This is a genomic window from Kitasatospora sp. NPDC090091, assembly GCF_044747365.1.
Taxonomy (GTDB): Bacteria; Actinomycetota; Actinomycetes; order Streptomycetales; family Streptomycetaceae; genus Kitasatospora.
Map to the genome: position 1 here is coordinate 341,516 of NZ_JBIVDY010000007.1, position 55,769 is coordinate 397,284.

Annotated in this window: 51 protein-coding genes (1 of these 51 cut by a window edge); 23 read left to right on the forward strand and 28 right to left on the reverse strand. The window is 74.4% G+C overall.

The window, feature by feature from the left end; translation table 11 throughout:
* The 3 genes in view from ACIPSC_RS15205 to ACIPSC_RS15215 are tightly spaced (at most 20 nt apart) and all read left to right on the forward strand, a layout consistent with a single transcriptional unit that may run on beyond the window.
* Window positions 1-695: the 3' portion of an HpcH/HpaI aldolase/citrate lyase family protein gene (locus ACIPSC_RS15205; protein WP_400825999.1), read on the forward strand. 172 nt of this gene lie to the left of the window's left edge; the window shows 695 of its 867 coding nt (coding positions 173-867); its start codon lies beyond the left edge, outside the window; it ends in the stop codon at window positions 693-695.
* A 2-nt stretch (window positions 696-697) separates the two neighbouring features.
* The gene (locus tag ACIPSC_RS15210) at window positions 698-1,951 is read left to right on the forward strand and encodes an aminotransferase class I/II-fold pyridoxal phosphate-dependent enzyme (RefSeq protein ID WP_400826000.1); all 1,254 of its coding nucleotides are present in this window, start codon (window positions 698-700) and stop codon (window positions 1,949-1,951) included.
* 20 nt (window positions 1,952-1,971) lie between these two features.
* The gene (locus tag ACIPSC_RS15215; protein ID WP_400826001.1) at window positions 1,972-2,580 is read left to right on the forward strand and encodes a MaoC family dehydratase; all 609 of its coding nucleotides are present in this window, start codon (window positions 1,972-1,974) and stop codon (window positions 2,578-2,580) included.
* 83 nt (window positions 2,581-2,663) lie between these two features.
* Here ACIPSC_RS15215 and ACIPSC_RS15220 read toward each other — a convergent pair whose 3' ends face one another.
* The 4 genes from ACIPSC_RS15220 to ACIPSC_RS15235 all read right to left on the reverse strand — a co-directional run bounded on the left by ACIPSC_RS15220 (window position 2,664) and on the right by ACIPSC_RS15235 (window position 6,837).
* Complete coding sequence (locus ACIPSC_RS15220) at window positions 2,664-3,704, reverse strand: zinc-binding alcohol dehydrogenase family protein (RefSeq protein WP_400826003.1); 1,041 nt, start codon at window positions 3,702-3,704, stop codon at window positions 2,664-2,666.
* Window positions 3,701-5,026 (reverse strand): peptide ligase PGM1-related protein, encoded by a 1,326-nt coding sequence (locus tag ACIPSC_RS15225; protein ID WP_400826004.1) that lies wholly within the window; start codon window positions 5,024-5,026, stop codon window positions 3,701-3,703. The genes ACIPSC_RS15220 and ACIPSC_RS15225 overlap by 4 nt, the downstream gene beginning before the upstream one ends.
* A 209-nt stretch (window positions 5,027-5,235) precedes the next feature.
* Window positions 5,236-5,784, reverse strand: a complete 549-nt coding sequence (locus tag ACIPSC_RS15230) for a hypothetical protein (RefSeq protein ID WP_400826005.1) — start codon at window positions 5,782-5,784, stop codon at window positions 5,236-5,238.
* Between the two features lie 123 nt (window positions 5,785-5,907).
* The gene (locus ACIPSC_RS15235; protein WP_400826006.1) at window positions 5,908-6,837 is read right to left on the reverse strand and encodes a hypothetical protein; all 930 of its coding nucleotides are present in this window, start codon (window positions 6,835-6,837) and stop codon (window positions 5,908-5,910) included.
* Between the two features lie 138 nt (window positions 6,838-6,975).
* On the opposite strand from ACIPSC_RS15235, the gene ACIPSC_RS15240 reads away from it, so the two are divergent.
* Window positions 6,976-7,347 carry a YbjQ family protein gene (locus ACIPSC_RS15240; protein WP_313766327.1) on the forward strand — a complete coding sequence of 124 codons (372 nt, stop codon included), beginning with the start codon at window positions 6,976-6,978 and terminating at the stop codon, window positions 7,345-7,347.
* 133 nt (window positions 7,348-7,480) lie between these two features.
* A complete protein-coding gene (locus tag ACIPSC_RS15245; RefSeq protein ID WP_400826007.1) occupies window positions 7,481-8,758 on the forward strand; it encodes an NAD(P)-binding domain-containing protein in 1,278 nt (425 codons plus the stop codon).
* Between the two features lie 36 nt (window positions 8,759-8,794).
* On the opposite strand, the gene paaE is transcribed toward ACIPSC_RS15245, so the two are convergent.
* The 6 genes from paaE to ACIPSC_RS15275 form a co-directional block, all read right to left on the reverse strand.
* Window positions 8,795-9,991 carry a 1,2-phenylacetyl-CoA epoxidase subunit PaaE gene (gene paaE, locus ACIPSC_RS15250; protein WP_400826009.1) on the reverse strand — a complete coding sequence of 399 codons (1,197 nt, stop codon included), beginning with the start codon at window positions 9,989-9,991 and terminating at the stop codon, window positions 8,795-8,797.
* Complete coding sequence (gene paaD / locus ACIPSC_RS15255; RefSeq protein ID WP_400826010.1) at window positions 9,992-10,597, reverse strand: 1,2-phenylacetyl-CoA epoxidase subunit PaaD; 606 nt, start codon at window positions 10,595-10,597, stop codon at window positions 9,992-9,994.
* Window positions 10,591-11,472, reverse strand: a complete 882-nt coding sequence (gene paaC / locus ACIPSC_RS15260; protein WP_400826011.1) for a 1,2-phenylacetyl-CoA epoxidase subunit PaaC — start codon at window positions 11,470-11,472, stop codon at window positions 10,591-10,593. The genes paaD and paaC overlap by 7 nt, the downstream gene beginning before the upstream one ends.
* Window positions 11,473-11,489: 17 nt before the next feature.
* The gene (gene paaB, locus ACIPSC_RS15265) at window positions 11,490-11,783 is read right to left on the reverse strand and encodes a 1,2-phenylacetyl-CoA epoxidase subunit PaaB (RefSeq protein WP_030056311.1); all 294 of its coding nucleotides are present in this window, start codon (window positions 11,781-11,783) and stop codon (window positions 11,490-11,492) included.
* Window positions 11,780-12,790, reverse strand: a complete 1,011-nt coding sequence (paaA, locus tag ACIPSC_RS15270; protein WP_400826013.1) for a 1,2-phenylacetyl-CoA epoxidase subunit PaaA — start codon at window positions 12,788-12,790, stop codon at window positions 11,780-11,782. The genes paaB and paaA overlap by 4 nt, the downstream gene beginning before the upstream one ends.
* 364 nt (window positions 12,791-13,154) lie before the next feature.
* Window positions 13,155-14,525, reverse strand: a complete 1,371-nt coding sequence (locus tag ACIPSC_RS15275; RefSeq protein WP_400826015.1) for a M20/M25/M40 family metallo-hydrolase — start codon at window positions 14,523-14,525, stop codon at window positions 13,155-13,157.
* An 897-nt stretch (window positions 14,526-15,422) separates the two neighbouring features.
* Here ACIPSC_RS15275 and ACIPSC_RS15280 point away from each other — a divergent pair.
* Window positions 15,423-16,448 (forward strand): aldo/keto reductase, encoded by a 1,026-nt coding sequence (locus ACIPSC_RS15280; protein WP_400826017.1) that lies wholly within the window; start codon window positions 15,423-15,425, stop codon window positions 16,446-16,448.
* A gap of 168 nt (window positions 16,449-16,616) precedes the next feature.
* Window positions 16,617-17,204 carry a TetR family transcriptional regulator gene (locus tag ACIPSC_RS15285; protein ID WP_400826019.1) on the forward strand — a complete coding sequence of 196 codons (588 nt, stop codon included), beginning with the start codon at window positions 16,617-16,619 and terminating at the stop codon, window positions 17,202-17,204.
* Between the two features lie 45 nt (window positions 17,205-17,249).
* Here the strand turns inward: ACIPSC_RS15285 and ACIPSC_RS15290 are convergent, their stop codons facing one another.
* The 5 genes from ACIPSC_RS15290 to ACIPSC_RS15310 all read right to left on the reverse strand — a co-directional run bounded on the left by ACIPSC_RS15290 (window position 17,250) and on the right by ACIPSC_RS15310 (window position 22,704).
* A complete protein-coding gene (locus ACIPSC_RS15290) occupies window positions 17,250-17,516 on the reverse strand; it encodes a GlsB/YeaQ/YmgE family stress response membrane protein (protein ID WP_400826021.1) in 267 nt (88 codons plus the stop codon).
* Window positions 17,517-17,710: 194 nt separating this feature from the next.
* The gene (locus ACIPSC_RS15295; protein WP_400826023.1) at window positions 17,711-19,261 is read right to left on the reverse strand and encodes an NCS1 family nucleobase:cation symporter-1; all 1,551 of its coding nucleotides are present in this window, start codon (window positions 19,259-19,261) and stop codon (window positions 17,711-17,713) included.
* On the reverse strand, window positions 19,258-20,292 hold the full coding sequence (locus tag ACIPSC_RS15300; protein WP_400826024.1) for a TIGR03842 family LLM class F420-dependent oxidoreductase: 1,035 nt from the start codon (window positions 20,290-20,292) through the stop codon (window positions 19,258-19,260). The genes ACIPSC_RS15295 and ACIPSC_RS15300 overlap by 4 nt, the downstream gene beginning before the upstream one ends.
* Before the next feature lie 139 nt (window positions 20,293-20,431).
* A complete protein-coding gene (hydA, locus tag ACIPSC_RS15305) occupies window positions 20,432-21,850 on the reverse strand; it encodes a dihydropyrimidinase (RefSeq protein WP_400826026.1) in 1,419 nt (472 codons plus the stop codon).
* An 11-nt stretch (window positions 21,851-21,861) separates the two neighbouring features.
* On the reverse strand, window positions 21,862-22,704 hold the full coding sequence (locus ACIPSC_RS15310; RefSeq protein WP_400826028.1) for a nitrilase-related carbon-nitrogen hydrolase: 843 nt from the start codon (window positions 22,702-22,704) through the stop codon (window positions 21,862-21,864).
* 505 nt (window positions 22,705-23,209) lie between these two features.
* Here ACIPSC_RS15310 and ACIPSC_RS15315 point away from each other — a divergent pair.
* From ACIPSC_RS15315 to ACIPSC_RS15350, 8 genes are all read left to right on the forward strand, one after another.
* Window positions 23,210-23,287: a putative leader peptide gene (locus ACIPSC_RS15315; protein ID WP_374209156.1), complete on the forward strand. Its 78-nt coding sequence runs from the start codon at window positions 23,210-23,212 to the stop codon at window positions 23,285-23,287.
* A gap of 193 nt (window positions 23,288-23,480) precedes the next feature.
* The gene (locus ACIPSC_RS15320) at window positions 23,481-24,050 is read left to right on the forward strand and encodes a cysteine dioxygenase (protein ID WP_400826030.1); all 570 of its coding nucleotides are present in this window, start codon (window positions 23,481-23,483) and stop codon (window positions 24,048-24,050) included.
* Window positions 24,044-24,430 (forward strand): rhodanese-like domain-containing protein, encoded by a 387-nt coding sequence (locus ACIPSC_RS15325; RefSeq protein ID WP_400826031.1) that lies wholly within the window; start codon window positions 24,044-24,046, stop codon window positions 24,428-24,430. The genes ACIPSC_RS15320 and ACIPSC_RS15325 overlap by 7 nt, the downstream gene beginning before the upstream one ends.
* Before the next feature lie 395 nt (window positions 24,431-24,825).
* Window positions 24,826-25,986, forward strand: coding sequence for an ATP-binding cassette domain-containing protein (locus tag ACIPSC_RS15330; protein WP_400826033.1), 1,161 nt, complete (start codon window positions 24,826-24,828; stop codon window positions 25,984-25,986).
* Complete coding sequence (locus ACIPSC_RS15335) at window positions 25,976-26,644, forward strand: ABC transporter permease (protein ID WP_400826035.1); 669 nt, start codon at window positions 25,976-25,978, stop codon at window positions 26,642-26,644. Before ACIPSC_RS15330 ends, ACIPSC_RS15335 begins: the two co-directional genes overlap by 11 nt.
* Window positions 26,641-27,318 carry an ABC transporter permease gene (locus tag ACIPSC_RS15340; RefSeq protein WP_313766307.1) on the forward strand — a complete coding sequence of 226 codons (678 nt, stop codon included), beginning with the start codon at window positions 26,641-26,643 and terminating at the stop codon, window positions 27,316-27,318. The genes ACIPSC_RS15335 and ACIPSC_RS15340 overlap by 4 nt, the downstream gene beginning before the upstream one ends.
* A gap of 103 nt (window positions 27,319-27,421) precedes the next feature.
* The gene (locus ACIPSC_RS15345; RefSeq protein WP_400826037.1) at window positions 27,422-28,390 is read left to right on the forward strand and encodes an ABC transporter substrate-binding protein; all 969 of its coding nucleotides are present in this window, start codon (window positions 27,422-27,424) and stop codon (window positions 28,388-28,390) included.
* 220 nt (window positions 28,391-28,610) lie between these two features.
* A complete protein-coding gene (locus ACIPSC_RS15350; protein ID WP_400826038.1) occupies window positions 28,611-29,234 on the forward strand; it encodes a hypothetical protein in 624 nt (207 codons plus the stop codon).
* A 150-nt stretch (window positions 29,235-29,384) separates the two neighbouring features.
* Here the strand turns inward: ACIPSC_RS15350 and ACIPSC_RS15355 are convergent, their stop codons facing one another.
* Window positions 29,385-30,692, reverse strand: a complete 1,308-nt coding sequence (locus ACIPSC_RS15355) for a hypothetical protein (RefSeq protein WP_400826039.1) — start codon at window positions 30,690-30,692, stop codon at window positions 29,385-29,387.
* Window positions 30,693-31,505: 813 nt separating this feature from the next.
* On the opposite strand from ACIPSC_RS15355, the gene ACIPSC_RS15360 reads away from it, so the two are divergent.
* On the forward strand, window positions 31,506-33,251 hold the full coding sequence (locus ACIPSC_RS15360; RefSeq protein WP_400826040.1) for a glycosyl hydrolase family 18 protein: 1,746 nt from the start codon (window positions 31,506-31,508) through the stop codon (window positions 33,249-33,251).
* 126 nt (window positions 33,252-33,377) lie between these two features.
* Here ACIPSC_RS15360 and ACIPSC_RS15365 read toward each other — a convergent pair whose 3' ends face one another.
* The 4 genes from ACIPSC_RS15365 to ACIPSC_RS15380 form a co-directional block, all read right to left on the reverse strand.
* The gene (locus tag ACIPSC_RS15365) at window positions 33,378-34,730 is read right to left on the reverse strand and encodes a multidrug effflux MFS transporter (protein WP_400826042.1); all 1,353 of its coding nucleotides are present in this window, start codon (window positions 34,728-34,730) and stop codon (window positions 33,378-33,380) included.
* Between the two features lie 167 nt (window positions 34,731-34,897).
* A complete protein-coding gene (locus ACIPSC_RS15370) occupies window positions 34,898-35,368 on the reverse strand; it encodes a hypothetical protein (protein WP_400826044.1) in 471 nt (156 codons plus the stop codon).
* A gap of 214 nt (window positions 35,369-35,582) precedes the next feature.
* Complete coding sequence (locus ACIPSC_RS15375; RefSeq protein ID WP_400826045.1) at window positions 35,583-36,461, reverse strand: alkaline phosphatase family protein; 879 nt, start codon at window positions 36,459-36,461, stop codon at window positions 35,583-35,585.
* Window positions 36,462-36,657: 196 nt separating this feature from the next.
* A complete protein-coding gene (locus ACIPSC_RS15380; protein ID WP_400826046.1) occupies window positions 36,658-37,845 on the reverse strand; it encodes an acyl-CoA dehydrogenase family protein in 1,188 nt (395 codons plus the stop codon).
* A 124-nt stretch (window positions 37,846-37,969) separates the two neighbouring features.
* Between ACIPSC_RS15380 and ACIPSC_RS15385 the strand changes: the two genes are divergently transcribed.
* The gene (locus tag ACIPSC_RS15385; RefSeq protein WP_400826047.1) at window positions 37,970-38,521 is read left to right on the forward strand and encodes a GNAT family N-acetyltransferase; all 552 of its coding nucleotides are present in this window, start codon (window positions 37,970-37,972) and stop codon (window positions 38,519-38,521) included.
* A 111-nt stretch (window positions 38,522-38,632) separates the two neighbouring features.
* Entirely contained in the window at window positions 38,633-38,953 is a 321-nt protein-coding gene (locus ACIPSC_RS15390) for a hypothetical protein (RefSeq protein ID WP_400826049.1), read from the forward strand.
* 22 nt (window positions 38,954-38,975) lie between these two features.
* Here the strand turns inward: ACIPSC_RS15390 and ACIPSC_RS15395 are convergent, their stop codons facing one another.
* Together ACIPSC_RS15395 and ACIPSC_RS15400 are read right to left on the reverse strand one after the other, a co-directional pair.
* Window positions 38,976-39,284, reverse strand: coding sequence for an AzlD domain-containing protein (locus ACIPSC_RS15395; RefSeq protein WP_400826050.1), 309 nt, complete (start codon window positions 39,282-39,284; stop codon window positions 38,976-38,978).
* Complete coding sequence (locus ACIPSC_RS15400) at window positions 39,284-40,069, reverse strand: AzlC family ABC transporter permease (RefSeq protein WP_400826051.1); 786 nt, start codon at window positions 40,067-40,069, stop codon at window positions 39,284-39,286. Before ACIPSC_RS15400 ends, ACIPSC_RS15395 begins: the two co-directional genes overlap by 1 nt.
* A 231-nt stretch (window positions 40,070-40,300) precedes the next feature.
* Between ACIPSC_RS15400 and ACIPSC_RS15405 the strand changes: the two genes are divergently transcribed.
* The gene (locus ACIPSC_RS15405) at window positions 40,301-40,837 is read left to right on the forward strand and encodes a helix-turn-helix domain-containing protein (RefSeq protein WP_400826109.1); all 537 of its coding nucleotides are present in this window, start codon (window positions 40,301-40,303) and stop codon (window positions 40,835-40,837) included.
* 41 nt (window positions 40,838-40,878) lie between these two features.
* On the opposite strand, the gene ACIPSC_RS15410 is transcribed toward ACIPSC_RS15405, so the two are convergent.
* Window positions 40,879-42,654, reverse strand: a complete 1,776-nt coding sequence (locus tag ACIPSC_RS15410; RefSeq protein ID WP_400826111.1) for a cholesterol oxidase substrate-binding domain-containing protein — start codon at window positions 42,652-42,654, stop codon at window positions 40,879-40,881.
* Window positions 42,655-43,433: 779 nt separating this feature from the next.
* Between ACIPSC_RS15410 and ACIPSC_RS15415 the strand changes: the two genes are divergently transcribed.
* Entirely contained in the window at window positions 43,434-44,828 is a 1,395-nt protein-coding gene (locus tag ACIPSC_RS15415; protein ID WP_400826112.1) for a class II fumarate hydratase, read from the forward strand.
* 121 nt (window positions 44,829-44,949) lie between these two features.
* Here the strand turns inward: ACIPSC_RS15415 and ACIPSC_RS15420 are convergent, their stop codons facing one another.
* Window positions 44,950-45,420: an SPW repeat protein gene (locus ACIPSC_RS15420; protein ID WP_400826053.1), complete on the reverse strand. Its 471-nt coding sequence runs from the start codon at window positions 45,418-45,420 to the stop codon at window positions 44,950-44,952.
* A gap of 191 nt (window positions 45,421-45,611) precedes the next feature.
* Between ACIPSC_RS15420 and ACIPSC_RS15425 the strand changes: the two genes are divergently transcribed.
* Both ACIPSC_RS15425 and ACIPSC_RS15430 read left to right on the forward strand, forming a co-directional pair.
* Entirely contained in the window at window positions 45,612-46,199 is a 588-nt protein-coding gene (locus tag ACIPSC_RS15425) for a PadR family transcriptional regulator (protein WP_400826055.1), read from the forward strand.
* Window positions 46,199-47,899, forward strand: coding sequence for an acyl-CoA dehydrogenase family protein (locus tag ACIPSC_RS15430; protein ID WP_400826056.1), 1,701 nt, complete (start codon window positions 46,199-46,201; stop codon window positions 47,897-47,899). The genes ACIPSC_RS15425 and ACIPSC_RS15430 overlap by 1 nt, the downstream gene beginning before the upstream one ends.
* 84 nt (window positions 47,900-47,983) lie before the next feature.
* Here the strand turns inward: ACIPSC_RS15430 and ACIPSC_RS15435 are convergent, their stop codons facing one another.
* The 3 genes from ACIPSC_RS15435 to ACIPSC_RS15445 form a co-directional block, all read right to left on the reverse strand.
* Complete coding sequence (locus tag ACIPSC_RS15435; RefSeq protein WP_400826113.1) at window positions 47,984-49,300, reverse strand: M28 family metallopeptidase; 1,317 nt, start codon at window positions 49,298-49,300, stop codon at window positions 47,984-47,986.
* 267 nt (window positions 49,301-49,567) lie between these two features.
* Entirely contained in the window at window positions 49,568-51,862 is a 2,295-nt protein-coding gene (locus tag ACIPSC_RS15440; protein ID WP_400826057.1) for a sensor histidine kinase, read from the reverse strand.
* A gap of 229 nt (window positions 51,863-52,091) precedes the next feature.
* On the reverse strand, window positions 52,092-52,763 hold the full coding sequence (locus ACIPSC_RS15445) for a response regulator (RefSeq protein ID WP_400826058.1): 672 nt from the start codon (window positions 52,761-52,763) through the stop codon (window positions 52,092-52,094).
* Window positions 52,764-53,014: 251 nt separating this feature from the next.
* On the opposite strand from ACIPSC_RS15445, the gene ACIPSC_RS15450 reads away from it, so the two are divergent.
* Window positions 53,015-55,204, forward strand: coding sequence for a sensor histidine kinase (locus ACIPSC_RS15450; RefSeq protein WP_400826059.1), 2,190 nt, complete (start codon window positions 53,015-53,017; stop codon window positions 55,202-55,204).
* Between the two features lie 106 nt (window positions 55,205-55,310).
* Here ACIPSC_RS15450 and ACIPSC_RS15455 read toward each other — a convergent pair whose 3' ends face one another.
* Window positions 55,311-55,532, reverse strand: a complete 222-nt coding sequence (locus ACIPSC_RS15455; RefSeq protein ID WP_400826061.1) for a hypothetical protein — start codon at window positions 55,530-55,532, stop codon at window positions 55,311-55,313.
* Window positions 55,533-55,769 lie beyond the last annotated feature (237 nt).

The following is a 55,769-nucleotide window of genomic DNA, read 5'->3' on the forward strand; positions in this document are numbered from 1 at the left end:
TGCCGACCACGAAGCTCGCCCGGAGCGCCGTACGCATCAACGCCCTCTGCGGGCCGGACGGTCTGCGCGACCTGATCGCGATCAGCCGCTACCGGGTGAAGCCGGACATCGTGCTGGTGCCGATGGCGGAGTCCCCCCGCGACATCGAGATCGCGGCCGGCGCGCTCGGACCGGACTGCCCGGACACGGAGTTCCTCGCCGTCGTCGAGACGCCGCTGGGCATCGAGCACGCCCCCGCCATCGCGACGGCCGGCCACCGGCTGCGCGGACTGGTCTTCGGCTCGGCCGACTACGCGTTCGCGGTCGGCGCCCGGCTCTCCTGGGACGCCCTCGCGCACGCCCGCGGCCGGCTGGTCAACAGCGCCCGTGCCGCCGGGGTGGAGGCGATGGACGCGCCGTTCTTCGAGGTCGCCGACCTGGCCGGGCTGCGCCACGAGGCCGCGCTGGCGCGGGACTTCGGATTCAGCGGCAAGATCGCCGTGCACCCGCGCCAACTCCCCCTGATCAACGAGGCGTTCAGCCCGGACGAGCAACTGCTGGAGCGGGCCCGCCGGGTGGTCGAGGCGGGCCGGGAGAACGGCCGCTCGGTCACCGTCGTGGACGGCGTGATGGTCGGCATGCCCTTCTTCGAGGCCTCGCAGCGCCTGATCGAGCAGTTCGCCCCACCCGAACCGAACGAGACGAAGGAGAACTGACGATGACCGAGGCAACCGAGCCGGCGGAGTCCGTCCAGGGCCCGCGCCGCTACCGCAACGCGGCGGCGATGCTCGCCACCGCCGATCCGGTCTGGCAGGCCGCCGGCGCCAACGGCCTGATCGGCATCAAGGTGGACTCGGAGTCCAACAACCGGCTGATCGTCCGCGAGAGCGGCCACGAGTTCGCCAACATGGTCTCCTGCGCGTACCTCGGACTGAACAACCACCCGCAGGTCGCGGCCGGCGCGGTGGACGCGCTCACCGAGTCCCGGAGCACCTGGCTGGTCACCTCCACCACCCGGATCCGGCACAACCTGCTGGTCCGCCTGGAGGAGGAGCTGGGCGATCTGTTCGGCGCGCACATCCTCCCCGGCGCCTCCTGCACCTCGCTCACCGCCGGCATCCTGCCGCTGGTCGCCTCCGGCCACCTGAACGACCGCTGCGACGGCAGCACCGACGGTCCCCGGGTGATGGTCTTCGACCGGTTCTGCCACTTCTGCATGGCCTACGTGAAGCCGATCTGCGCGGACGAGGCGCTGGTCCTCAACTGCCCCCACAACGACCTGGACTACCTGGAGGACATCTGCCGCAAGTACCCGCGGGTCGCCTACGTGGCGGACGGGGCGTACTCGATGGGCGGCGCGGCGGCGCTCGACGGCCTGCTCGAACTCCAGGACCGCTACGGGCTGTTCCTCTACATCGACGACTCCCACTCGCTCTCCATCATGGGCGAGCGCGGCGAGGGCTTCGTCCGGTCCCGGCTGGAGATGAACCCGCGGACGGTGATCGTCGCCAGTCTCGGCAAGGGCTTCGGCACCGGCGGCGGCATCGCCATGCTCGGCAACCGGGAGCAGTTCGAGTTCCTGCACCGGCACGCCGGCCCGGTCGGCTGGTCGCAGAACGTCGCGCTCCCGCTGGTCGGCGCCTCGCTCGGCAGCGCGGCCATCCACCGCTCGCCCGAACTTGCCGAGCTGCAGGGCCGGTTGAACCGCAACATCGAGCTCTTCGACGAGCTCCTGCCGACGAGCTTCGCCGGCAACGGCCTGCCCGTGCGGCGCGTGGACGTGGGCGACGCCGAGCGCGCGGTCAAGCTCTCCGCCCAGCTCTTCGAGCGCGGCTTCTACAGCTCGGCGGTGTTCTTCCCGATCGTCCCCAAGGGCGAGGCCGGACTGCGGCTGATGATGCGCGCCGACATGGACGAGCGCCTGATCACCGAGTTCGCCGGCCACGTCAAGGAACTCACCGCCGACCTCTGACACCTGGGAGCACCCGCACCATGCCCGAACCCCTGTCCGCAGACCACCGCACCCCCGAGCTGCGCCCCGCGGCCGCCGGCGACCTCCCGGACGCGGCCGCGCCCGAACCCGAGCCGGCCGGCTACCGGCGGATCGGGCAGCGGCGCTACCGCGAGGTGGTCGGCCGCTACTACGAGGAGTTCACCGTCGGCGACGTGGTCGAGCACCGCCCGGGGCGCACCGTCACCGAGCTGGACAACGTGCTGATGAGCATGCTCAGCATGAACGACGCGCCGCTGCACATCGACGCCGCGTACAGCGAGCACACCCCGTGGGGGCGGCCGATCGTCTCCAGCCTGGTGACGCTCAGCATCGTCGGGGGCATGACCGCCCGCTCCACCAGCGGGCGGACCATCGCCAACCTCGGCTGGGAGAACATCCGGATGACCCACCCGGTGTTCACCGGCGACACCCTCTACGCGGAGACCGAGACGCTGGCCAAGCGGCTCTCCAAGAGCCGCGCCGGGCAGGGCATCGTCAGCTGCCGCACCACCGGGACCAAGTCCACCGGCGAGGTGGTGGTGGTGTTCGAGCGCAGCTTCCTGGTCCCGCTGCGCGGCCACGGCCTGGACGAGGTCGCCGGTTACTGACCGGCGGCAGGGCGCCCGCTGGGCGGAGTCCGGCGGACGGATCCGTGGATCCGCTCGCCGGACTCCGCAGCCCGCGCCTCGCGCTAGGCCCGCACGTCCACGAGCACCTTGCCCATCGTCTCGCGCGCACCCATCGCCCGGTGCGCGGCGGCCGCCCCGGCGAGCGGGACGACGCGGTCGATCCGCGCCACCAGCCGCCGCCGCTCGGCCAGCCCGAACAGGCGGGCCGCGACGTCCGCGAACAACGCCCGGTCGTCCAGCACGTGCTGGAGCCAGAAGCCGAGCACGCCGACCGACCCCTCGGCCAGCTCGGCCACCGAGAACGACTCCTCGGGACCGCCGCGGGCGCCGACCGAGAGCAGTCGGCCGAACGGCGCCAGCGCCGCCAGCCCGGAGCGCAGCACCCCGCCGCCGACCGAGTCCACGAAGAGGTCCACGCCGCCCGCCTCGCCGAGCAGTTCGGCCAGCCGCGGGTCCGCCGGGTCGAACACGGCGTCGGCCCCCAGCGAGCGGACGAACGCCCGCTTCGTCTCGGTCGAGGCCACGCCGAGGACCCGGCCCGCGCCCAACTCCCGGGCCAGCTGCACCGCGAGGTGCCCGACGCCGCCGGCCGCAGCCGTCACCGCGACCCGCTCGCCCGGCCGGATCCGCCCCAGCAGGGTCAGCGCGCCGTAGGCCGTCGCCCCCTGCTCCAGCAGCGCCAGCGCCTGCTCGTCGCTCACCCCGTCGGGCACCTCCACCGTGAACGCCGGATCGGCGCAGGCCACTTCGGCGTAGCCGCCGCCCGAGCGGAGCAGCGCTGCGACCCGCCGGCCGTCGCCGCGCCGCCGGCCGACCACGTCGGCGCCGAGCACGGCGGGCAGCGGGTAGCGTCCGTAGGACCCCTCACGGCAGTGCAGGTCCGCGTAGTTGAGACCGGCCAGGGTCACGTCGATCAGCACCCGGCCCGGCCCGGCGACGGGTTCGGGCACGGTCTCGGTGCGCAGGACCTCCGGCCCGCCATAGGACCGGATCACCGCGGCACGCATCTCCGAGGGCCCGCCGGCGGGGCCGACGGCCGCGGTGCCGCCGCCGGGGTCACCCTCCGGGGCGCCCGGGCCGACCCGTTCGCCGTCGCGTGTCACTGCGCGAACAACGCGAGCAGACGGCTCTCGGCGGCGCGGGCCGCCGCCGCGTCCTCGGCGACCACGCAGTACATCACCGAGCCGTCGGCCGGGCCGAAGTCCGCGCTGAACACCACGCCGGTGCGCGTCCGCGGGTCGAAGGCCAGCCCGGCCCGCCCGACCGCCGCGACGGCCTCCGGGAAGGACGGCACGTGCAGCCCCGCCAGCTCCAGGATCACCCGGTCGGCGCGGTGTTCGGCCCCGACCAGGCGGGCGAACAACGCGTCGTGCAGGTGGGTCGAGCCGGTCAGCCGCCCGTTGGTCTCGCTGAAGTACAACTCGCCCTTGGGGGTGAGGAAGGCGTCGGCGCTGACCGTCCCCCGGTACCCGAGCACCCGCAGCGACTCGCACAACCGCGCCGCCTGGTCGACGAGTTCGGCCCGCACACCGGCGTCCGGGGTGACCGGCGGGGTGATCTCCCCGACCACCACCGGATCCATCACCATCTCGCCGCAACCGGAGAGCACCGAGCCGCCGTCGCCGACCGAGAACTCCGCGTACAGCGGCACCGCGTCCGCGAAGTACCGCTCCACGACGACGCGTTGGTTGCGGCCACCGGTCAGCCACTGCCACCGCTCGGCCACGTACGCGGCCACGGCATCGGCGTCCGCCAGCTCCACCGCCCGCTGCGCGCCGGCCGGGGCGACCTGTTCGGCGCGGGTGAGGACCTCGTTGCCGAAGCCGCCCGCCTGGTACTCGACCTTCACCATGACGCTGTGGCCCTGCTCCAGCAGCCCGTTCACGGCCGCCTCCACCTGCTGCGGCGAGGTGGCCACCGTCCCGGGCGACACCGGCACCCCGGCCCCGGCGGCCAGCGCCCGGAACACGGCCTTGCTGTTCACCAGCGCATTGCCGCCCTGCGCGGCGAAGGCGTGCCCCGGCACGGCGTCCTCGGCCCCGATCGCGGCGGCCAGGTCGACCACGGCCGCGTTCGGCGATATCGCGAGCACCCGCCCCACCGGCCGTCCGGCCAGCACGCGGCGCAGCTCCCGGCGGAATCCCGGGTCGGCGAGGCGGTCCGGGGTGAGGATGTCCTCGCCGTCCGGGCCCGCGGGCGGCACGACCACCGTCAGGCTCTCCGCCCTGGTCCCGGTGAGCCCGGTGACGTACGCGAGGTAGGCCGGTTCCGGCTCCCACGGCAGCACCAGGACGTCACCGTCCTCGGCGAACCAGAGCATCCGCTGGGCCCCGCAGCCGGCGAACGCCCGCTCCAGCGGCGTCATCCCGGTGAGGTCCCCGACCATCTCCTCGGTGCGGTTGTTTCCGATGCACAGCGTCGTCATCTGCCGAACTCTCCCCATCGCCGGTCGGTGCTGCGCTCCAGGTGTAGCGCACCGGGGTTGTTCGAGTTCGGCTCTCGGTCATTGAACAAAAACGCTGAACAACGGCCTCCGGATGCCCGGCAGGGCGGCCTGCGGAGGCCTCGGCCCGGCACCGGGCGCGGCGTCCGCCCGGCACCGGGCGCAAAGCCCGTTCGGCACCGGGCGCGGGGTCAGTGCAGGCGCTGCCGGAGTTCGGCGACGGCGGCGCGGATGCCGGCGCTGTACGCGTCCTCGGGCAGTGCGTCCAGGCTCCGCACCGCCCGCTCCAACTCCTCGCGTGCCCGGTCGGGCTCGCCGAGCTTGAGGTGGTCGGAGGCCAGGCTGAGGTGCAGTGCGGGGTAGAAGGCGCGGACCTGCAGGGCGGACTCGTAGGTCTGCGCCCGCTCGGCGGTCAGCGAGTCGGCGGCGGCCAGCGCCCGCCGGTCCCACTCCAGTTCGGCGTGCGGGTCGTCCTGCAGGTCGGCCAGGTAGTGGGCGAGGACGCAGCGGTGGAAGACGTCACCGCTCTCGCCGAGGGCGTCCCACAGCTGCTCGAAGCTCTCCCGGGCCTCCGCCGTCCGCCCGCGCTGCGCCGCCTGCACGCCGTCGAGGCCGAGCGCCAGCCGCTCCAGCACCGGGTCGGCGGCGGCCGGGTCGGGGGCGGCGCGGTCGGCGCCGGCAGGCACGTGGGCGGCCCGGTCGGCGTCGGGCCGGCTCTCACGGTCGGACATCTCGGACATGTCCGCAGCCTAACCGCGGAGCCGGCCCGCCGCGCCGCCGGAACGGCTCGGGCACGCGCCCACCGCGGGAGCCGGAGGCCTCCCGGCCGGTCCGGCGCAGTTCGCAGTTCCCGGTCGGGCCGGTCAGCGCCGGTAGCCGCGCTGCCCGTCCCGCTCCTCCGCGTCCTCGTACCCGAGGAACCACCCCTCCGGGTGGGTCGCCGCCAGTTGCAGCTCGGTGCGCTGCTCCGAGTCCAGCTCCGGATCCCCGTCGTCCGGCCCGTAGGCCCCGAACAGCTCGTCCTGACAGCCGTCCCAGTCGTAGTCGTAGAGGTCGGCGGGCAGGTCCCCCATCATGTCGGCGACCGACTCCGGCTGCGCGCCGAGCAGCGTTCGGGCGTCCACCAGGGCCATCCGCAGCGCGATCTCCTCGGCCAGGCAGCGCGGCAGCGGCCACTCGCCGAGCGCGAGGTCGTCGGCGAGGTCGTCGAAGGCGCGGGCCATCGACCGCCGCCAGCCCCGGTGCATGCGCCAGGTGCGCTGCGGCAGACGGCCGAAGACCGTCCAGTCCCCCTCCTCGCCGTCCACGACCGGCTCGTCCTGGTGCTCCTCCAGGTCGTCGTACGCCGCGTCGGCCAGGCCGAGCAGCTGGGCGTGGAGCAGGCAGGCGGTCCGCGGGGTGAGCGTCCAGTCCCCCGCCGCGCCGCCGTCCTCCTCGTCGCCGTCCAGCGGGAAGAGCTCGGCGAAGTCGGGCGCGAAGTCCTCGGTGACGCTGATCTCCAGCGTGCCGCCGATCGCCTCGACGCCCGGGATCGCCGCCACCAGCCGGTCCGGGTGGAGCAGCGCGCCGAGCGCCGCGTTGGCGTCCTCGGCCACCTCGCGCAGCAGCTCGCGGCGTTGGCCGGCCGGGTCGATGCCCTCGAAGTCCAGCTCCTCCACGGCCGCGATCGCGGCCGCGCGCAACGCCGGCCAGTTGGTGATCCGCAGGCCCAGCACCACCGTCGCCTCGATCTCCTGCGCGCCCGAGTCCTCGGCCGCGCCCGGCCCCTGTGGATGATCGCTTCGCTCGCCCATGGGGCTACGGTACGGCTTTTCCGTCGCCCGATCACCGGTGCGGTCCGGTCCGGCTCGACAGCGCCCACTCCAGGCCATCTCCGGCCCTCCCGGCCACGCCTCTGGGCAGCGGCTGCGGACAGCCCGCAGGATGGCCCCATGGCAAACATCGACGAATTCGGCGGCGGGCAGCGCCCGGACGCCCAGGTCCTGGTGGTGACCACCAACGACATCCCCGGCTTCCGGGTCGACCACGTGATCGGTGAGGTCTTCGGGCTGACGGTCCGCAGCCGGCACGTCGGCAGCCAGATCGGTGCGTCCCTGAAGTCCCTGGTCGGCGGCGAGCTGCGGGGTCTGACGAAGACCCTGGTGGAGAGCCGCAACGAGGCGATGGAGCGGCTGGTCGAGCAGACCAGGGCGCGGGGCGGCAACGCGGTCCTCATGTTCCGTTTCGACGTCACACAGGCGGCCGACATCGGTACCGAGGTCTGCGCCTACGGCACGGCCGTGGTGATCTCCCCGGCGACCTGATCCGCCGCCCACCGGCTCGGGCCCCGGGCGGGCTCCGCGCGGGCGTGCGCGCCCGCCGCGCCCGGCGTGCGCACCGGGCCGGACGACCGGCGCGCCAGGGGAACACTCCCGCTCGGCCGGATGTTTCACCAGCGTGACTGTTTACGGTGCAACCAACGGCGGGGGAGAGCGGAGCGGCGAGCTCCCGCGGGTGGACGTCGTGGTGGTGGGTGCCGGACAGGCGGGCCTGTCCGCCGCCTACCACCTGCGCCGCCGCGGCTTCGCCCCCTATCGGGCGGGCTCCGACGGCGGTTTCGTGGTGCTCGACGCGGACGACGCGCCGGGCGGGGCCTGGGCCCACCGCTCGCCCTCGCTGCGGATGGCCACCGTGCACGGCTTCCACGACCTCCCCGACTTCGAGCTGCCCGAGCCCGACCCGGACGCCCCCGCGCGCGAGGTCGTCCCGGGGTACTTCGCGGCGTACGAGGCCCGGCACGCGCTCCCGGTGGTGCGCCCCGTCCACGTCCTCGCGGTCCGCTCCGCGTCCGACCGGCCGGACGCCCGGACGGACGCGCTGCCGGACGTGCGGTCGGACGTGCGGTCGGACAGCCGGACGGAGGGCGCGCCGGCGAGCGGGCACGAGGCCGCGCCGGGCGAGCGCCTGCTGGTCGAGACCGACCGCGGCACCTGGTCCACGCGCGCACTGATCAACGCCACCGGCACCTGGACCCGCCCCTTCCTGCCCCACTACCCCGGCCACTTCGCCGGCCGGCAGCTGCACTACGCCGCCTACCGGGGCCCGGAGGAGTTCGCCGGCCGGCGCGTCCTGGTGGTCGGGGGCGGGGCCTCGGCGATCCAGGTGCTGTCCGAGGTCGCGGCCGTCGGGGAGACGGTCTGGGTCACCCGCACCGCGCCCGTCTTCCACGACGGCCCGTTCACCCCCGAGTACGGCCGCGCGGTCGTGGCCAAGGTCGAGGAACGCGTCCGCCAGGGCCTGCCGGTGCGCAGCGTGGTGAGCGTGACCGGGCTCGGCCCGTCCGTCGCCTACCGCCGCGCCGAGGAGCTGGGCGCGCTGCACCGCCGCCCGATGTTCGACCGCCTCACCGAGCACGGGGTCGCCTGGGGCGACGAGGAGCTGGCGGTGGACGCGATCGTCTGGGCCACCGGCTTCCGCCCCGAGGTCGGCCACCTCGCGCCGCTCGGTCTCCGCTCCGCCGGTGGCGGCATCGCGCTCACCGGCACCCGCGCGACCGCCGATCCGCGCGTCCACCTGGTCGGCTACGGCCCGTCGGCCAGCACCATCGGCGCCAACCGGGCGGGCCGGGCCGCCGTGACCGACATCGTCGGCCTGCTCGGCGCCCCGACCCCGGAGGGGCCGCGGCCGGACACGTCGGCCGCCCTCGCGGCCCCGGCCGCGGTCGCCGCCCGCTGACCGGCTCGGGCTCGGCCGCCGGTCAGCGGTCAGCGGTCAGCGGTCGAAGTCGACCGTCACCCGGTCGGTGACCGGACGGGCCTGGCAGGTCAGGACGTAGCCGGCGGCCACCTCCTTCTCCTCCAGCGCGAAGTTGCGCCGCATCTCCACCTCGCCCTCGGTGACCAGGGCGCGGCAGGTGCCGCAAACGCCGCCCTTGCAGGCGAACGGCAGGTCCGGGCGGGAGCGCTGCGCGCCGTCCAGGATGGAGCGGTCGCACGGGAGGTTGAGCGTGCTGCCGCGCCCGTCGAGCACGACGGTGACCTCGCTGTGCGGTCGGTCATCCGCCGCCTCCGCGCCGGGCTCGTCGGCGCGCTCGGTGATCGGCTCGTCCTCGGCGTGGAACAGCTCCTGGTGCACCCGCTCGGCCGGGACGCCCAGGCCGGCCAGGAGCTCCTTCGCCCCGGCGACCATGCCGAACGGGCCGCAGAGCCACCAGTGGCCGACCTGCTGAACGTCCACCAGCGCCGTCAGCAGCGCCTCGACCCGCTCCGGGTCGAGGCGCCCGCTGAGCAGTTCGGCGTCCCGGGTCTCGCGGGAGAGGACGTGCACCAGCTGGAGCCGGCCGAGGTAGCGGTCCTTCAGGTCGGCCAGCTCGTCGGCGAACATCACCGTGTCGCTGCGGCGGTTGCCGTAGAGCAGGGTGACGGTGGACGTGCGGTCGGCGGCGAGCACCGAGGCCGCGATGGAGAGCATCGGGGTGATCCCGGAGCCGGCCGCCAGCAGCACGTGGTCGGCGGGCACGCCCAGCTCGGGGGTGAAGAGCCCGGTCGGGGTCAGCACCTCGACCTCCTCCCCGGCCCCGGCATCACGCACCAGCCAGCGGGAGAACAGCCCGCCGGGCACCTCCCGGACGGCGATCCGCAGCGGTCCGCCGACCGGGGCGCAGATCGAGTACGAGCGGCGCTCGTCCACCCCGTCCACCACCCGCCGCAGCGTCAGCGTCTGCCCGGGGCTGAACGCGAAGGCGTCGGCCAGCCCGTCCGGCACCGCGAAGGTCACCGCGACGGCGTCCTCGCAGAGCCGCTCCACCTCGGCGATCCGCAGGTGGTGGAAGGCCGGACGGCGGGCCGGCCGGACACCGGGGGCGGCGCCGGCGTCGGCACCGGCGTCAGCAGCGGTGTCGGCGGCGACCGGGTCGGCCGGACCGCCGGTCTCGGTGGGGCGGGCCGTGCTGGCGGGACCGGCGGCCATTCAGATCTCCTTGACGCGTTCGAAGGGCTCGCGGCAGTCGCGGCAGCGCCACAGCGCCTTGCACGCGGTGGAGCCGAATCGGGACAGTTCCTCGGTGTCGGTGCCGCCGCAGAGCGGGCAGGGCACCAGGTGGCGGGTGGGGCCGAGGGTGAGCAGGGGCGAGGCGGTGCCGGTCGCCGAGGCGCCGGCGGAGGCCGCCGGAGCCGCCCGCTCCGCCGCGGAGCGCGGCGGAGCGATGCCCGCCTCGGCGAGCTTGCGGCGGCCCTCGGCGGTGATCAGGTCGGTGGACCACGCCGGGTCGAGCCGCAGCCTGACCCGGACGTCCGCGTAGCCGGCCGCGCGCAGGCGGCGGTCCACGTCGGCCGCCATCTCGGCGACGGCCGGGCAGCCCGAGTAGGTCGGCGTCAGCCAGGCGGTCACCGCGGCCTCGGCGGGGGCTGCCGGCACCTCGGTCGTCCCCGCCGGCACCGTACCCGCGGCCGCGACCTCCACCTCGGCCAGGACGCCCAGGTCGGCGAGGGTGAGCATGGGCAGCTCGGGGTCGGGGACCTCGGCGGCCACCGCCCAGGCCCGCTCCCGCGCCGTCGCCGCCGTGCCGGTCACCACGTCGCCCCCGGATGCGCGCGGGCCAGCACCTGCAGCTCGGCCAGCAGCAGCCCGAGCGCCTCGGTGTGCACGCCGTCCCGGCCGGCCCGGCCGCCGATCGTGGCCAGCCCCGGCACCTCCGGCACCGCCAGTCCGGCCTCGGCCAGCACGGCGGCGAGCGAGCGCAGCACCGGCTCGCGCAGCGTCGCCGGGTCCACGCCGACCCGCAGTTCCACCGGGTGCGCCGTGAACAGCTCCTCCAGCAGCGGCCAGACCGCGTCCAGCCCGGCCTGCATCCGCTGCGCCGAGTACGGCGTCCCGTCGCCCAGCCGCAGCGTCCAGGCCGTGGCGTACTCGCGGTGGTACGCGAGCTCCTTGACGCCCCGGGCGGCGACCGCCGCCAGCACCGGGTCGGCGTGGCCGGCCAGCGCCTCGTACAGCGCGCCGCGCGCGGTCGCGAAGAGCAACAGGCGGGCGATCGAGTACGCGAAGTCGCCGTTGGGCGCCTCGACCAGGCGGACGTTACGGAACTCGTGCTCCTCGCGCCAGTACGCCAGGTCGTCCTCGGTGCGGCCGGAGCCGTCCGCCTGGCCGGCCCGGGTGAGCAGCTGACGGGCCTGGCCCAGCAGGTCGAGGCCGAGGTTGGCGAGCGCGACCTCCTCCTCCAGCTCGGGCGCCCGGGTGCACCACTCGATCAGCCGCTGGGCGAGGACGAGCGCGTCGTCGCCGAGCATCAGGCAGTACGCGGCGAGGTCGGCGCCGTCGAGGCCGGCCGGCACCGCCGTGTCGACCCCGAGCAGCGGGTCGGCGAAGCCCGTGCCGTAGGCCCAGCGGCCCTCGCCCTCGGGCTCGGGGGACGCCTCGGAGAGGCTGAGGTAGACGTGGTCGTCGGTCATGGTTCTGCTGCTCCCCGTCAGATGTGCGGGACATCCTCGGGGATGTCGTAGAAGGTCGGGTGCCGGTAGACCTTGTCGCCGCTCGGCTCGAAGAACGGGTCCCGCTCGTCCGGCGTGGAGGCGGTGATCGCGTCCGAGCGGACCACCCAGAGGCTGACGCCCTCGTTGCGCCGGGTGTAGAGGTCGCGGGCGGCGAGCAGCGCCATCCGGTCGTCGGCCGCGTGCAGCGAGCCGACGTGGACGTGGTTCAGCCCGCGCCGGGGGCGCACGAACACCTCGTACAGCGGCCAGCCGGCCTTGGACTCGGTCACTTTCCGTTCTCCTGTTCCGGGGTGTTCTGGGCTTCGTCGGCGGTGCGGGTCCCGGCCTCGGCGCGGCGCTTCCCGGCGTAGGCGGTGGCGGCCTCGCGCACCCAGGCGCCGTCCTCGTGGGCGGCGCGGCGGCGCTCGATCCGCTCGGTGTTGCACGGGCCCTGGCCGTGGATCACGCGGGTCAGCTCGGACCAGTCGGGCTCGCCGAAGTCCCAGCCGCCGCGCTCCTCGTTCCACCGCAGCTCCGGGTCGGGCAGGGTGACGCCGAGGTGCTCGGCCTGCGGGACGGTCATGTCCACGAAGCGCCGGCGCAGTTCGTCGTTGGTGTGCCGCTTGATCCGCCAGGCCATCGAGCGGGCGGTGTTCGGCGAGTCCCCGTCCGAGGGGCCGAACATCATCAGCGACGGCCACCACCAGCGGTCCACCGCGTCCTGGACCATCCGGCGCTGGGCCTCGGTGCCGCGCATCAGCGTCATCAGCAGCTCGTAGCCCTGGCGCTGGTGGAACGACTCCTCCTTGCAGATCCGGACCATGGCCCGGGCGTAGGGGCCGTAGCTGCAGCGGCAGAGCGGCACCTGGTTGCAGATCGCGGCGCCGTCGACCAGCCAGCCGATCACGCCGACGTCGGCGTAGGTGAGCGTCGGGTAGTTGAAGATCGACGAGTACTTCTGGCGGCCGGAGATCAGCTTCTCGGTGAGCTCGGCGCGGTCGACGCCGAGGGTCTCGGCGGCGGCGTAGAGGTAGAGGCCGTGACCGGCCTCGTCCTGGGCCTTGGCCAGCAGGATCGCCTTGCGGCGCAGCGACGGGGCGCGGGTGAGCCAGTTGCCCTCGGGCTGCATGCCGATGATCTCGGAGTGGGCGTGCTGGGCGATCTGGCGGATCAGGGTGGCCCGGTAGGCGTCGGGCATCCAGTCCCGGGGCTCGATCCGCTGCTCGGCGGCGACGACCGCCTCGAACAGCTCCTCCTGGGTCTGGGCAGGGACCGGTTCGGCCACCTCTGCTGTCATCACGGTCCCCTCTCACGTGTCTCGCGTCGCCGGTCGGACGCGAGGCGTGACGGGCAGGGCGGCTGGGTCCTTCCGGTGCCGCCCGCCGGGCTCTCGCGCTACCGACTGACCGTTCGGTCGGTTCCATTGTGCGCGGTGAGGCGGCGCCCTGACAAGGGAGGCGGGCCGGGGAGGGCGCGGGACCGGCGCGGGAGGCCCGGTCCGGGCCCGACGGGCGGGGGGCCGGGCCGGGACCACGTCCATCGGCGCCCCCCTGCACCCGACGGGCCCGCCGTCCTGGCAGCTGCCGGGACGGCGGGCCCGTTCTCCGTTCGCGGCCGGCCCGGCCCTGAGTGCGACCCGACCCGTTAGGACCGGACGGGGCCTAGCCCTCCGCGCGGTCCCGCAGGCGGGGCAGCGGGACGGCGAGGAGTGCGGCCAGCAGCGCGATCCGCGGCGCCAGCTGGTCGATCCGGATGTGCTCGTGCCTGGCGTGGGCGCCCGCACCGACCGCGCCGAAGCCGTCGAGCGTCGGCAGCCCGCGCGACCCCGGCAGATTGGTGTCCCCGGCGCCGCCCGCCGGGCCGCCGTCCAGCTGCTGGCCGAGCACGGCCGCGAGCGACCGGACGTGCCGCAGCAGCGGGTTCGCCGCGCGCTCCGGCCAGGCCGGACGGCTGGAGAGCACCTCGGTCCGCACCCGCGCCCCCGGGCGCAGCGCCGCGAGCCGGGCCAGGTTGTCGAGGGTGCGGCGCTGGGCCTCGGCGGTGGCGAAGCGCAGACCGAGCTCGGCCTCCGCCCGGCCGGCGACCACGTTGGCCCGGGTGCCGCCGCTGATCCGCCCGGCGTTGAGCTCGGTGCCCGGCTGGCAGGCCAGTCCGCGGACCGCGACCAGCTGGTCGACCAGTTCGTCCACGGCGGACACGCCCTCGGCGGCGTCGTTGCCGGCGTGGGCCTCCCGCCCGGTGACCGTGAGCCGGACCCGGCTGCTGCCGCGGCGCGCGGTCTTGAGCCGGCCGTCCGGGTGGGGCGGTTCGAGGCCCAGGACGGCGGCCGCGCCGCGCAGTTGGCGCTCGACCAGGCGGCGGCCGTCGGGGCTGCCGACCTCCTCGTCGGAGACCACGACCAGCCGGACGGTGCGGTGCGGGCGCTGGCCGAGGTCGGCGAGCAGGGCGAACGCACCTTCGAGGACGGCGAGTCCGCCCTTCATGTCGATCACGCCGGGACCGGTGAGGATCCCGTCCTGTTCGGTGACCGGCCAGTCCTCCAGCGTGCCGACCGGCCAGACGGTGTCGTGGTGGCCGACCACCAGGAGGTGCGGCAGGCTCTCGTCCTGGCCGTCCCACTGGAGGAGCAGGTGATCGCCGGCCGGACCGGCCTCGCGGTGCGCGGTGGCCCCGGTGGCGCGGAATCCGGCGGCCAACTCCTCGGCGAGCGCGTTGAGTCGGGGAGCGTCCCCGCTGGGCGACTCGATCCGGGCCAGGTCGGCGCAGCGGCGCCGGACGGCGCCGGCCAGGGTCCGGGCTCGGGTGCTGAGCGCCTGGGGCAGGCCGGGCAGGGCCGCGGTGGGCCCGTCGGCGGCCGGCGGTCCGGCCGTCGCAGTGCCGGCGGACGGGACGGCCGTCGCAGTGCCGGCCTCCGGGTCGGACGGCTCCGCGACGGTGGGGGCCGCGGTGGCGGCCGCTCCCGCCTCGGCATTGAGGGACGGAGCGGAGACGGCGGAGACGACGGCCGGGGTGCGTGCGGGTTCGGTGGTCACGGCCTCCGCGACGGGCGGCCGGACGGTTCGGGGACTCAACGCTCGCCTCCGCGGCCGCCGCCGGTATTGAGCGGTCGCACCGGTCGGCCGGAGCGCGCGGCCCGAGTCGCCCCGGACGCTCCGCTCCGCCCGATGACCCCTCTGAACCCGGCAGGAGCTGGGGTCCCCCGGGACGGCCCGTCTGGCTCAAGTCCGGTGGAACGGCTGGGCGGCGTGCTTGGCATTGCGTCCTCCTCGCTCGATCCGGTAGCCCCGGTCGGCCCGGGGCCCCGTGGACGGCGGCTTCGAAGCAGCGGGCGCAGTGACTGCACCGCCACAGGGAAGCCGAGATGTGAGCCTAGAAGAACCGTTCGGTTTCCTGCGAGGTGGCCCTGCTCCCAGCGCGCCGAGGGCCGGGCCCTGCCTCGCGTGCCCGTCGGAGAACGGCGGCGGGCCTACGGCGCGCGGGCCTGGATCGGCGCGCGAGCGCGGTCGCCGGATCGCGCCCATCTCCACCATGAACCCCTCGCCGGGGTTTGGCAGCGCAAACGGCCAAGGCGCGGCATTTCCACGCCGGATGGGTGACAGCGGCTCAACGCCCGGTACCAGGTCGGCGGGTCGCGGGCCGGGCCTGCGGGGGCGCGGCGCGGGGCTCGACACCGGTCGGCGGTCCGGCAGTTGCGTCACTTCGAGGAGACGTGGGGCCCGGAGAGCCGGCCGGCACGGCGCGACGTTCCCCGGCGGCGGGCCGGTCGACGGGCGCATCGATGATCACACTTCGCAGTCGATCGGACACTAGGTTCACATGACAAGTTTCAGCGAACAGACTTTGAAATCTGTTCGCGACCGTGGCACAGTTGAACTCGGCCACCCGCCACACGCACACCACTCCCCCTCCCCTCCCTTCAGGAGCCCCGCATGTCCACCACCCACTCCGCCGGCCCGCGCATCCAGCAGCGCCCCCTCGGCGCCACCGGCCCCACCACCTCCGTCCTCGGCCTCGGCTGCATGGGCATGTCCGACCTCTACGGCCCGGCCGACGAGGCCGAGAGCATCGCCACCATCCACGCCGCGCTCGACGCCGGCGTCACCCTGCTCGACACCGGCGACTTCTACGGCATGGGCCACAACGAGCTGCTGATCCACGACGCACTCCGCGGCCGCGACCGCGAGAGCGTCCGGATCAGCGTGAAGTTCGGCGCCCAGCGCAGCCCGGACGGCCAGTGGCTCGGCTACGACGCGAGCCCGGCGGCCACGAAGACCGCACTCGCCTACACCCTGCGCCGCCTGCGCACCGACTACATCGACATCTACCGGCCCGCCCGCCTGGACCCGAACGTCCCGGTCGAGGAGACCGTCGGCGCGATCGCCGAGCTGGTCGAGGCCGGCTACGTCCGCCACATCGGCCTCTCCGAGGTCGGCGCCGAGACCCTGCGCCGCGCCGCGGCCGTCCACCCGATCAGCGACCTGCAGATCGAGTACTCGCTGATCTCCCGCTCCGTCGAGGAGAAGATCCTGCCCGCCGCCCGCGAGCTGGGCATCGGCGTCACCGCGTACGGCGTGCTCTCGCGCGGTCTGCTCAGCGGCCACTGGAACAACGACCGCGCGCTGGCCGGGACCGACTTCCGCGGCCACAGCCCGCGCTTCCAGGGCGACAACCTCGCCCACAACCTCCTCCTGGTCGAGGCGCTGCGCACGGTCGCCGCGGAGCGGGGCGCCACCGTCGCACAGGTCGCGATCGCCTGGGTCGCCTCGCGCGGCGAGGACGTCGTCCCGCTGGTCGGCGCCCGCCGCCGCAACCGGCTCGCCGAGGCCCTCGGCGCGCTGGACGTCACGCTCGGCGCGGCCGATCTCGCCGCGATCGAGGCCGCGGTCCCGGCCGGTTCCGCCGCCGGGGAGAGGTACGCTGCCGCTCAGATGGCCCACCTCGACAGCGAGCACTGAACGCGGCACCACCGCGGGTCGGCGTCGCCGGGTCCGGGCCGTCGGACCGCACCTCCGACCACCGACGAGCCCCGGCACCGACCGGCGACCGGCGCCGCACCCGCCGGCCGCAGCGCCGTCCGCCGCCGCCCCGGCGGCGGACGCCCCACCCGAAGGACGTACCTCCCCGTGACCACGGACAGCGCACTCACCCCCGAGCAGATCCTGAGCGCGACGGAGGACGTCCTCAGGCGGTTCGGCCCGGCCAAGGCCACCGTCGTGGACGTCGCCCGCAACCTCGGCGTCAGCCACACCAGCGTCTACCGGTTCTTCCCGAGCAAGGCGGCGCTGCGCGAGGCCGTCACTCAGCGGTGGCTCGACCAGGCCCACTACGAGCTGCAGTTCATCGCCACCGAGCCCGGCCCCGCCGCGGACCGGCTGCACCGCTGGCTGGCGACGCTGTTCGCCGCCAAGCGGAAGAAGGCGCTGGACGACCCGCAGCTGTTCGCGACCTACATGACGCTGGTCGCCGAGACCAGCAGCACCGTCGAGGCGCACATCGACACGATGGTCGCGCAGATCGGCCAGATCGTCCGGGACGGCGTCCGGGCCGAGGAGTTCGGGCCCGCCGACATCGCCTCGACCGCCCGCGCCGTCTTCGAGGCCACCGCGCACTTCCACGACCCCGCCCACGCGGCCGAGTGGTCCGACCCGCACGCCCAGGACCGCTTCGAGGCCCTCTGGAACCTCATCCTCGGCGGCCTCACCACGAGGTAGCCGCGACGGGTCCGCCCGGTTCCGCCGGGCCCCGGTGGGCCCTGGTCAGCGGCGGGAGTTGCCGAAGACGAGGCGGTAGGCGATCAGGAGCACCAGGGCGCCGCCGACGGCCGAGGCCCAGGTGGCCAGGTCGAAGAAGTGCGTCGTCACCTCGCGGTGCAGGAACCGCGAGGAGATCCAGCCGCCGACGAAGGACCCGGCGATGCCGATCAGGGTGGTCACCACCAGGCCGCCCGGGTCCTTACCCGGCAGCAGCAGCTTGGCCAGGGCCCCGGCCACCAGGCCCAGCACAACCCACGCGACAAAGCTCATGCGTCCTCCCGCCCTCCGCTACGGCGGTCCCCGGCGGGACCGTCCTGCCCGCAGGGACGCTCCCGTGCGCCCCCGTGGTTCCGGTGCGCCGGGCGTGGCCGTCGACCGGATCGCCGACTCCCCTGCGCGCAGCACCCGTCGGTGACCGACGGTCCGCGGGCGGCGGGAGCTCGCCACCCCGCCCCTGCGCCCCCTCAGCGGTGCGTCCGCCGGCCGGCCGCCGTCAGCACCGTGTAGAGCGCCGACGACGACGCCACGCCGACCGCCCACCCGTAGTCGGCGAGCGGCTTGAGCGCCGGGATCAGCCCGTCGGCCGGGAACGGGCCGCCGTAGGAGCCGCCGACGGCGAGGACGCCGCCGACGAGCAGCGAAGCGACGGCGCGCCAGTTCCAGCCGGCGGTGTACCAGTAGGCCCCGCCCGGCCGGTAGAGCTCGGCGAGCAGGAGGCTGGTGCGGCGCAGCAGCCAGTAGTCGGCGATGAGGATGCCGGCGACGGTGCCGAGCAGGCCGCCGACGACGCCGAGCCAGGTGAAGATGTAGACGTGCGGGTCGGAGATGAGCTTCCACGGGAAGATCGCGATCCCGACGACGCCCGTGATCAGCGCCCCGGTGCGGAAGTCGACGAGGCGCGGCAGCAGGTTGGCGAGGTCGTAGGCGGGTGAGACGACGTTGGCGGCGATGTTGACCGACAGGGTGGCGACCAGGACGGTCAGCAGCGCGAAGAGGATGCCGACCGGGCTCTCCATCTTGGCTGCGAGGGCGATCGGGTCCCAGATCGGTTCGCCGTAGACGGCCTGCGAGCCGGAGGTGACCAGGACGGAGAGCAGCGCGAAGAGGGTCATCGTGGTGGGCAGGCCGAGGGCCTGGCCGCGGATCTGGGCGCGCTGGCTGCCGCCGAAGCGGGTGAAGTCGGGGATGTTGAGGGCGAGGGTGGACCAGAACCCGATCATGCCCATCAGGGCGGGGAAGAAGACCTTCCAGAAGTCCGCGTCCCAGCCGAGCCGGGACGGCTGGTCGAGCAGCGGGCCGAACCCGCCGGCCTTGACGGTGATCCAGGCCAGCAGGGCGAGGGCGCCGACGATGACGAACGGCGCGGCCCAGTTCTCGAACCGGCGCAGGGTCTCCATGCCGCGGGCGATGACGGCCATCTCGATCAGCCAGAACAGCAGGAACGAGAGCCACTGCGTCCACGGGTGGCCGCCCAACTCGCTCGCCGTGCGCCAGGATTCGCCGAGGAGTTTGCCGGCGAGCAGGAAGATGCCCTCGCCGCCGATCCAGGTCTGGATGCCGAACCAGGCGCAGGCGACCGCGGCCCGGACGAGGGCCGGCAGGTTGGCGCCGCGCAGGCCGAAGGAGGCGCGGGCGAAGACCGGGAACGGGATGCCGTACTTGGTGCCGGCATGGCCTGCGAGCAGCATCGGCACGAGCACGATGAGGTTGGCGAGGGCGATCGTGAGGACGGCCTGCTTCCAGTCCATGCCGAGGGCGACCAGGCCGGAGGCGAGGGTCCAGGAGGGGATGTTGTGGGCCATCCCGACCCAGAGCGCGAGGAAGTTGTAGGTGGTCCAGGTGCGGCGGGCGACCGGGACGGGGCGCAGGTCGTCGTTGGTGAAGCCGTTGGCGGGCAGGGCCTCGACGGCCGGGTCCAACTCGACCCGGCCGTCGGCGTGCCGGAGTTCCGGGAGGGGACCGCCCGGCCGGCCGGGCGTGGTGCCGTCGCCCCCTATCGCGGCGGTTCCGGTCATGGACGGGTCCCGTCCGCGGCCAACTGCGGGATGACGTGGGTGCCGTAGGCGTCGATGGTGTCCTCGATGGCGTCGTGCATGGCGTAGACGGCGAACTGGTCGACGCCGAGGGAGCGGAGGTGGTCGAGGCGTTCGAGCTGGGCGGCGGGCGGGCCGATCAGGCAGAAGCGGTCGACGATCTCGTCGGGGACGAACGCCGTGTCGGGGTTCCCGGCGCGGCCGTGGTGGCTGTAGTCGTAGCCCTGGCGGTCCTTGATGTAGGCGGTGAGGGCGTCGGGGACGAGGTCGGAGTGCTCGCCGTAGTGGCGGACCAGGTCGGCGACGTGGTTGCCGACCATGCCGCCGAACCAGCGGCACTGTTCGCGGGCGTGGGCCAGGGCGGCCGGGGAGTCGTCGGCGGTGACGTAGGCGGGGGCGGCGACGCAGATGGTGAGCGCGTCGGGGTCGCGTCCGGCGTCGGTGGCGGCCGCCCGGACGGCCTTGATCATGAACTCGGTGAGGTAGGGGTCGGCGAGCTGGAGGATGAAGCCGTCGGCCTGACGGCCGGTCAGGGCCAGGGCCTTGGGGCCGTAGGCGCCCATCCAGATCGGCAGGCGCCGGCCCTCGCCGACCCAGGGCAGGTGCATCTCGGTGCCGTCGACCTCGACGGTGCGGCCCTCGGCGAGCTCCTTGATCGCGTGCATGGCGTGGGAGAGCCGTTCGAGGGTGGCGGGGTGGCGGCCGGCCACGCGCATGGCGGAGTCGCCGCGGCCGATGCCGCAGACCGTCCGGTTGCCGTACATGTCGTTGAGGGTGGCGAAGAGGGAGGCGGTGACCTCCCAGGTGCGGGTGGAGGGGTTGGTGACCATCGGGCCGACGGTGAGCCGCTGGGTCTCGGCGAGGATGCGGCTGTAGATGACGAAGGGCTCCTGCCACAGGACGCAGGAGTCGAACGTCCAGCCGTGGCTGAAGCCGGCCCGCTCGGCGCGGATCATGCGGTCGATGAGCAGGCGGGCGGGCGGGTCGGTCTGCAGGACGAGGCCGATGTCCATGGGGGTGCTCCAGGGGGCTGGCCGCGGCCCCGGGCCTGGCGTTCGGCCCGGGGCGGCGGCGGACGGGGGGCGTCGGCCGACGGGGTGCAGGCCGACGGGGGTGTCGGCGGACGGAGTCGTCGGCCGACGGGGCCGGGCTTCAGACCAGGTACTGGCAGGTGTCGCGGCGCAGGAAGGTGCCGTGGCCGGCCCGGCCGAGCCAGCTGCCGCGGTCGAGGACGACGGTGCCGCGGGAGAGCACCGTGCGGGCGCGGCCGGTGAGCCGCCGTCCCTCGTAGGCCGAGTAGTCGACGTTCATGTGGTGGGTGGCGGCGGAGACGGTCTGCACGGCGGCGGGGTCGTAGACGACCAGGTCGGCGTCGGCGCCGGGGGCGATGGTGCCCTTGCGCGGGTGGAGCCCGAACATCCGGGCCGGGGTGGTGCAGGCGATCTCGATCCAGCGCCGGCGGGTCAGGTGCCCGTCGACGACGGCCTGGTGGAGGAGGTCCATCCGGTTCTCCACGCCGGGCAGGCCGTTGGGGATCTTCGAGAAGTCGCCGCGGCCGAGCTCCTTCTGGCCGACGTAGCAGAACGGGCAGTGGTCGGTGGAGACCACCTGGAGGTCGTTGGTGCGCAGGCCGCGCCAGAGCGCGGCCTGGTGCTCGCGGGGGCGCAGCGGGGTGCTGCAGACGTACTTGGCGCCCTCGAAGCCGTCGGCGCCCTCCTCGGCGAGGTTGTCGGTGGAGAGGAAGAGGTACTGGGGGCAGGTCTCGCCGAAGACGTTGAGGCCGGTGTCGCGGGCCCGGGCGATCTCGTCGAGCGCCGAGGCGGCGGAGACGTGGACGACGTAGAGCGGGCTTCCGGCGACCTGGGCGAGCCTGATCGCGCGGTGGGTGGCCTCGGCCTCCAGGAGTTCGCGCCGGACCTCGCCGTGGTAGCGGGGGGAGCTCTTCCCGGCGGCGAGCGCCTGTTCGACCAGGACGTCGATGGCGATGCCGTTCTCGGCGTGCATCATGGTCAGCCCGCCGTTGGCCGCGCCGCGCTGCATCGCGCGCAGGATGCGGCCGTCGTCGCTGTAGAAGACGCCGGGGTAGGCCATGAAGAGCTTGAAGGAGGTGGACTCCCCCGAGTCGACGAGCGCGTCCATCTCCTTGAGCACGCCGTCGTTGACGTCGGAGACGATGGTGTGGAAGGCGTAGTCGACGGCGCAGTTGCCGTCGGCCTTGGCGTGCCAGGCGTCGAGGCCCTCGCGCAGGGAGCCGCCGACGGGCTGCACCGCGAAGTCGACGATCGTGGTGGTGCCGCCCCAGGCCGCGGCGCGGGTGCCGGTCTCGAAGGTGTCGGAGGCGGCGGTGCCGCCGAAGGGCAGTTCCATGTGGGTGTGCGCGTCGACGCCGCCGGGGATCACGTAGTGGCCGGTGGCGTCGATGACGGTGTCGGCGGTCCAGGCCGCGGCGGCGTCGCTGCCGGTGGCGGCGAGGGCGGCGATGCGCTCGCCCTCGATCAGGACGTCGGCGTGGAGTTCGTCGGTGGCGGTGATCACGAGGCCGCCGCGGACGATGGTGCGGGTGGTGGTCATCGCGGTTCCCCTCACGCCTCGGTCAGGGGTCCGTAGGCCTCGGGCCGGCGGTCGCGGTAGAACGCCCACTGCTGGCGGACCTCCTCGATGAGGCCGAGGTCGAGGTCCCGGACGACCAGCTCCTCCTCCTTGTCGGAGGCGACGTCGCCGACGAACTGGCCGCGCGGGTCGACGAAGTAGGAGGTGCCGTAGAAGTCGTTGTCGCCGTACTCCTCGGTGCCGACGCGGTTGATGGCGGCGACGAAGTACTCGTTGGCGACGGCGGCGGCGGGCTGTTCGAGCTGCCAGAGGTAGGCGGAGAGGCCGCGGCTGGTGGCGGAGGGGTTGTAGACGATCTGGGCGCCGGCCAGGCCGAGGGCGCGCCAGCCCTCGGGGAAGTGCCGGTCGTAGCAGATGTAGACGCCGACCTTGCCGACGGCGGTGTCGAAGACGGGCCAGCCGAGGTTCCCGGGCTTGAAGTAGTACTTCTCCCAGAAGCCCTTGACCTGGGGGATGTGGTGCTTGCGGTACTTGCCGAGGTAGCGGCCGTCGGCGTCGATCACGGCGGCGGTGTTGTAGTAGATGCCGGGCTGGTCCTCCTCGTAGACGGGGACGACGACGACCATGCCGAGCTCGCGGGCGAGGTCCTGCATCCGGCGGACGGTGGGCCCGTCGGGGACGGCCTCGGCCCAGCGGTAGTGCTCGGGCTCCTGGACCTGGCAGAAGTAGGGGGAGTTGAAGACCTCCTGGAATCCGATGATCTTCGCACCCTGGGCGGCGGCCTCGCGGGCGTGCCGCTCGTGGAGGGCGATCATCGACTCCTGGTCCCCGGTCCACCGGGTCTGGACGAGGGCGGCGCGGACGATCTGCGACATGGGTACCTCCGCAACTCCGTGGCCCAGCCGGTGGGGAGGGCCTGCGGTCTGAGGGTTGTCGGGCGGATCCGTACGACCATCTACGTGCGTAGAACGTGGTCCGTAGACCGTAGGCCCGGCCTCGGTGGCCTGACAATACGTCGGACGCAGGGCGGCTGGGGCGATCTTGTTGCGCGGACACGCTGGGGCGAGTAGGTGGGATGAAACGGTCATCTACCCCGGGAGCGCTCTCCTTACTCATTCGGGTGAATCCGTACACGAGGTACTGCGCAACGGGGTAGGACGCGCCATGATGCTGCTCCGCTCCGTCACCGGAGCGTGCCCAAAAGTGAGGTGCGAGTGCTCCGCCCGTGGCCCCTGCCGCACTCGCCCGCCGGGGGCGCCGCCGCGGCCGGCGGCCGGGCCGTCCGCACCCGCACCGCCCGCGCCGCGGCGTCCCGCGGAGGGGTGACGGGGGCCGGAGCGCGCTTGACTCCCGGCTGTTGTGTCGGGAAGGATCCCGCACATGGACTCCGGCACCACTCTGGTCTGCCGCCTGCACGTCGATCTGCGACGCCAGGCGAGTTCCATCTGTGCCCGCTGACCCTGCCTTTCCCCGCCGGTCCCACCCTGTGACGTCCCCCAGGGCCCGCACCGCGCACCCGCACTCCTGACGCGTCCGTCCGGCGCACCCCCGCACCACGTCTGTGCGCCGGACGCTCCCGCAGCCGTGTCCGCCGCACCCGGCCCGGCCGCGTCCCGCATCCGCTCGCCACGCCTTCCCCGAGGACTCTCACATGACCCCGGACCTCGTCACCGAGCCCTCCGTCGCCGTACCCGCCACGACCCGAACAACCTCGCCCGGCCGTACACCGGCCGGCCCCGCGACCGCGGGATCCGCCGCGGCCCGCGCCCCGCTCACCCCGGCCGCCCTGAGCAGGATCGTCCGTGAGCTGGCCGAGCGGCCGGACCGGTGGATCCACCACGTCCGGCTCTCCACCAAGGACCGCTGGTACCGGCGGTTGGCGGCCGACGAGGACCACGAGGTCTGGCTGATCAGCTGGCTGCCCGGCCAGTCCACCGGCTTCCACGACCACGGCGGCGCGCGCGGCGCGTTCACCGTGGCGCTCGGCGAACTGGAGGAGCTCTCGCTCGGCGGCCCGGAGCGTGGCCTGCTGGTCCGCCGCCTCCCGGCCGGCACCGCCCGTGCCTTCGGCCCGGAGTACGTGCACGACGTCCGCAACACGGCCACCGGACCGGCCGTCACCCTGCACGCCTATTCGCCGCCGCTGAGCTCCATGGCGCACTACGAACTGCGGGCCGGCGGCCTGGTCCGCACCTCCGAGGAAGGACCTGAACAGTGGTGACCACGATCGACGACCTGCTGGCACGCGCCCGCGAGGGCGTCCACCGGCCCGGACCCGCGGAGGCCCACCGGGCGCAGCGGTCCGGCGCCCTGCTGGTGGACATCCGGCCGGCGGCGCAGCGCGCGGCCGAGGGCGGCATCCCGGGCTCGGTGGTGATCGAGCGCAACGTGCTGGAGTGGCGCCTCGACCCGACGGGCGGTCACCGGATCCCGGAGGCCACGGGGCACGACGTGGAGGTGATCGTGGTCTGCTCGGAGGGCTACGCCTCCAGCCTGGCCGCCGCCTCGCTGCGCGAGCTGGGGCTGCACCGGGCGACGGACCTGGACGGCGGCTTCGTGGGCTGGGCTGCCGCCGGACTGCCGACGCAGCCGGGCACCTGACGCTCCGCAGGGTGGCCGCCGGTGCCGGACCCGACCCGCTCCCGGGTCCCGGCGGTCACCCGTGGTCACCGTCGGGCCACCCGAAGCACGCCCAGGGCACGCGCAGGGGACCCGTAAGGCACCCGTAAGGCATCCACCGGACGGTAAATCAGCGACAGGAGATGATCCAGGTCATAGTCTGATCCGAGTTTCCGCCGGTCCGATGCTGGGCAGCCACGCGGGCGGAAGAACGCCCGAACAAGTCACCCCGACGAAGAGGACCGCACCACGTACTGTCATTTGTCGACAAGACGCCACCAACCCACGACCACGGTCGACTGACCGTTCGACAGACTGACAGAACCGACACCATCGGCGCCGCCGGCACGCGGGGCGCCGAGACGAGGAAACTCCCCGTGATCAGATTCGACGGCGCCGGCAAGCGCCACCCCGACGGCACCATCGCCGTCGAGGGCCTTGACCTCGACGTGCCCACCGGGCGGATAACCGTGCTGGTCGGCCCGTCCGGCTGCGGCAAGACGACGCTGCTGCGCATGGTCAACCGGATGGTCGAGCCGACCTCGGGCCGGGTGCTGCTGGACGGCACGGACGTCGCCGAGCTGGAGCCGGCCAAGCTGCGCCGCGGCATCGGGTACGTGATCCAGCAGGCCGGGCTCTTCCCGCACCGACGGGTGATCGACAACATCGCCACCGTCCCCTACCTGCTCGGCTGGGACCGGAAGAAGGCCCGCGCCCGGGCCGCCGAGCTGCTGGAGCTGGTCGGGCTGGCACCGGAGACCGGCAAGCGGTACCCGTTCCAGCTCTCCGGCGGCCAGCAGCAGCGGGTCGGCGTCGCACGCGCGCTGGCCGCCGACCCACCGGTGCTGCTGATGGACGAGCCGTTCAGCGCCGTCGACCCGGTGGTCCGCGCCGGGCTCCAGGAGGAGCTGCTGCGGCTGCAGTCCGAGCTGCACAAGACGGTCCTGTTCGTGACGCACGACATCGAGGAGGCCGTCCGGCTCGGCGACCAGGTCGTGGTGCTGCGCGAGCACGGCCGGATCGCCCAGCTCGCCGATCCGCACACGCTGCTCACCGCGCCCGCCGACCACGGCGTGGCCGCCTTCCTCGGCCGCGACCGCGGCCTGCGCGGCCTCGGCCTGCGCCCGGCCCGCGACGTCGCCGTGCGTCCGCTGTCGGCCGGCCTGCGCCACGGCGGGTGGGAGCTGGTCCTGGACGACGAGCGCCGGCCGATCGGCTGGGTCGACCGCGACGCCGCGACCGCGACCCTGCACCCGGTCGCCGGCTTCCACCCCGGGAGCGACACCCTGCGCACCGCGCTGGACGCCGCCGTCCTGTCGCCCGCCGCGGTCGCGGTCGCCCTGGACGACGAGGGCCGGGCCACCGGCACGGTGAGCCGCGAGGCCGTCCTCACCGCGCTCGACGCCGCGCCGGGCACCACCGCGGACGGCGTCGCCGCGAAGGACGTGGCCGCCGCGGAGGACGGTGTCGCCACGGAGGACGGCTCCGGCGCGACCGACGAAGCCGCCGCGAAGGACGGAGCAGGCCGTGGACGATGAACCGATCGTCCGCTGGTACTGGATCGGCGACCACCTCGGCTACCTCGGCGGCCTGCTCGCCGACCACGCCGTGCTCGCCCTGCTCCCGGTCCTGATCGGCCTGCTGCTCGCCGTCCCGCTCGGCCTGGCCTGCGCCCGGTTCCCCCGGCTCTACCAGCCGTTCGCCACCGTGTTCAACGTCGTCTACGCGCTGCCGGCGGTGGCCGTCTTCGTGCTGCTCATCCCCTACACCGGGCTGGCCACCCAGGCCACCGTGATGATCCCGCTCACCTTCTACGCGCTCGCGGTGCTGCTGCCGACCACGGTGGACGGGCTGCGCGCCGTGCCCGAGCCGGTCCGGCAGGCGGCGACCGCCATGGGCTACGGGCCCTGGCACCGGCTGACCGCCGTCGAACTGCCCGCCGCCGTGCCGTACCTGGTGGCCGGGCTGCGGGTCGCGGCGGTCTCCAGCATCTCGCTGGCGAGCGTGGGCGCCCTGATCGGGCGCGGCGGCCTCGGCTACCTGTTCATGGACGGCTTCCAGCGCACCTTCACGACCCCGATCGTGGCGGGCATCGCGCTGACGGCCGCACTGGCGCTCGCGGTGGACCTGCTGCTGCTCGGCGCGCGGCGCCTGCTCGCGCCCTGGGCGGTCCGCGAGAAGGGGGCGGCCCGGTGAACTGGCTCTCCTGGCTGGGCGACTTCTTCTCCTCCCCCGACCGCCGCACCGGTCCGAACGCGATCACCCAGCGGATCGCCGAGCACCTGGTGTTCTCCGGCGAGGCGCTGCTCTACGCAGCGGTGCTGGCCGTCCCGCTCGGTCTGCTGATCGGCTACACCGGGCGCGGCACCGCCGTCGTCACCGCCCTGGCCGGCGCGACCCGCGCGCTGCCCACGCTCGGCCTGGTGACCTTCACGGTGCTGCTCGCCGGGGTCGGCGACACCGCCGTCCTGGTCCCGCTGGTCGCGCTGGCCGTGCCGCCGCTGCTGGTGGCGGCCGTCGAGGGGGTGCGCGGGACCGACCCCGACGTCCGGGACGCCGCGCGCGGGGTCGGGCTGACCCACCCGCAGGTGCTCCGGCAGGTCTGCCTGCCGTCGGCACTGCCGACCCTGCTGGCCGGGTTCCGCACCGCGACCGTGCAGGTCATCGCGACGGCCACGGTCGCCGCGTACGTCGGGCTCGGCGGGCTGGGCCGGTACGTGATCGACGGGCTGGCCACCCGCGACTTCGCCCTGACCGCCGGCGGGGCGCTGCTGGTGGTGCTGCTCGCGGTCGGCGCCCAGCTCTTCTTCACCGTGCTCGCCCGGTTCGCGCTCCCGCCCGGGCTGCGCGCCCAGCGCCGGGCCCGCTGACGCCGCCCCCGACAGCCCGATCACGAAGCCACGATCACGGCACCGACGTCCGCTCACGCTGCTCACTTCGTTCGTTCACGCCCTGGAAAGGACATCTGTCACCATGTCGACTCCTGCCTCCCTCCGACCGGTACTCGGCCGCCGGGCCGTCGTCCTCGGCACCCTGGCCGCGCTCGCCCTCGGCGCCACCGCCTGCTCCTCCTCAGGTTCCGACCCGCTCGGCGCCGGCTCCTCGTCCGCGCCGGCCGCCGGCTCGGGAGGCACGGCCGGCTCCGACTCCTCGGGTTCGACCGTGGTGGTCGGCTCGGCCAACTTCCCCGAGAACGTGCTGCTCGGCTCGATCTACGCTCAGGCGCTCAAGGCCAAGGGCGTCAAGGTCGAGGAGAAGTTCAACATCGGCAGCCGCGAGGTGCTCTACGGGCAGCTGCAGAGCGGCAGCCTGACCGTGCTGCCCGAGTACAACGGCGCGCTGCTCGCCTACCTCGGCGGCAAGGCCACGGCCCCCACCAAGGACGAGGTCAACGCGACGCTGGCGAAGACCCTGCCCGCCTCGCTGGCGATCCTGGACTCCTCGCCCGCCGAGGACAAGGACACCCTGAGCGTCAGCCAGGAGACGGCCGACAAGTACGGCCTGAAGACCATCGCCGACCTGGCGGGGAAGGCCGGCGAGCTCACCATCGGCGGCCCGCCTGAGTTCAAGTCCCGGCAGGAGCAGCCCTTCAAGGACGTCTACGGGCTGACGTTCAAGGAGTGGAAGCCGACCGGCGACACCACCGCCAACGCGGTCAAGGACGGTGCGGTCCAGGTCGGCAACGTCTTCTCCACCGACCCGAAGATCTCCCAGCTGAAGCTGGTGCCGCTGGCCGACCCGAAGAACCTCTTCGGCGCGCAGAACATCACCCCGCTGGTGAACAAGGCGGGGGTCGACGCCAAGGCGACGGCCGCGCTCAACGCGGTGTCGGCCAAGCTCGACACGGCGGGCCTGCTCGGGCTGATGAAGAAGGTCGCCGTCGACAAGGAGGACCCGTCGGCGGTGGCGAAGGACTGGCTGAAGGCCAACGGCCTGGTCTGACCGGCGGCATGGCGGCGGTCCGGGGAACGCTCCTCGGACCGCCGCCCCGTCGAGCGGCGACGCTCGCCCGTCGGGGGCAGTACGAGCCCACCGGGGGCGCACGACCCACCGGGGACGGCACGAGCCGACCGGGGGCGGCGGCGCGAGCGCGCCCCGGCTGCGACATGAGCCCCTCCCCGGGATCTTCCCTTGGGCGGCGCGAACATGACAGTGTGGCGGAATGCGCACTCGTCTCCTCGCCGCCACCCTCACGGCGTTCGCCGCGGTGAGCCTCGCTGCCTGCTCCAGCTCCGGCTCCGGTACTTCCGCGGCCGGCACCGGCGGCTCCCCCACCGCATCCACCACCGCTTCCGCCGCCACCACGGCCGCCGACGCACCCACCGCCGGCAGCACCGCCGCCCCGGCCCCGGGCGCGTCCACCCCCGCCGCATCCACCCCCGCCGCGTCCACCCCGGGCACCCCCGCCGCGGGCGCCTCCGACGGGCCGGCCGCGGGCTCCGCCTCGCCCGGCACCCCCGATGCCGCAGGTACCCCGGCGCAGCCCAAGCCCGCGCCGCCCGCCGATGCCGGGCTGCCCACCAAGCCGGGCACCGACGTGACCGCCAAGCTGGTCGAGGCGCTGAACGCGATCGACCCGGCGATCGTCGGCGGCAAGCCCGACCAGGCCGTCGACCGGGCACGCAATCAGTGCCAGGCGATGTACCAGTTCCCGAAGGACCGGTCCAAGCTCGTCGAGCTGACCAACCAGCGCTTCACCGACGCCGCTCACCCGCAGGGCTTCGGTCCCGAGAAGGCCGAGAAGATCATCGACGCCCTCCGCGCCACCCTCTGCCCGCCGGCCTGAGCCGATCGGGCCGCCCAGAACGGCCCGGTGTCCTGAGCGCCGGGCCACCGCGGCCGCGCGACGATCCGCGCGGCCGCGGGCCTCACCGGCCTCCCCCGAGGCGCCCGACGGTCGCCGACCAACCATCCACGCGCCATCCTTGACGGCTGATCAGGCAAAACGCGAGCTGCGCACCGGGCCGGTGGAACGACAGCGGTCGCGCGGGCCGTTCAGCCAGCGGCTGCCGACCGACCGGGCGAACGCGGCGAGTTCGGCGTCCGGGTCGGACGGCGTCTCGCCGTCACCCGCGTCCGGGGTCGGATCGGCCGCCACGATGTCATTGGCCAGCTCCGGCGCCGGCCGCTCGTCCGGCTCTCCCCCGAGCGGCTCCCACGGCGCCCGGGCCACCTGCGCCAGCAGGCCGGTGACGTCCGCGGAGACGGCCGGCGGGGTGGTCCAGCAGGTCACGTGCTCGTAGAGCACCTCGCCCGGCGCCCGCTCGCGCAGTGCGGTGAGCAGCTCGCCGTCGACGTCCCGCAGGTCGTGCGCCACGACCACGGTGTCCGCCGTGCCCGGCCGGTAGGGCTGCGCCGGGAGACCGAACAGTTCGGCGGCGGCCAGCCCCAGCGCCTGGTTCGCGCGCCCGGGCAGCAGGGAGACCGAGCGCGGGGCCGTCCCCATGGCCTCCGCGATCAGCTGCAGCCGCTCCAGACCCTGCCGGTAGAGGGCGTAGCCGGGTTGGACGAAGGCGTAGCGGCCGGCCATCCCCGCGCTGTAGCCGTACGGGGAGAGCGTGGCGAGTACGCCGCCGGTGAGGACGAAGTGCCAGGCGCGCAGGGCCCGGTGGTGGAGCGGGTCGGGGCCGTCGGGCCGCGCGGTGGCGGCGACGGCCTCGGCGCGGTCCAGCGAGCGGCGCAGCCGGTCGGCGGCGGGCTGCCACTCCCCGGCGTCGGCGGGCAGGCGGTCGAAGGCGGTCCGGGCCGCGGCGGCGTCGCCGGCCATCAGGGCGTTGTAGGCGAGCAGGTAGCGCTCGGGCCAGTCGCGGAGCAGCCCGTCGTGCTCGCGCAGGACCGCGACCGCCTCGGCGTGCCGCTCGTCGTCCTCCAGAGCGACCGCGAGTTCGGAGAGGACGGGCAGGCGCTCGTCGGTGCTGCCGAGCGCCTTGCCGGGCAGGCCGCGCTGCGGGGCCACCAGGCGCAGCGCCTCGGTGAGGGCGGGCACGGCGAGGAACGCGACGCCGCGCCCGACGCAGGCGTAGCCGTACTGGTAGAGGGCGACGGGGTGGGCGGGCTCGGCGGCGAGGGTGCGGGCGGCCCCGGCGAGGTCGTCGAAGCCGCTGTCGGCGGCCATCCGCTCGACCAGCGGTGCGACCTGGGCGGCGGGCACCTCGGTGGCGGCGGAGCGGAGTTCACGCAGGGCTGCCGTCAGGTCGCCGGCCTCGATCAGGCTCCGGGCGGTGTCGAGCGGGGTCGTCGTCACAGGGCTACCTCCAGTGGATGGGCGAACGAGGGGGAACGAACGGGGGAACGGGGCCGGCGGCCCGGGGCGGGCGCGCAGCCGTGTCCGGGGCGGCGTGCGAGGGGTTTGCGGGGCGCGGCGCCGCCCGTCGCCGCTGCGGTTCGGGCCACGCCGGCGCGGCGGTTGCAAAGGCGGGCGCAGCGACGCCGGCCCGGCGCGGGCCTCGGCGTATGCTGCGGACCCGGCGGACCCGGCGGACGCGGGGCGGAAACGCGAAGGCGGGCGCGGACTTCCGAGGGCGCGCAGGTGCCTGCGGACGACGACCGCCGATCGCCGGCGGTCGGTCGGGCTCACTTGCTCGGGCGGTGGCCGCCCTTCCTGTTGAGGTCACGCATGGGGCCGATCATGTCCGAACGCGGGTGCGCCCCGCAAGCGGATTGTCCGCCCGGCGGGCGGCCGAGGCCGTGCGATGGCGAACTGTCAGGACTCTTGACAGAGGAGTGGTCTAGTCCAACCATAGGCATGTCGATCCGACCGGGATGCACTGTGGGGGTGTGACCACCGGCGGCTGAGGCATCGCCCTGCCCTGTTCCGCTCCACCCCCGATCCGCACGGCCACACCTGCGCTCCGTCGCGCCCACGCGCCCGGGGTCCCGCACGCCTGCATCCCGAACGCCTGCACCGCTGAACCGCTGCGCAGCCGCACACCCCGCACACCCGCGCGCGCCACCTCCGGCGCCGTTCCTGCAACACCCATGCCTCGCAGTGCAGTTCAACACAGCACGGCACAGCACTTCACCAACGACCAGTCCCACCAGACCTGTTGGAGAAACCATGCGTCTACGCAGAACGATCCAGGCCGCCCTCACCGCCTGTGCCACGCTCGCCGCCTCGGCCGGGCTGGTCGCCACCGGGACGTCCCCGGCCGAGGCCGCGACCCCGCTGCCGACCCGGGTCTTCGCCCCGTACTTCGAGGCCTGGACCGGCCAGAGCCCGGCCACGCTCGCCGCCCAGTCCGGCGCGAAGCACCTCACCATGGCGTTCCTGCAGACCGCCACCAAGGGCTCCTGCACCCCCTACTGGAACGGGGACACCTCGCTGCCGGTCGCGTCGTCCTCGTTCGGCGCCGACATCGCCACCATCCGGGCCAACGGCGGCGACGTGATCCCCTCCTTCGGCGGCTACACCGCCGACAACACGGGCACCGAACTCGCCGACAGCTGCACCGATGTGAACCAGATCGCGGCCGCCTTCGAGAACGTCATCACCACCTACGACATCAGCCGGATCGACCTCGACATCGAGGACAACTCACTGACCAACACGGCCGGCATCGACCGCCGCAACAAGGCGATCAAGCTGGTCCAGGACTGGGCCGCCGCCAACGGCCGCTCGATCCAGTTCTCCTACACGCTGCCGACCACCACCGGCGGCCTGGCCGCGAGCGGCCTCGCGGTACTGAAGAACGCGGTCAGCAACAACGCCCGGATCGACGTGGTCAACCTGATGACCTTCGACTACTACGACAACGCGGCGCACGACATGGCCGCCGACACCCAGACCGCCGCCACCGGCCTCTACAACCAGCTGGCGAAGCTCTACCCGGCCAAGACCCCCGCCCAGCTGTGGGGTTCCATCGGCATCACCGAGATGCTCGGCATCGACGACTTCGGCCCGGCCGAGACCTTCACCGTCGCCAACGCGACCACCGTCTACAACTGGGCCGTCTCGAAGGGCATCAACACGCTCTCCTTCTGGGCCCTGCAGCGCGACAACGGCGGCTGCCCGGGCACCGGCGGCCGCGACGACTGCTCCGGGATCAGCCAGGGCACCTGGGACTTCACGCACATCTTCGCGCCGTTCACCGGCAACACCCAGCCGGGCAACGACTTCTCGGTCGGCGTGAGCCCCAACTCGGCCACGGTGGCCGCCGGTTCGTCCACCACCGCAACGGTCTCCACCGCCGTGACGACCGGATCGGCCCAGTCTGTCAACCTCACCGTCACCGGCGCCCCGGCCGGCGTCACCGCCACCGTCTCGCCCGCCACCGTGACGGCGGGCGGCACCGCCACCCTCACCGTCAGCACGACGTCCGCGGCCACCGCGGGCAGCTACCCGCTCACCGTGACCGGCGGCGCCCCGTCCGGCAGCCACACCGGCACCTTCAACCTGACCGTCACCGGGGGCACCCCGCCCACCGACGGAGTCGTCAACGGCGGCCTGGAGACCGGCAGCCTCGCCCCGTGGACCTGCCAGAACGGCGGCGCAGTAGTCGCCACCCCGGCCCACTCCGGCTCCCACGCCCTGCAGGCGGCGGCCGGCCCCGCGCAGACCGGCCAGTGCGCGCAGAGCGTCACCCTCAAGCCCAACACCTCCTACACGCTGAGCGGCTGGGTGCAGGGCAGCTACGCCTACCTCGGCGTGAGCGGCGGCGCCACCGCCAGCACCTGGGCCAACGCCTCGGGCTGGACCAAGCTGACCGTCCCCTTCACCACCGGCTCCTCCGGCACCGTGACGGTCTACCTGCACGGCTGGTACGGCCAGGGCAGCGTCTACGGCGACGACTTCACCGTCGCCTGACGCCCGCCCCGCACACCACCACCCGCACACCCCGCCGGGGGCGCCGCACTCCACCCGTGCGGCGCCCCCGGCGGCACGTCCGGCACGCCCCCCGGGCAGAGCCGCCGACCGGTCCCGACGCCCGGCTCAGGCGGCCGGGGCCGGGGCGGGGGCGGCGGCCGGGGTGGTGGGGCGGCAGAGCAGGAGGTAGGAGGCGGCGGAGAGCAGGGCGCAGGTGAGGACGACGGTGGCGAGCAGCGCCGCGGAGGGGTTGCCGCCGAGGGAGCTGAGCGGGGCGACGACGGCGCCGCAGAGGAAGTTGCCGGTGCCCAGGAGGGCCGAGGCGGAGCCTGCGGACCGGGGAGCGACCAGGCTGAGGGCCCGGGCGGCGGTGTTCGGCAGGACGATGCCGAAGCTGCCCATCAGGACGAAGAGGGCCGGGCAGACCCCGAGCAGGCCGACGTCCCACACCGTGGTGACGAGCAGCAGCGCGGCGCCGGCTACGACGGCGGCCCCGAGGCCGGCCAGCATCAGCGCGCCGGGGGTGAAGCGGCGGGCCAGGACGCGTCCGTTCAGCTGGGTGACGGCGACGATGGCCAGCGAGTTGAGCCCGAAGAGCACGCCGTAGGTCTGCGGCGAGACGTGGTAGACGTGCTGGAGCACGACCGAGGAACCGCTGATGTAGCCGAACAGCGAACCGAAGGCGAAGGTGCCGGTCAGCAGCAGCCCGAGGAAGGGCAGGTCGCGCAGGAGGCGGCCCATGGTGCGCAGGGTGGTGGTGAGGCCGCCGCGGTGACGGGCGGCGGGCGGAAGGGTCTCGCGCAGGGCACCGAAGGCGACCAGGGCGAGCAGCAGGCCGAGCGCGGCGAGCGCGCCGAAGGTGCCGCGCCAGGAAGTGACGCGGAGCAGCTGGGCGCCGAGGAACGGCGCGAGCATCGGGGCGAGCCCGGATATCAGGCTGATCGAGGCGAGGAAGCGGAGCATCGCCACGCCTTCGAACCGGTCGCGGGCGATGGCACGCCCGACGACCAGGCCGGCGGCCCCGGCGGCGCCCTGGAGGAAGCGGCCGAGGACCAGGACGGGCAGGTTGGGCGCGACGATGCAGACCGCGCTGGCGAGGGTGTAGACGAGGAGGCCGACGAGCAGCGGCGGACGGCGGCCGAGGCGGTCGCTGAGCGGGCCGAAGAAGAGCTGGCCGACGGCGACGCCGAGCATCGAGAAGGTGAGCGTGAGCTGGACGGCGGCCGGGTCGGCGGCGAGGTCCTGCGCGATCGCGGGCAGGCCCGGCAGGTAGAGGTCGGTGGTGAGCGGGCCGAGGGCGACCAGGCCGCCCAGGACCACGACGGTCCCGCGCCCGGGGGCGGCGGCCGCCGTTCCGACGGGCGTGGAGCCCGCAGGGCCGACGGGCGTGGAACCGGCGGGGGTGGAACCGGTGGGAGTGGCGGGGGCGGTCGACGTGTCGCCGGCGGGGTCGGGGTGGCCGGCGGTCGGACCAGGCATGGGGCTCCTCACGGGACGGCGCGGGCGGATTCTCCTCGCTCCGTCCTACCGCAGCACGCCCGGTCCGCGACACCCGGGGTCGGCCGCGCGGACCAGCGCGGCCACCGGTCCGCCCCGGCACGGCGTGGTCCCGCCGGGGCGGTACGACGCCCGTCCCGGCGCGGGGCTCAGTGCTTGGCCTGGCGCCCCGCCCGCAGTGCGGCCTGGACGGCGGCGCCGTCCTGCCACGCGTAGAGCTGGTTTCCCGTCAGGGTCACGCTGTAGTGCCCGCAGCTGCCGCTGGTCCTGGCCGCGACGCCCTCCGGGAACCAGCCGGCCCTGAGGCTCGCCGGCATCGGGTGGACGCTGCGGGCCGGCATGCCCACGGTGCAGCCGGCGGGCAGCCGGCCGTCCGGCAGGGTGGCGCGCAGCAGGCGGTCGTCCCCGGTGGTGGACATCAGGTACTGGACCGAGGTGGCGTTGTCCGGCAGCCAGGACGGCATCGAGCGGCGGTCCGCCTTGGCGTCGCTGCCCTTGGCGTAGCTGCCCTGCTCCTGGTGCCGACCGTCGTACCAGTCGGAGACCCGCGGGCCGATCGCGACGACCGCGACGGCGACGGCCATGCCCGTACCCGCGACCCCGACTGCGACCTTGCTCACGATGCCGTTCATGCCCGCCGTGCCCTCTCTGTCCGATGTCCGTCCGCCCCGCCCGTGCTCCCGGGCCGGCGATGTCTCCATCCTGGGGCCGACCCGCCTGTCGGGTCGTCACCACGAGGTCGCGACCGTTCCTCCAACCGTGGGGGTACGGCCTCCGCCTTCAGAGGTACACGCGGCGGACCGGCCCGGGGGTTCCCGGGCGGCGCCGGTGCGGTCAGACGCCCGCCGGAGCCGGCTGTGCGACCGGGAACGGGCGGCCGTCCAGAGTCCAGTGGGGGTCGATGGGCCGACCGAGTGCCGCGTACACCTGGGCGGCGACGTCCGGGTGGCGGATCCCGCCGGTCGGCGGGGCGGCCGGGATGCCGGGGCCGGCGCAGGCCACCCAGGCGGTGCGCTCCTCGGGGGTGCGGCCGCCGTGGCCGCCGGCGTCGACGTGGCCGTGGTCGGTGACGACGATGACCGTCCACGCCTCGTCGGCGTGGCCGGCGCGGCTGCGGACGGCGTCGAGCAGCCGGCCGAGGCGCTCGTCGGCGGTGCGCATGGACGCCCGGTACTCCTCGCCGCAGCCGAGGAAGTGCGCGGTCTCGTCGACGGCGCCGAGGTAGACGAAGGACGCCTCCGGGTCGGCGGTGGTGAGGACGTGCACGGCCTCCCGGGTGACCTCCTCGTCCACGGCCTCCCAGGCCTCGGGGGTGTCCGCGGCGGGCGCGATGTAGGAGAGACGGCCCGGGGCGCGGAACAGCGGGCCGCCGGACTCCTTGATCATCAGCGGGTCCCAGCCGGCCGCGACGAAGGTGCGGCGGCCGTCCTGCCGGGCGAGGCGGGTGGCGAAGTCGGGGAACACGTCCAGGCGGTTGCCGCCGAAGTGGTTGCCCCAGACGCCGTGCTTGGCGGGCTCGACCCCGGTGACGATGGTGGCCCAACAGGGGCCGGACATGGTCGGCGTGGAGTCGGCCACCGTGACGGGCGCCAGGAACCCGGCCTCGGCCACCTCCGCGAGCCGCGGCATCGGGACCTGCTCCAGCAGGTCGTACCGGACGCCGTCGATGCCGACGACGAGGACCCGGGGGCGCGGCAGCGGAGGTATGGACATGGCGCGGTTCCTTTCACGTGGCGCGGCCGGCGCCCCCGCTCCGGGGCAACGCCGACCGCGACATGTTCCACGCACTGCCGGTCCGGGACGTGTCGGCAGCCAAAACACCGGGTGTCCGGCCGGTGTCGGACACCCGGCGGGGCAGCGTGTCAGGGTTCGGACGATCGGCCGCCGGACTCCGGTGGCGCGGGGTCCGTCAGCGGTAGGCCGACTCGCCGGTGATGGCCTCGCCGAGGACGAGGGTGTGGATCTCGCTGGTGCCCTCGTAAGTGAGCACCGACTCAAGGTTGTTGGCGTGGCGCAGCACCGGGTACTCGGTGGTGATGCCGTTGGCGCCGAGCACGGTGCGCGCGCTGCGGGCGATCTCCAGCGCGGCGCGCACGTTGTTGAGCTTGCCGAAGCTGATGTGGGCCGGGCGGGCCGCGCCCTCGTCCTTGAGCCGGCCGATCCGCAGCGCGACCAGGTACGCCTTCTCCACCTCCAGCATCATCTCGACCAGCTTCTGCTGGGTGAGTTGGAAGCCGGCGATGGGGCGCTCGAACTGGATGCGGCTCTTGGCGTAGTCGAGCGCGGCGGTGTAGCAGTCGCGCGCGGCGCCGACCGTGCCCCAGAGGATGCCGTAGCGGGCCTCGCCGAGGGAGGAGAGCGGACCGCGCAGGCCGGTCACGCCGGGCAGGACGGCGTCGGCCGGCAGCACGACCTCGTCGAGCACCAACTCGCTGGTGACGGAGGCGCGCAGCGACAGCTTGCCGTGCACGTCGTTCGCGGTGAAGCCGGGGGTGCCGCGCTCGACCAGGAACCCGCGCACGCCCTCGTCCGTCTGCGCCCAGACGACGGCGACGTCGGCGATGCTGCCGTTGGTGATCCACATCTTGGAGCCGGAGAGCACCCAGTCGCCGTTCTCGCCGCCCTTGCGGCGGGCGCGGGTCCGCATGTTGGCCGGGTCGGAGCCGAAGTCGGGCTCGGTGAGGGCGAAGCAGCCGATCAGCTCGCCGGCCGCCATGCCCGGCAGCCAGCGCCGCTTCTGCTCCTCCGAGCCGTAGGCGTGGATCGAACGCATGGCGAGCGAGCCCTGGACGGAGACGAAGCTGCGCAGGCCGGAGTCGGCGGCCTCCAGCTCCATGCAGGCCACGCCGTAGGCGACCGCGGTGGAGCCGGTGCAGCCGTAGCCGTCGAGGTGCATGCCGAGGACGCCGAGGGCGCCGAGCTCCGGGGCGAGTTCGCGGGCCGGGAAGACGCCGCGCTCGAACCAGTCGCCGACGTGGGGGCGGATCCGCTCGTCGGCGAACTTCCGCACCGTGTCGCGGATCAGCCGCTCCTCGTCGGTGAGCATGTCGCCGACGGCGAGCAGGTCGGCCGGATCGATCCGGGTCGGCTTCGCCATTGAAGCTCCTTGTAGTCTCGGCGGGTACCGGTCCGGGCTGGTCGCGGTACTGATCGCGGTGCTGGTACCGGCGAGTATTGCGCACCGGGGCCGGCCGTGGACCGCCCGCGACGAGGGAGTGAGCATGTACACAGTCGAGCGGCTGACGGCGGACGAGCTGGAGGGCGCCGCGGGACAGCTGGCGGCCCTGCTGCTGGAGACCGTCGCCACCGGCTCCTCGCTCGGCTTCCTCTCCTCGCTCGACGCCGAGGACGCGGCGGGCTGGTGGCGCGCACTGGTCCCGGACGTCGCCGCCGGGCGGCTGCTGCTCTGGGCGGCCCGCGCCGAGGGCGCCGACCGGATCGCCGGGACGGTGCAGCTCCGGCCGGCCGTCCCCGCCAACGGCCGGCACCGCGGGGAGGTGGCCAAGCTGATGGTGCACCCGGCGGACCGGGGGCAGCGGCTGGCCGGGCGCCTGCTGGCGACCCTGGAGGCGGGCGCGTCCGAGCGCGGCATCCGGCTGCTGGTGCTCGACACCGAGACCGGGAGCCCGGCGGAGCGGATGTACGCGGCGGAGGGCTGGACCCGGGTCGGCACCGTGCCCGACTTCGCGACCGACCCGACGGGCGTCGCGCGCCCGACCACCGTCTTCTACAAGCAGCTGGCCGTCGCCGGCGAGGCACCGGGCGGCGCATAGGGAGGCCCGGCGCCTGTCCGGGGCCCGAGGCCCGAATCCCACGGCCCGGCGCCCGGGGCCCGGGGCCCGACTTAGGATGGCCGTCTTCGCAGGCCGAACGAGGGGTGGGAGATGGCGCGCTGGGCACTGGTCGTCCAGGAGACCGCGGGTGTCGGCAACGACCGCATCTGGGGCACCAACGTGCTGGCCGAGGTCGAGGGCACCCGGGAGGACGCCCTCGCCGAGCTGAAGCGGATCGTCCCGACGTACACGCCGCAGCACCCCTTCAACAGCCGGCAGCGCACGCTGCTCCGGGACGGCGACACCTACCTGCTGATCTCCAGGGGCAGCATGCGCGACTACCACTGCGTGTTCAAGGTGTGGGAGCTGCTCTGGGACAGCAAGCGGCCCGAGATCCAGCAGGAGCGCCTGGCCGACGGCGCCGACGGCTGATCCGGAGCGGCCCGGCGGTCCGTCAGGCGACCCCGCAGAGACGCAGGACCGCGGTGGTCGCGGCACCCGCCACCACGACGAGCGGGAACGGCGCGCGGCGCACCGCGAGCACCCCGGCGGCCAGGACCCCGGCCGGTCGCGCCCAGCCGGCGAAGTCGTGGCCCTGGGTGAACGTGCCGGTGGCGACCAGGGCGACCAGCAGTACGGCGGCGGCCACGCCGAGCAGGTGCCGCAGGCGGTCCGAGAGGGTGAAGCGGTGGCCGAGGACGGGGCCGGCGACGCGGAAGGCGAAGGTCCCGGCGGCCAGCAGGAGAACGGCGGGCAGTGGCATCAGCGGGCCTCCTCGGTGACGGCGGCCGGTCGCTCGGCACCGGCGGACTCCGGCCCACCGGCCGGCGGCGCTCCGACGTGCGGCCCACCGGTCTGCGGCACACCGGCCGGCCCCGCGACGGGTCCGCGCCAGGCGAACAGCAGGCCGACGATGGCGACCAGGACCGGCAGGCCGCCCGGCAGGAACGGAGTGGCGGCGACCGCGACGGCGGCGCCGGCCAGGGCGGCGGTCCGGGTGCGGCGGTCGCCGAGCGAGGGAAGGACGAGGGCGAGCAGGACGGCCGGGAAGGCGGCGTCGAGCCCGAGGGCGTCGGTGTCGCCGATGAGACTGCCGGCGGCGGCACCGAGGACGACGGAGGCGTTCCAGATCAGGAACAGGGCGAGCCCGCAGAGCCAGAACACCGCCCCGCGGCGGCGCCGGTCCGACTGGAGCAGGGCGAAGGCGACCGACTCGTCGGTGATCAGGTGGGCGCCGGCCAGCCGCCGCCACCAGGGGCCGTCGAGCAGGTCGGCGACGGTGAAGCCGAAGGGCAGCAGGCGGGCGTTGAGCACCAGACCGGTGGCGACGGCGGCGAGCGCGCCACCTCCGGAGAGCACCACGCCGACGGCGGCGAACTGCGAGCCGCCGGCGAAGACCAGCACGGACATGACGATCGGCACCCAGAGCGGCAGGCCGCCGGAGACCGCGATGGCGCCGAACGAGGCCCCGACCAGGGCGTCGGCGACGCAGACCAGCGCGACGTTCCGGAGCGTGGCGGCATCGAGTGTTCGGAAGAGCGAACGCATGTCCAGTAGAGTGAACCGCAAGGCTGCCGTTCGTCAAGGCGAACGCATCGACCAGTGGAGCGAACGCGGATGAGCGTGAACAACGAAGGCGACGTGAGCACCGGCGGGGCCCCGGGCGCAGACGCGACAGCGGCACCTGCCACGCCTGCCGCACCCGCCACGCCTGCCGCGCCCGCCTGGCCGGTCGCGCCCACCGCGCCCAACGCGCCCGCCGTGTCCGGCTCCGACCTGATCGCCCTGATCGCCGCGTCGATCCGGCGCGAACGCGAACGGGTCGGCCTGTCGATGGCCGAGCTGGCCCGCCGGGCCGGGATCGCCAAGTCGACGCTCTCCCAGCTGGAGGCGGGTGCCGGCAACCCCAGCGTCGAGACGCTCTGGGCGCTCGGCGTCGCCCTGGATGTGCCGTTCAGCCGGCTGGTCGACCCGCCGCGGCCCGTGGTGCGGGTGATCCGGGCCGGCGAAGGGCCGGTCACCCACTCCGAGCGGGCCGACTACGCCGCCACCCTGCTGGCCTCCTGCCCGCCGAACGCCCGGCGGGACATCTTCCGGATCGAGGCGCAGCCGGGTGAGACCCGCGCCTCCGACCCGCACATGCCTGGCACCGTCGAGCACCTGCTGCTCGGTGCCGGACGCGCCCTGGCCGGGCCGACGGAGGCGCCGGTCGAGCTGCTGCCGGGCGACTACGTCAGCTACCCGGGCGACGCCCCGCACGTCTTCCGCGCCCTGGAGCCCGGCACGCTGGCCGTGATCGTGATGGAGCACATCTGACCGAACACATCGGGACGGAGCCCGGCACCCCGGGCGCCGGTTCAGCCGGCCAACAGCCGGTCCAGGAAGGGGTTCCCGAACACCCGGTGCGGGTCGTGGCGGTCCAGGACGGCGATCGCCTCGTCCCAGCCGGGGCCGCCGCCCTCGCGGTGGCTGGCGGGGACGACCCGGCCGAGCACGTCCGGGTCGGCCCACGCGGCGTCCTCGGTGTAGGCCCAGCCCTTGGACCACTCGACGCGCAGGCCGGCCCGGGTGCCGTCGAAGGTGCGCAGCATGAACTGTTCGAGGTCGCGGGCGAACCGGTGCAGGCCTGGGGTGCCGGGCAGGGCCAGGACGTCGAGCCAGACGGCGGTGTCCCACTCGGGCCGGTCGGGGCGCGGGCGCAGCGCGGAGAGCAGCGGCGGCCGGGCGCCCGGCACCCCGGACGCGGCCGGGTCGTCCAGGCCGGTGACCCGGATCTCCACCGCGCCGTTCACCGGGAACTCTCCGCGGTTGCGGTACTCGGCGAGCAACGTCCGGTAGTGGTCGGCGAATTCGGCGACGACCCACTGGAGGTCGGCGCGCCGGGCGAGCACGGCGTAGCCGTTGGCGGTGACCCGCAGGGTGGTCGGGCGGACGTAGTTCAGCAGGGTGCGCGACGGCCCCCAGAGGTCGGAACGCAGGCCGCCGGCGAGCAGGTGGGTGAGGACGTCGCCGGTGAGCAGGTCGCGCAGCAGGGTGCCGGAGAGCAGCACGTCGGTGATGTCCCCGGTGAGGGCCACCTTGGCGATCAGGTACTGGAGTTGGCCGAAGAGCGGGGCCGATGCCCAGGCGCCGGCGACGAGTTGGCCGGCGAGTCGGGCGACCGGCTCCGGAATGCTGTCGGAGAACGGGTAGTTGTAGGGCTCGTCGACGGCGCGGGCGCCGAACGGGCGGTCGGGCGCGACGCTCCACGTCTTGAGCCAGGGGCGGTCGGTGTAGGCGAACCAGATCGCCTCGGCGCGCCCGTCCCGGTCGACGAAGCCCGCCAGGGTGCGCGGCCGGCCGGCGGTGCCGGGGCGGGCGAACAGCTCGGTCGCCGGGATGTCCAGCCGGCTGACGCAGCGCAGTGGCCGGTCGGCGCCGGCCCGGAGCACCACCTCGGTGACGAAGGCCCGGCCGAGGTGGACCAGGAAGGCGGCGCTGTCGGCCTCGGCGCGGTCGAAGGTGCGCAGCGCGTAGCGGTCGGTGGCGGAGTCGTGGACGACGGCGGTGAGCCGGGTGACCTGGTTGCTGACCGAGCCGTAGCCGTGGCCGTCCGGGCGGAGCTCGCCGACGGCGGGGACGGCGGTGCCGTGGCCGCCGATGGCGAGCACTCCGCCGACGGTGAGTTCGCCGGGGGCGGGGCAGTTGGCGAGGCCGAGGCCGCGGCCGGCGAGGTGGGCGAGCAGGTCCTCCATGGTGGCGCCGGTCTGGACCCGGACGGTGTTCGGCGAGTCGGCGGTGATCGCCGTCAGGTGGCGGGTGGTGTCCAGCAGCAGGACGCGGGCGGACTCCGGGGTGGCGTCGGCGACGGTGAGCGGGGCCCAGGTGTGCCGGTGGCCCTGGGCGCGCAGTCGCCATCCGTTGGCGCGGGCCCAGTCGGCGAGCCGCGGCACCTCCTCGGGGGTGCGCGGGGCACAGGTCCAGAGCTGATCGGTGCGGACCTCGCCGGACCAGTTCTGGTAGACGCACCGGTACAGCTCCGTGTCGGCGGGCAGTCCGGGCGGGGCCGGCTCCGTGGCCTGCGCACTGTCCGGGCCGACCGTGCCGCGGAGCAGCCAGACGGCGCCGCCGAGGGCAGCGGTGGCGCCGAGCAGCCTGCGGCGGCTCAGACCGGCGCCGGGCCCCTCGCCCGCGCCGGGCCCCTCGCCGGCCCCGCCCTGAACCCCGGCCCCGCCCTGAACCCCGGTCCCCTGCTGCACCCCGGCTCCGCCATCAAACCCGGCTCCGCCGTCCGACCGCCGCCCCGCCGTCATGCCGCCCCCTGATCGCCGGCCCCGCCTGCGGCGGCGCCCGTGTCCGTCTCTGCCGAGGTGTCTCTGCCGAGGTGCCCCGGCCGAGGTGTCGCACTGCCGTGCTGCGCCCGCCCGGTCGCGCGGACCTGAGCCCGGTGCCTGCGGGCCCACCGGCCGCGGGCCCGCCGTCCGGCCCGGTTCCCGCCGGGGCCGGCCGCCGGCCGCACCGACCCGGGAACCGGACTGCCGCACTCCCGTTCCCTGGCCCGCAGCCGAGCGTACGGAGCGTGACGGCGACTCAGTGGCCCGACGTCGCGATCTTCACTCGTTCGAGTGAACAGTGGCCCGCTTCTCCCGCACCATCGCCCTCCCGTTGATCGAGAGCGCCGCCCCGGCCCTCCGAGGCCCCCGCATGCCCGCGCCCGCACACTCGGCACCCGAGGGCGCCCCGGCCGCGCCTGGTCGCGGCAGGGCCTCGCCGAGCCGCCGCAGGGCCCGCGCACCGGCACGTGATCAACTGGGGCGGCCGGGCGGAAATAGCCGGGGCCCCCGCGCGGCTGTGGTGATCGTAGAGCAGGACCGACAGCGACGGGCCCCGGGCCGTGAGCGGCCGCGGGACCTCCCAGGAGGTGCAGCGCGCGATGGGCGACGAGCAGCAGTACCGGACCGAGCACGATTCGATGGGCGAGGTGCAGGTGCCGGCCGCGGCGAAGTGGCAGGCGCAGACGCAGCGGGCGGTGGAGAACTTCCCGGTCTCGGGCCAGCGGTTGGAGCGCGCGCACATCGCGGCGCTGGCCCGGATCAAGGCCGCCGCAGCCCGGGTGAACGCCCGGCTCGGGGTGCTGGACGCGGACACCGCGGAGGCGGTCGCGGCCGCCGCGGAGGAGGTCGCGCTGGGCCGCTGGGACGCGGAGTTCCCGGTGGACGTGTTCCAGACCGGTTCGGGCACCTCGTCGAACATGAACGCCAACGAGGTGATCGCCACCCTCGCGTCCGAGCGGCTGGGGCGGCCGGTCCACCCCAACGACCACGTCAACGCCAGCCAGTCCTCGAACGACGTCTTCCCGTCCTCGATCCACATCGCGGCCACCGCCGCCGTCACCCACGACCTGATCCCGGCGCTGGAGCACCTGGCGGAGGCGCTGGAGCGCAAGTCGGCGGAGTTCGCCGAGGTCGTGAAGTCCGGCCGGACCCACCTGATGGACGCCACGCCCGTCACCCTCGGCCAGGAGTTCGGCGGGTACGCGGCGCAGATCCGGCACGGCCGGGAGCGGCTGCTGGCCACGCTCCCCCGGGTGGCCGAACTGCCGCTCGGCGGCACGGCGGTGGGCACCGGCATCAACACCCCGCCCGGGTTCTCCGCGGCCGTCATCGAGGAGGTGGCCCGGACCACCGACCTGCCGCTGACCGAGGCCCGCGACCACTTCGAGGCCCAGGGCGCGCGGGACGGCCTGGTCGAGCTGAGCGGCCAGCTGCGCACCGTCGCGGTCGGGTTCACCAAGATCGCCAACGACCTGCGGTGGATGGGCTCGGGCCCGCGCACCGGGCTCGGCGAGATCAACCTGCCGGACCTGCAGCCGGGTTCGTCGATCATGCCGGGCAAGGTGAACCCGGTCCTGCCCGAGGTGGTGCTGATGGTCTCGGCGCAGGTGATCGGGAACGACGCGACCGTCACGGTGGCCGGTGCGAGCGGCAACTTCGAGCTGAACGTGATGCTCCCGGTGATCGCCCGCAACGTGCTGGAGTCGGTCCGGCTGCTCGCGAACAGCGCCCGGCTGCTGGCCGACCGGACGGTCGACGGCGTCACCGCCAACGTCGAACGGGCCCGCGAGTACGCCGAGTCCTCGCCGTCGGTGGTCACCCCGCTCAACCGGTACATCGGGTACGAGGAGGCCGCCAAGGTCGCCAAGCAGGCGCTGGCCGAGCGCAAGACGATCCGCCAGGTGGTGCTGGAGCGCGGGTACCTGGACCAGGGGCTGCTCACCCGGGAGCAGCTGGACGAGGCGCTGGACGTGCTGCGGATGACGCGGCCGTAGCGGCGGGCCCGGTCGGGGGAGGCGGGCCCGGGCCCGCCTCCCCCGACCACGCGCCGGGGCGCGGACGGCGGCCTCCGCCGCTCCGCGCCCCGGTGTCAGGTTGCCCTGGCTGCCCTGTGGGTCAGCTCTTGGCCCGGCCTGCCCGGCCGCGCCGCATCGATGCTCCGTTCGACGTCATGGTGGCCATGGAGATCGCGGCGAGCCCCAGCAGGAACATCACGCCGCCCGTGATCAGGCAGGTGACGATGTTCTTGCCGCGGTCGACCTCTCCCGAGACCACCCAGGGGGAAATGATCGTCCAGGCGCCGAGCAGGGTTGCCGCCCATGCCCGTGCGTGGGTGCGTTCGTAGGCCGAGCCGTAGCCCGCCATCAGCAGGCAGTAGGCGAGGCCGACGATCAGACAGGTGACGGTCAGCGTGTTGAAGGCCGTGAAGCCGACGATCCACGGCGATGCCGCCAGGAACAGGCCCGCGACAACGGCCAGGGCCTCGACGGCCTGGGCACGCGGGGTCAGGGTGAGCCGCTCGTACTGCTCCCTCAGTTCGACGATGTCCGGATGGTGCTCCATGCCCATCGGAATCTGGGTAGACACCGATACCACCTCCTGGGTCTGGACCATGGAAGGCGCTAGCCCAGTACCATTCTGTCGCCGATCTGCCGTTTTGCACCTTTTGATCAGGGAGGATACCCTGCCCCGCCCGCGTCACGACCGGTGGGTGAGCTGCGTCTCACCGTGACCGTCCGCCATTGCGTATGCAATTCGTTGCATAGCAGGATGCCGCCATGGCACTGGAGCACGCGATCCTCGTCTCGCTGCTGGAGCAGCCCGGCTCCGGCTACGAGCTGGCCCGCCGCTTCGACCGTTCCATCGGGCGCTTCTGGACCGCCACCCACCAGCAGATCTACCGGGTGCTGCGGCGGATGGAGGCGGACGGCTGGGTCTCGGTCGAGGAGGTCGCCCAGGGCGGCCGGCCGGACAAGAAGGTGTACTCGGCCGCCGGGCCGGGCCGCACCGCGCTGTCCGCCTGGCTGCGCGAACCGGTCGAGCCGGAGACCGTCCGCCACGAACTGGCGGTCAAGATCCGCGCCGCGGCCTTCGACGACCCCGCCGCCCTGATCTCCGAGGTCCAGCGGCACCGGGAGGGCCACGCCGCCCTGCTCGCCCGCTACCTGCACGGCGAGCAGCGCGACTTCCCGGACCCCGCCGCTCTCGACGCCGGCCAGGAGCTGCAGCACGTCGTGCTGCGCGGCGGCATCGAGTACGAGCGGATGACCCTCGCCTGGCTGGACGACGTGCTCGCCACCCTGCACCGCCTGGCCGCCCGGACCGACTCCGGCGCCACTCCACCCTCGACCCCCGGGAGCCCGTGATGCTCTTCAACCCGCGTACCTACGACCCCGCGCAGTTCGACGAGCCGACCCGCCGGCTGCTGCGCGCGACCGTGGACTGGTTCGAGTCCCGTGGCAAGAAGGCGCTGATCGACACCTACGTCGACCGCACCTGGTACTCCGACTTCCTGGAGTTCGCCGCCCGGGAGGGCCTGTTCGCGGAGTTCCTGACCCCGTCCGCGGCCGACCCGGAGAAGCGCTGGGACACCGCCCGGATCGCCGAGCTGAACGAGATCCTCGGCTTCTACGGCCTCGGCTACTGGTACACCTGGCAGGTCACCATCCTCGGCCTCGGACCGGTCTGGCAGAGCGAGAACGAGGCCGTCCGGGCCCGTGCCGCGCGCCTGCTGACGGAGGGCCACGTGATGGCGTTCGGGCTCTCCGAGCGCAGCCACGGCGCCGACATCTACTCCACGGACATGATCCTCACCCCGGACGGCGAGGGCGGCTTCACCGCCACCGGCTCCAAGTACTACATCGGCAACGGCAACGTCGCGGGCCTGGTCTCGGTGTTCGGCCGCCGCTCCGACGTCGAGGGCCCGGAGGGCTACGTCTTCTTCGCCGCCGACAGCCGCCACGAGGCGTACCACCTGGTCAAGAACGTGGTGAACGCCCAGATGTACGTGAGCGAGTTCCGGCTGGAGGAGTACCCGGTGCGCGCCGAGGACGTGCTGCACACCGGCAAGGCCGCCTTCGACGCCGCGCTGAACACCGTCAACGTCGGCAAGTTCAACCTCTGCACGGCCTCCGTCGGCATCTGCGAGCACGCGATGTACGAGGCCGTCACGCACGCCCACAACCGGGTGCTCTACGGCAAGCGCGTCACCGAGTTCCCGCACGTGCGCCGGGAGCTGACCGACGCCTACGCGCGCCTGGTCGCGATGAAGCTGTTCGCCGACCGCGCGGTGGACTACTTCCGCACGGCCTCCCCCGAGGACCGCCGCTACCTGCTCTTCAACCCGATGACCAAGATGAAGGTCACCACCGAGGGCGAGAAGGTCATCGACCTGATGTGGGACGTCATCGCGGCCAAGGGCTTCGAGGCGGACACCTACTTCGACAAGGCGGCGAAGGACATCCGCGGGCTGCCCAAGCTGGAGGGAACCGTCCACGTCAACCTGGCCCTGATCCTCAAGTTCATGGCCAACTACCTCTTCGCGCCCGCCGACTACGCCCCGGTGCCGCGCCGGCTGGACGCGGCCGACGACGAGTTCCTGTTCCGCCAGGGCCCGGCCCGCGGCCTCGGCGCGATCCGCTTCCACGACTGGCGCACCGCGTACGACGCCCACGCGCACGTCCCGAACGTCGCGCGCTTCCGCGAGCAGGCGGACGGCTTCTGCGAGCTGCTGCTGAAGAACGCGCCGAGCGAGGCGCAGCAGGCGGACCTGGACTTCCTGCTGGAGATCGGCCAGCTGTTCGCGCTGATCGTCTACGGCCAGCTGGTGCTGGAGCAGGCCGCGGAGACCGCGCTGGACGCCGACGTGCTGGACCAGGTCTTCGACGCGCTGGTCCGGGACTTCTCCGCGCACGCCACCGAGCTGCACGGCAAGTCGTCCACCACCGAGGCGCAGGCCGCCTGGGCGCTGGCGCACGTACGCCGCCCGGTCGCGGACGCCGAGCGCGCGGCCCGGGTCTGGGAGCGCGTCGAGGCGCTGTCGGGCGCCTACGAGATGCAGCCGTAGGCACCCGCGGCGATCGCTGGAGCGCAATGACCCCCGGGGGTGTCGGTCGGCGGACCGGCACCCCCGGATCGTTTCCCGGTCGGGTCAGAAGGTGAGCTTCCAGCTGTCGATGTAGCCGGTGTCCTGCGAGGCCACGTCCTGGACCTTGAGCTGCCAGGTGCCGTTCGCCGGCACCGCCGAGGCGTTGACCGTGTAGGTGGTCTGGACGTTGTCCGCGGAGTCGTTGCCGCTGGAGCCCTTCAGGCGGAAGCTGGTGCCGTTCGGCGCGACCAGGTCGACCACCAGGTCGCCGCGCCAGGTGTGCTTGATGTCGACGCCGACCTGGAGGGCGGCCGGCGCGTTGCCGGTCCGGCCGGTCACCGTGACGGCCGAGGTGACCGCCGCGCCGTTGTCGGGGATCTGCACGTCGGCGGTGTTCTCGAAGACGGTGCCGGAGGGCGGAGTGGTGTCACCGGCCGACAGGGTCCAGATCGCGTAGGCTATCGCGTCGCTCATCCGGTCCAGCGCGGTGTCGTTGATGTTGGCGCTGGTGTCGCAGGAGGAGTGGTAGCAGCGGTCGAACGCCTGGCCCGCCGTGCCGCCCCACTTCGCCGCCTGAGCGCTGGTCTTGGTGTAGTCGGCGCCGCTGAAGAGGCCGCCGACCCGGATCCCGGCGTTCTGGAACGGGGCGTGGTCGGAGCGCCCGTCACCCTCGAAGTCCTGCTCGGTGGCGATGCCGAGGCCCGCGAAGTAGTCGCGGAACAGGGCGTCCAGCGCGGAGTCGTAGCGGTAGGTGAAGTAGCCCGGGTTGGGCGAGCCGATCATGTCGAAGTTCAGGTAGCTGTCGATCTTCGAACGGTCGGCGGAGGAGAGGCTGTTGACGTAGTTCTTGGAGCCGACCATGCCGTACTCCTCGGCGCCCCACCACCCGAACCGCAGGTGCTTGGTGGGCTTGAGGCCGGCCCGGGAGACGGCCAGCGCGGTCTCCAGGATGCCGGCCGAGCCCGAGCCGTTGTCGTTGATGCCCGGGCCGCCGGTGACGGAGTCGAGGTGGGCGCCGGCCATCACCACGTGCGAAGTGTCGCCGCCCGGCCAGTCGGCGATCAGGTTGTAGCCGGTCGAGCCGTTGTAACTGAAGGTCTGCAGCGTGGTGGTGTAGCCCGCCGCGTCCAACTTGCCCTTCACGTAGTCGATCGAGGCCTTGTAGCCGGCCCGCCCGTGGGCGCGGTTGCCGCCGTTGGCGGTGGCTATCGACTGCAGTTGGGCCAGGTGCGCCTTGACGTTGGCGACCGGGATGTCGGGGGCCGCGGTGGCGGTCGCGGCGGTGACCGCTTCGGCCGCAGGTGCCGCGGTCGCCGGTCCGGCGACGGCGGCGGGGGTGATCAGGGCGGCGGCGAGGGCGACGACCGCTCCGGTCGACAGGACGGTTCGGCGCAGGCGGGATCGCCGCGGGGCACGCTCGGTCACGGAAGGCTCCGGTTTCTGGTGGGGCAGAACGGAAGCGCGACACTTCGCGGACGGCGTGGGCACTCGAAGGGGCATGGGGGCGAGCGCCCGGTGGAGTCGGGGGCCGGGACGCAAAGTTGACGCGACCATGATGATTAGGCCAACCTGCGGTTCCGTCAAGAGGCCGTGTCGGGGCGGGGGCTGCGGCGGTACCCGTACGGAGGCGGTGCGGGGCCGGTCCCCCTACCCTTCGACGGCCGGTTGCTGCTCCGGCGTGCGCGGCAGCACCGCTCGCACCAGCGCGGCACCCTCGCAGTTGGCGGCGGTGAACGTGCCGCCCAGCTCCTCGGCCCGCTCGGCCATCGATCGCAGACCGAGCCCCGAGCCGACCGGCCGCCCCTCGCCCTCGCCCCACCCGTCGCCCACGTCCCAGCCCTCCCTCGCACCGAGCGCCGAGCCGATCCCCGCACCGGCCCCCGTACCGGCCCCCGCACCCGCCACCGCGCCCACTCCCACCGGAAAGCCCCGCCCGTCGTCGTGGACCTCCACCTCCACCCGGTCCGGCCGGACCCGCAGCGTCAACTGCGCCCGGGCGGCCCCCGAATGGCGCAGCACGTTGTTCAGCGCCTCGCCGCTGATCCGCAGCACCGCCACCTCGACGGCCGCCGGCAGTGCGGGCGGCGGCTCCGGGTCGAGGACCAGGGTGAGCCGGACGCGGTCCCCGTCCAGCCCGTCGACCAGCCTCCGCAGCGCGCCCGCCAGGCCGCCGCCCGAGAGCGCCGCGGGCGCCAACCCCTCGGTGATCCGGCGCAGTTCGACGATCGCCTGTCCGATGCCGGCCGACACCGCACGCAGCGAGCGGGCGGCCGGGGAGCCCTCGGGGACGGCGGCGCGCGCGGTGTCGACTCCGAGGCGGAGCCCGGAGAGGGTCGGGCCGAGCCCGTCGTGCAGGTCGTGCCGCAGGCGCCGCCGCTCCTCCTCCCGGGCCAGCACGATCTGGCGCCGCCCGGCCTGGAGCTCCTCGTACATCCGCAGCGAGGCGATGGCGGGCGCGGCCTGGTCGGCGAGGAAGCGCAGCACCTCGTGGTCCTGGGCGTCCAGTGCGCGCTGACCGGCGCGCGGCGGCGCGTGCAGCTCGCCGATCACCGCGCCCTCGTAGCTGAGCGGGAACACCTGGCTGCCGGGGCCGACGGTGCCGACCGAGGCGAGTTCGTGCGGCCCGCCCCGGGTGCGCAGGACGACGCGGGCGCCGGGCAGGCCGAGCGCGCCGACCACGGTGTCGCAGAGCAGCGGCGGCGCATCGGCGGGGCTGACGGCGCGGCTGAGCCGTTCGGCCAGGGCCCGCACCACCTGGTAGGGGCGGGCCCGGTCGCCGTAGTAGAACCGGTCGACGGCGCGGACCATCCAGCGGGTGGCCGGGCCGAGCAGTCCGCCGACGGTCAGCGCAGCGGCGGCGAGCAGCTGGGCACCCGCGGTGCCGGCGTTCGGCAGGGCGCGGCGCAGCAGCAGGGCGATGCCGAGGTAGCCGGCGATCAGCAGCGCGACGAGGGCGAGGACGCTGAGCATCCGGCGGGTGGCGCGGTCCAGGTAGCGGGAGCGGTCGCGGGCGAACGCGTAGCCGACCGCGCCGAGCATCCAGAGCGCCGAGCCGGTGAAGTAGGCCGCGGCGGCGAAGCTCTCCGTGCTGCCGAGCCGGAGGGCGAGGTTGGTGGTGATCAGCCAGATCAGGTAGGGGACCAGCACCACCGTGACCGTGCGGCGCGACCGGGGCGAGCGACGCCACCGGACGGCGGCCACCGTGAGGTTGACGGCGACGAGCGTCCAGGAGACCAGGGTGCCCGGCCACTCGCCCAGCGGCAGCCCCTCGCCCTGCGGCACCAGGACGTCGCCGAAGTACGGCAGCGGCACGCCGAGCCGCACCACGCAGGCGTGGCAGGCGCTCCACACCACGAGCGCCGCGAGGTAGACCCGGCCGAGCCGGCCACCGGGCAGCCTGCCCTCGGGCAGCCAGAGCGGCAGGGCGATCGACAGGAAGATGAAGAGGGTGACGGAGGCGAGGAGCATCGCCGCGCCGACCGCCTGCACGGCCTCGCCGGCCCCGGCCGCGGCGCCGGCGAAGAGGACGAACCGGGAGAGACAGCCGCCGAGGCCGGCGGCGAGCATGGCCACCCCGAGGCTGCGGCCGGTCCGGCTCGGCGAGGGCGGGGCGGCGGGCCCGCGGCCGACCGGAGCCGCGCCCCCGGACGCGTCGAGAGCCCCGGCCGCGGACGCGTCGGGGAGCCCGGGCGCGTCGCCGGTCCCGGGCGCTTCGGCGAGCCCGGCGCGGTGGGCGAGGATCAGCAGGCCCGAGAGTGCGAAGCCGAAGCCGAGCAGCACCGTCTGGCCGTCGTGCAGCAGGAACGGCTCCGCCCAGGCGTCGTCCTGGTGGATCAGGGCGAGCAGCACCCAGCCGAGGCCGGAGAGCAGCGTGAGTCCGCAGACCCAGTACGCCCGGGTCAGGCCGGGCGGTCGGGTGGCGGCCGCCGCCGGTTCGGTCATCCCGTCCTCCTCCCCCGCATCCTCGGCGTCCTGCAATCCCGGGCACGCGGGGCGGCGGTCCGGTTCCGGCCCCGGGCCCGGCCCGGGCGAGCGGCCCGGTCCGGACGAGCGCACCGACTGCACGCGCTGCTCCTGCACCGGCACGGCCGCGGCCCGCGCCGGCCCGGCACCCCGTCCGGTGCCCGCGCCCGCGTCCACGTCCGCCTCGGCAGCGCGCGCCCCGACGGCGTCAGCCGTCACCGAGCCCCATGTCACGGGCCCGGGCGACCGCCTCCGCACGGGTCGCGACGTGCAGCTTCTCGAAGATGTGGGTGACGTGGTTGCGGACCGTCTTCTCCGCCACCACCAGCTCACGGGCGATCCGCCGGTTGTCCAGCCCCCGCGCCACCAGGTCCAGCACCTCCGCCTCGCGCGCGGTCAGCGCCGGGAACAGCTGCCCGGCCTCGCGCAGCCGCGCCCCGGCGAGCAGCTCGGTGATCCGGCCGGCCACGTCCGCGCCGAACACCGCCCCGCCCGCCGCCACCGTGCGCACCGCGTGCAGCACCTCCTCCCGGCCGGCGCCCTTGACCAGGTAGCCGCGCGCACCCGCCTGGAGGGCGGCCAGCAGGCTGCCGTCGTCGTCGGCCATGGTCAGCATCAGCACAGGCGGGGACGGCTGCTGCTCGCCGAGGCGGCGGGCGGCCTCCAGCCCGGAGCCGTCCGGCAGCGAGAGGTCCATGACCACCACGTCGGGGCCGGACCGGGCGACCGCCTCCGGCACGTCCGCGGCGCGCTCGGCCTCCGCCACCACGGCGATGCCCTCGGCGCTCTCCAGGGCGGCCCGCAGCCCCTCCCGGAACAGCGGGTGGTCGTCGACGATCAGTACACGGACGGGCAGGCCGCCCCGCGGTTCTTCATCCACCCGGCCGACACTACCAGCGACACGCCAGTGACTTTCCGTGACATGCGCGCGGGGCGCGATCCGACCCGGCGCCGGCCCGCCCGCCGGAACCGCCCGCCGCGGCCGGCGGCGCCCGCCACCGCGGAGCCGCCGCCACCGGCCGGACGAGACCGCTGCCTCATGCGCCCGGGACGGTGGGCCGCCCAGACTGGTGACCGGTGCGCGGCGAACGGCCGTCGGCGGACCACTCCCGAACCGTTGCAAGGGATGCCATGACCACGGTGACCACTCCCCGGCGCGGAGCCCCCGCCCGACCCCGGCGGGGAGTGCCCGCCCGGCTCCGACGAACGGCCCCGCGCACCCGCGCCGAACGCCAACTGACGGCGGCGGCGGCCGTCGCGTGCCTGTGCCTGGCCCTCGCCACCCTGTGGAGCTGTTACGTCCTCGCCCACCTCGGCGATCCCGGCGTCGCCGTGCCCCGCGACCAGCTGGCCGTCCTGGCCTACGCACTGCCCACCGCCGGGGCCGGGATGATGCTGCACGCGCACCGGCCGGGCAGTCCACTCGGTTGGGTGATGCTGTTCTACGGCCTCGCCGTGATCCTGCCCAAGGCGGTGGCCGCCCCGGTGTACGTGGAGGTCACCGATCCCGCCGTCGTGGGCATCGCGGTCGCGCTCAAAGCGGTCTGCGACACCCTCCGGGAAACACTGTTCTTCGTCCTGCCGCTGCTGCTCCCCTCCGGTCGGCTGACCGACCGGAGGTGGTGGATCTACATCGGGGCGGTCGCCCTCTGGCAGGTGCCGGTGTACCTGTCGTACGCGGGCGAGAGCCGGCTGTTCGGCCGGGACAACCCGCTGGCGGACACCCCGCCCGGCCGGTTCCTGACGACGCTCTACGAGCGGGTGGGCGTCCACGACGACAAGGGCTTCTACGTCCTGGTCGGCATCTCGGCGGCGGTGCTGCTGACCCGCCTGGTGCGCGCCGCGCCGGGGAGCCGCCGCTACCTCGGACTCATGCTGGCCGCCTACCTGCTCTGGGCCGGGGCCCAGGACGCCTACAGCCGGTTCCAGACCGACGACTACTGGCTCTTCTACGGGATCCTCGCCGGGGCCGGCCTGCTCTGGGCCGTGGCCATCGCCTACCTGGTCGTCAAGAACGGCGGCTGGCGGCTCGACCGGGCGGCCCGGCGGATCCTCAGCGGGCTGCTGCTGGCCACCGGGCTGACCACCCTGTTCGTGGTCTTCGCCGCCGTGCTGTCGAGCTGGCTGGTGCCCGGGCGCGGCGCGGCGGCCCTGCTGCTGATCGCCCTGGTCTTCGTTCTGGGCTCCGGCCTGCCGCGCGCCGCGCGGTGGGCCGTCGGGCTGGTCGACCGGCTGTACTACGGCGAACGCGCCCAGCCCTACCAGGTGCTCCGGACGCTGGCCGAGCAGGTCCGGCAGGTGGTCGACCCGGAGCAGCTGCCGGCCGCGCTCTGTGCGACGGTCGCGGACGAACTGCGGCTGCCGTGGGTCGCCCTGACCGTCACCACCCGGGCCGGCCTCCGCCCGCTGGCGGCCGTCGGATCGCCGGGGGACGGCGCCCGGCACTCCTTCGCCCTGGTCCACCACGGCAGCACCATCGGGCAGCTGACCGTCGGCCTGCGCGCGGGCGAGGAGCAGCTGGACGCCACGGACACCGACATCCTCCGGACGCTGGCCGACCAGGCCTCGCCGGCCGTCGCGTCGCTGCGCCTGCAGAAGGACCTCCAGGCCGGGCGGGAGCAGATCGTCGCGGCCCGGGAGGAGGAGCGCCGGCGGCTGCGGCGGGACATCCACGACGGCCTCGGTCCTGCGCTGGCCGGGCTGCGGCTCCGGGTGGACAACGCCGGGGCCGCCGTCTCCGCCGAGGCCCCGCTCGCGGGCACCCTGCGCGGGATCTCGGCGGATCTGGCGATGGCCATCAAGGAGGTCCGGCGGATCACCGACCGCCTCGGGCCGGCGCCGCTGAGCGAGGTCGGGCTCGGCCGCGCGGTGCGGCAGCTGGCCGCCACGTTCGGCGGCACGGGTCTGGCCGTCACCACGGAGCTCGCCCCGGAGCCGCTGCCGGAGCTGCCGGCGGCGGTCGAGGTGGCCGTCTACCGGATCACGGCGGAGGCGCTGAACAACGTGCTGAAGCACGCCCGGGCCACGTCGGTCCGGGTCGGGCTCCGGGTGGACGAGGAGGTGCTGACACTGACCGTCCGGGACGACGGGGTCGGTTTCGGGAGCCCGTCGGAGCCCGGCCCGGACGGCGGCGCGCACCCGGACGGCGGGACGCGTCCTGACGGCCGGCCCCGGACCGACGGTGGTTCCCCCGGCGGCGGGGTCGGGCTGCAGTCGATGGCGGACCGGGCCGCCGAGATCGGTGGCAGCTGCACCGTCGGCGCGCTGGAGCGCGGGACCCAGGTCCTCGCGGTGCTCCCCCGCTACCCCTCCCGCGCCTGAGGCCCGGCGGCCTCGAACGACGCTCGCCCGTCCGCTGCGCCTCGAAGGCGTGGTCCGCCCCCGGCACCTGGGTGGTGCCGGGGGCGGAGGTCGTCGGGGGACGGGGTCATTTGCAGGGAGGCGGGTCGCCGGCCTCGCACCTCCTGGGCTCTCCCCCTCCCGGCTTCGGCTTGCCGGGGCCGGTGAGTGAGGAGGTGCCGGAGGTCGTGTCGGTCGCCCTGCTGCCGATCACATCGGTGACCGCGCACTTCACGGCGATGCCGGCTGTGGTGAGGCCGGCCAGCAGGGTCGCCAGACGGAGCGCCTTGGTGGCTGTGCTGGTACTCATGGGATTGCTCCAGATCTTTCGAGTGGTCGAGCGATCGGCCGCTCTTCCCTCACCATGCGCGGGGGCCTGCCCCGGGCACATGGGTCGGCCGTCCCGTTCCGGTCCCATCGCGGGGGGTGGCCGCCGGCCCAGAGCCGTCATCGGGCCGGCCCGGGCGGCGCCCGGTGACGCCCCGACACAGGCGACGCCCGCCCCGGCGGTGGCGCCGGGGCGGGCAGGGCGATCGGGTCCGGCGGT

Coding starts and splice junctions, on each gene's coding strand:
- ACIPSC_RS15425 (WP_400826055.1), top strand. CDS start 45,612: ATGGCACTGGAGCACGCGATCCTCGTCTCGCTGCTGGAGCAGCCCGGC.
- paaA (WP_400826013.1), bottom strand. CDS start 12,790: ATGACAGCAGAGGTGGCCGAACCGGTCCCTGCCCAGACCCAGGAGGAG.
- ACIPSC_RS15415 (WP_400826112.1), top strand. CDS start 43,434: ATGGGCGACGAGCAGCAGTACCGGACCGAGCACGATTCGATGGGCGAG.
- paaC (WP_400826011.1), bottom strand. CDS start 11,472: ATGACCGACGACCACGTCTACCTCAGCCTCTCCGAGGCGTCCCCCGAG.
- ACIPSC_RS15440 (WP_400826057.1), bottom strand. CDS start 51,862: ATGACCGAACCGGCGGCGGCCGCCACCCGACCGCCCGGCCTGACCCGG.
- ACIPSC_RS15300 (WP_400826024.1), bottom strand. CDS start 20,292: ATGGACATCGGCCTCGTCCTGCAGACCGACCCGCCCGCCCGCCTGCTC.
- ACIPSC_RS15320 (WP_400826030.1), top strand. CDS start 23,481: ATGACCCCGGACCTCGTCACCGAGCCCTCCGTCGCCGTACCCGCCACG.
- ACIPSC_RS15395 (WP_400826050.1), bottom strand. CDS start 39,284: ATGCCACTGCCCGCCGTTCTCCTGCTGGCCGCCGGGACCTTCGCCTTC.
- ACIPSC_RS15235 (WP_400826006.1), bottom strand. CDS start 6,837: ATGGGCGAGCGAAGCGATCATCCACAGGGGCCGGGCGCGGCCGAGGAC.
- ACIPSC_RS15210 (WP_400826000.1), top strand. CDS start 698: ATGACCGAGGCAACCGAGCCGGCGGAGTCCGTCCAGGGCCCGCGCCGC.
- ACIPSC_RS15360 (WP_400826040.1), top strand. CDS start 31,506: ATGCGTCTACGCAGAACGATCCAGGCCGCCCTCACCGCCTGTGCCACG.
- ACIPSC_RS15385 (WP_400826047.1), top strand. CDS start 37,970: ATGTACACAGTCGAGCGGCTGACGGCGGACGAGCTGGAGGGCGCCGCG.
- ACIPSC_RS15315 (WP_374209156.1), top strand. CDS start 23,210: ATGGACTCCGGCACCACTCTGGTCTGCCGCCTGCACGTCGATCTGCGA.
- ACIPSC_RS15430 (WP_400826056.1), top strand. CDS start 46,199: ATGCTCTTCAACCCGCGTACCTACGACCCCGCGCAGTTCGACGAGCCG.
- ACIPSC_RS15240 (WP_313766327.1), top strand. CDS start 6,976: ATGGCAAACATCGACGAATTCGGCGGCGGGCAGCGCCCGGACGCCCAG.
- hydA (WP_400826026.1), bottom strand. CDS start 21,850: ATGACCACCACCCGCACCATCGTCCGCGGCGGCCTCGTGATCACCGCC.
- ACIPSC_RS15455 (WP_400826061.1), bottom strand. CDS start 55,532: ATGAGTACCAGCACAGCCACCAAGGCGCTCCGTCTGGCGACCCTGCTG.
- paaE (WP_400826009.1), bottom strand. CDS start 9,991: ATGGCCGCCGGTCCCGCCAGCACGGCCCGCCCCACCGAGACCGGCGGT.
- ACIPSC_RS15280 (WP_400826017.1), top strand. CDS start 15,423: ATGTCCACCACCCACTCCGCCGGCCCGCGCATCCAGCAGCGCCCCCTC.
- ACIPSC_RS15365 (WP_400826042.1), bottom strand. CDS start 34,730: ATGCCTGGTCCGACCGCCGGCCACCCCGACCCCGCCGGCGACACGTCG.
- ACIPSC_RS15450 (WP_400826059.1), top strand. CDS start 53,015: ATGACCACGGTGACCACTCCCCGGCGCGGAGCCCCCGCCCGACCCCGG.
- ACIPSC_RS15230 (WP_400826005.1), bottom strand. CDS start 5,784: ATGTCCGAGATGTCCGACCGTGAGAGCCGGCCCGACGCCGACCGGGCC.
- ACIPSC_RS15215 (WP_400826001.1), top strand. CDS start 1,972: ATGCCCGAACCCCTGTCCGCAGACCACCGCACCCCCGAGCTGCGCCCC.
- ACIPSC_RS15225 (WP_400826004.1), bottom strand. CDS start 5,026: ATGACGACGCTGTGCATCGGAAACAACCGCACCGAGGAGATGGTCGGG.
- ACIPSC_RS15350 (WP_400826038.1), top strand. CDS start 28,611: ATGCGCACTCGTCTCCTCGCCGCCACCCTCACGGCGTTCGCCGCGGTG.
- ACIPSC_RS15310 (WP_400826028.1), bottom strand. CDS start 22,704: ATGTCGCAGATCGTCCGCGCCGCCCTCGTCCAGACCCGGTGGACCGGG.
- ACIPSC_RS15290 (WP_400826021.1), bottom strand. CDS start 17,516: ATGAGCTTTGTCGCGTGGGTTGTGCTGGGCCTGGTGGCCGGGGCCCTG.
- ACIPSC_RS15380 (WP_400826046.1), bottom strand. CDS start 37,845: ATGGCGAAGCCGACCCGGATCGATCCGGCCGACCTGCTCGCCGTCGGC.
- ACIPSC_RS15295 (WP_400826023.1), bottom strand. CDS start 19,261: ATGACCGGAACCGCCGCGATAGGGGGCGACGGCACCACGCCCGGCCGG.
- ACIPSC_RS15345 (WP_400826037.1), top strand. CDS start 27,422: ATGTCGACTCCTGCCTCCCTCCGACCGGTACTCGGCCGCCGGGCCGTC.
- ACIPSC_RS15390 (WP_400826049.1), top strand. CDS start 38,633: ATGGCGCGCTGGGCACTGGTCGTCCAGGAGACCGCGGGTGTCGGCAAC.
- ACIPSC_RS15400 (WP_400826051.1), bottom strand. CDS start 40,069: ATGCGTTCGCTCTTCCGAACACTCGATGCCGCCACGCTCCGGAACGTC.
- ACIPSC_RS15375 (WP_400826045.1), bottom strand. CDS start 36,461: ATGTCCATACCTCCGCTGCCGCGCCCCCGGGTCCTCGTCGTCGGCATC.